Source organism: Curtobacterium poinsettiae, from assembly GCF_025677645.1.
Lineage (GTDB): Bacteria > Actinomycetota > Actinomycetes > Actinomycetales > Microbacteriaceae > Curtobacterium > Curtobacterium poinsettiae_A.
The window spans coordinates 2,110,833-2,168,363 of sequence record NZ_CP106879.1; the positions used below are offsets into that span (position 1 = coordinate 2,110,833).

Annotated in this window: 53 protein-coding genes and 3 tRNA genes (2 of these 56 running past the window's edge); 35 read left to right on the forward strand and 21 right to left on the reverse strand. The window is 71.4% G+C overall.

Annotated elements, in window-relative coordinates; translation table 11 throughout:
- The 7 genes from OE229_RS10105 to OE229_RS10135 all read left to right on the forward strand — a co-directional run.
- A protein-coding gene (locus OE229_RS10105; RefSeq protein WP_262137811.1) for a sensor histidine kinase crosses the window boundary here: on the forward strand, positions 1 to 980 show its 3' portion. The gene continues 259 nt to the left of window position 1, outside the view; the window shows 980 of its 1,239 coding nt (coding positions 260-1,239); the start codon falls outside the window, past its left edge; its stop codon occupies positions 978 to 980.
- Entirely contained in the window at positions 977 to 1,666 is a 690-nt protein-coding gene (locus OE229_RS10110; RefSeq protein WP_262137813.1) for a response regulator, read from the forward strand. Before OE229_RS10105 ends, OE229_RS10110 begins: the two co-directional genes overlap by 4 nt.
- Positions 1,667 to 1,778: 112 nt before the next feature.
- Positions 1,779 to 2,531, forward strand: a complete 753-nt coding sequence (locus OE229_RS10115; RefSeq protein WP_110860432.1) for an ABC transporter ATP-binding protein — start codon at positions 1,779 to 1,781, stop codon at positions 2,529 to 2,531.
- On the forward strand, positions 2,528 to 3,928 hold the full coding sequence (locus OE229_RS10120) for an ABC transporter permease (RefSeq protein WP_262137814.1): 1,401 nt from the start codon (positions 2,528 to 2,530) through the stop codon (positions 3,926 to 3,928). The genes OE229_RS10115 and OE229_RS10120 overlap by 4 nt, the downstream gene beginning before the upstream one ends.
- A gap of 445 nt (positions 3,929 to 4,373) precedes the next feature.
- Positions 4,374 to 6,149 carry a 2-isopropylmalate synthase gene (gene leuA, locus OE229_RS10125; RefSeq protein WP_262137816.1) on the forward strand — a complete coding sequence of 592 codons (1,776 nt, stop codon included), beginning with the start codon at positions 4,374 to 4,376 and terminating at the stop codon, positions 6,147 to 6,149.
- A gap of 200 nt (positions 6,150 to 6,349) precedes the next feature.
- A complete protein-coding gene (gene recO / locus OE229_RS10130; protein WP_027465318.1) occupies positions 6,350 to 7,204 on the forward strand; it encodes a DNA repair protein RecO in 855 nt (284 codons plus the stop codon).
- Positions 7,201 to 7,998, forward strand: a complete 798-nt coding sequence (locus OE229_RS10135; protein WP_182067039.1) for an isoprenyl transferase — start codon at positions 7,201 to 7,203, stop codon at positions 7,996 to 7,998. The genes recO and OE229_RS10135 overlap by 4 nt, the downstream gene beginning before the upstream one ends.
- A 112-nt stretch (positions 7,999 to 8,110) precedes the next feature.
- Here OE229_RS10135 and OE229_RS10140 read toward each other — a convergent pair whose 3' ends face one another.
- The gene (locus tag OE229_RS10140) at positions 8,111 to 9,058 is read right to left on the reverse strand and encodes a LysR family transcriptional regulator (RefSeq protein ID WP_262137818.1); all 948 of its coding nucleotides are present in this window, start codon (positions 9,056 to 9,058) and stop codon (positions 8,111 to 8,113) included.
- A 70-nt stretch (positions 9,059 to 9,128) separates the two neighbouring features.
- Here OE229_RS10140 and OE229_RS10145 point away from each other — a divergent pair, with 70 nt between their 5' ends.
- From OE229_RS10145 to OE229_RS10160, 4 genes are all read left to right on the forward strand, one after another.
- The gene (locus OE229_RS10145) at positions 9,129 to 10,184 is read left to right on the forward strand and encodes an aminotransferase class V-fold PLP-dependent enzyme (protein WP_262137819.1); all 1,056 of its coding nucleotides are present in this window, start codon (positions 9,129 to 9,131) and stop codon (positions 10,182 to 10,184) included.
- Between the two features lie 107 nt (positions 10,185 to 10,291).
- Positions 10,292 to 11,677, forward strand: coding sequence for a glycine--tRNA ligase (locus OE229_RS10150; protein WP_182066757.1), 1,386 nt, complete (start codon positions 10,292 to 10,294; stop codon positions 11,675 to 11,677).
- Positions 11,678 to 11,807: 130 nt separating this feature from the next.
- Positions 11,808 to 12,542 (forward strand): DsbA family oxidoreductase, encoded by a 735-nt coding sequence (locus tag OE229_RS10155; protein WP_262137822.1) that lies wholly within the window; start codon positions 11,808 to 11,810, stop codon positions 12,540 to 12,542.
- Positions 12,539 to 12,757, forward strand: coding sequence for a hypothetical protein (locus OE229_RS10160; RefSeq protein WP_182066755.1), 219 nt, complete (start codon positions 12,539 to 12,541; stop codon positions 12,755 to 12,757). Before OE229_RS10155 ends, OE229_RS10160 begins: the two co-directional genes overlap by 4 nt.
- 107 nt (positions 12,758 to 12,864) lie before the next feature.
- Here the strand turns inward: OE229_RS10160 and OE229_RS10165 are convergent, their stop codons facing one another.
- A complete protein-coding gene (locus OE229_RS10165) occupies positions 12,865 to 13,350 on the reverse strand; it encodes an aminoacyl-tRNA deacylase (protein ID WP_262137824.1) in 486 nt (161 codons plus the stop codon).
- Positions 13,351 to 13,397: 47 nt separating this feature from the next.
- On the opposite strand from OE229_RS10165, the gene dusB reads away from it, so the two are divergent.
- The 13 genes from dusB to OE229_RS10230 all read left to right on the forward strand — a co-directional run bounded on the left by dusB (position 13,398) and on the right by OE229_RS10230 (position 29,233).
- Positions 13,398 to 14,564 carry a tRNA dihydrouridine synthase DusB gene (gene dusB / locus OE229_RS10170; RefSeq protein ID WP_263344425.1) on the forward strand — a complete coding sequence of 389 codons (1,167 nt, stop codon included), beginning with the start codon at positions 13,398 to 13,400 and terminating at the stop codon, positions 14,562 to 14,564.
- Complete coding sequence (locus OE229_RS10175; protein WP_209134679.1) at positions 14,561 to 15,856, forward strand: deoxyguanosinetriphosphate triphosphohydrolase; 1,296 nt, start codon at positions 14,561 to 14,563, stop codon at positions 15,854 to 15,856. The genes dusB and OE229_RS10175 overlap by 4 nt, the downstream gene beginning before the upstream one ends.
- A 40-nt stretch (positions 15,857 to 15,896) precedes the next feature.
- Positions 15,897 to 17,816 (forward strand): DNA primase, encoded by a 1,920-nt coding sequence (dnaG, locus tag OE229_RS10180; protein WP_209134677.1) that lies wholly within the window; start codon positions 15,897 to 15,899, stop codon positions 17,814 to 17,816.
- Between the two features lie 659 nt (positions 17,817 to 18,475).
- Positions 18,476 to 20,092 carry an ABC transporter substrate-binding protein gene (locus OE229_RS10185; RefSeq protein WP_209134676.1) on the forward strand — a complete coding sequence of 539 codons (1,617 nt, stop codon included), beginning with the start codon at positions 18,476 to 18,478 and terminating at the stop codon, positions 20,090 to 20,092.
- 117 nt (positions 20,093 to 20,209) lie between these two features.
- A complete protein-coding gene (locus OE229_RS10190; RefSeq protein WP_111235184.1) occupies positions 20,210 to 21,286 on the forward strand; it encodes an ABC transporter permease in 1,077 nt (358 codons plus the stop codon).
- 2 nt (positions 21,287 to 21,288) lie between these two features.
- On the forward strand, positions 21,289 to 22,359 hold the full coding sequence (locus tag OE229_RS10195) for an ABC transporter permease (RefSeq protein WP_262137830.1): 1,071 nt from the start codon (positions 21,289 to 21,291) through the stop codon (positions 22,357 to 22,359).
- Entirely contained in the window at positions 22,356 to 24,053 is a 1,698-nt protein-coding gene (locus tag OE229_RS10200; protein ID WP_182066748.1) for an ABC transporter ATP-binding protein, read from the forward strand. Before OE229_RS10195 ends, OE229_RS10200 begins: the two co-directional genes overlap by 4 nt.
- A gap of 148 nt (positions 24,054 to 24,201) precedes the next feature.
- A complete protein-coding gene (locus tag OE229_RS10205; RefSeq protein ID WP_110864664.1) occupies positions 24,202 to 25,131 on the forward strand; it encodes an ATP-binding cassette domain-containing protein in 930 nt (309 codons plus the stop codon).
- Positions 25,128 to 26,138 (forward strand): D-isomer specific 2-hydroxyacid dehydrogenase family protein, encoded by a 1,011-nt coding sequence (locus OE229_RS10210; protein WP_262137832.1) that lies wholly within the window; start codon positions 25,128 to 25,130, stop codon positions 26,136 to 26,138. Before OE229_RS10205 ends, OE229_RS10210 begins: the two co-directional genes overlap by 4 nt.
- A gap of 116 nt (positions 26,139 to 26,254) precedes the next feature.
- Positions 26,255 to 26,327, forward strand: a tRNA-Asn gene (locus OE229_RS10215).
- 129 nt (positions 26,328 to 26,456) lie between these two features.
- Positions 26,457 to 27,989: a hypothetical protein gene (locus tag OE229_RS10220; RefSeq protein ID WP_209134671.1), complete on the forward strand. Its 1,533-nt coding sequence runs from the start codon at positions 26,457 to 26,459 to the stop codon at positions 27,987 to 27,989.
- Complete coding sequence (locus OE229_RS10225; RefSeq protein ID WP_262137838.1) at positions 27,986 to 28,693, forward strand: pentapeptide repeat-containing protein; 708 nt, start codon at positions 27,986 to 27,988, stop codon at positions 28,691 to 28,693. Before OE229_RS10220 ends, OE229_RS10225 begins: the two co-directional genes overlap by 4 nt.
- A 51-nt stretch (positions 28,694 to 28,744) precedes the next feature.
- On the forward strand, positions 28,745 to 29,233 hold the full coding sequence (locus tag OE229_RS10230; protein ID WP_262137842.1) for a hypothetical protein: 489 nt from the start codon (positions 28,745 to 28,747) through the stop codon (positions 29,231 to 29,233).
- 68 nt (positions 29,234 to 29,301) lie between these two features.
- Here the strand turns inward: OE229_RS10230 and def are convergent, their stop codons facing one another.
- Positions 29,302 to 29,877, reverse strand: coding sequence for a peptide deformylase (gene def, locus OE229_RS10235; protein ID WP_209134667.1), 576 nt, complete (start codon positions 29,875 to 29,877; stop codon positions 29,302 to 29,304).
- Between the two features lie 39 nt (positions 29,878 to 29,916).
- Here def and OE229_RS10240 point away from each other — a divergent pair, with 39 nt between their 5' ends.
- The 6 genes from OE229_RS10240 (at position 29,917) to OE229_RS10265 (ending at position 34,919) form a co-directional block, all read left to right on the forward strand.
- Positions 29,917 to 30,831 carry a DMT family transporter gene (locus tag OE229_RS10240; protein WP_209134666.1) on the forward strand — a complete coding sequence of 305 codons (915 nt, stop codon included), beginning with the start codon at positions 29,917 to 29,919 and terminating at the stop codon, positions 30,829 to 30,831.
- A 155-nt stretch (positions 30,832 to 30,986) separates the two neighbouring features.
- Entirely contained in the window at positions 30,987 to 32,198 is a 1,212-nt protein-coding gene (locus OE229_RS10245) for a glycosyltransferase (protein WP_262137844.1), read from the forward strand.
- A gap of 13 nt (positions 32,199 to 32,211) precedes the next feature.
- Positions 32,212 to 32,286: transfer RNA gene (locus OE229_RS10250), tRNA-Ile, on the forward strand.
- A 7-nt stretch (positions 32,287 to 32,293) separates the two neighbouring features.
- On the forward strand, positions 32,294 to 33,418 hold the full coding sequence (locus OE229_RS10255) for an AI-2E family transporter (RefSeq protein WP_182066741.1): 1,125 nt from the start codon (positions 32,294 to 32,296) through the stop codon (positions 33,416 to 33,418).
- The gene (locus tag OE229_RS10260; RefSeq protein WP_262137851.1) at positions 33,415 to 34,260 is read left to right on the forward strand and encodes a DUF1684 domain-containing protein; all 846 of its coding nucleotides are present in this window, start codon (positions 33,415 to 33,417) and stop codon (positions 34,258 to 34,260) included. Before OE229_RS10255 ends, OE229_RS10260 begins: the two co-directional genes overlap by 4 nt.
- A 158-nt stretch (positions 34,261 to 34,418) precedes the next feature.
- Positions 34,419 to 34,919, forward strand: a complete 501-nt coding sequence (locus tag OE229_RS10265; protein WP_027465337.1) for a DUF3145 domain-containing protein — start codon at positions 34,419 to 34,421, stop codon at positions 34,917 to 34,919.
- Between the two features lie 98 nt (positions 34,920 to 35,017).
- Here the strand turns inward: OE229_RS10265 and OE229_RS10270 are convergent, their stop codons facing one another.
- The 6 genes from OE229_RS10270 to aceE form a co-directional block, all read right to left on the reverse strand.
- Positions 35,018 to 36,262, reverse strand: coding sequence for a beta-ketoacyl-[acyl-carrier-protein] synthase family protein (locus tag OE229_RS10270; protein ID WP_110862099.1), 1,245 nt, complete (start codon positions 36,260 to 36,262; stop codon positions 35,018 to 35,020).
- Positions 36,263 to 36,349: 87 nt separating this feature from the next.
- The gene (locus OE229_RS10275) at positions 36,350 to 36,598 is read right to left on the reverse strand and encodes an acyl carrier protein (RefSeq protein ID WP_017886710.1); all 249 of its coding nucleotides are present in this window, start codon (positions 36,596 to 36,598) and stop codon (positions 36,350 to 36,352) included.
- Positions 36,599 to 36,719: 121 nt separating this feature from the next.
- Positions 36,720 to 37,772 carry a beta-ketoacyl-ACP synthase III gene (locus OE229_RS10280; RefSeq protein WP_262137852.1) on the reverse strand — a complete coding sequence of 351 codons (1,053 nt, stop codon included), beginning with the start codon at positions 37,770 to 37,772 and terminating at the stop codon, positions 36,720 to 36,722.
- A complete protein-coding gene (locus OE229_RS10285; protein ID WP_262137854.1) occupies positions 37,769 to 38,710 on the reverse strand; it encodes an ACP S-malonyltransferase in 942 nt (313 codons plus the stop codon). Before OE229_RS10285 ends, OE229_RS10280 begins: the two co-directional genes overlap by 4 nt.
- A 125-nt stretch (positions 38,711 to 38,835) precedes the next feature.
- On the reverse strand, positions 38,836 to 40,062 hold the full coding sequence (locus OE229_RS10290) for a PucR family transcriptional regulator (RefSeq protein ID WP_209134662.1): 1,227 nt from the start codon (positions 40,060 to 40,062) through the stop codon (positions 38,836 to 38,838).
- A gap of 7 nt (positions 40,063 to 40,069) precedes the next feature.
- Positions 40,070 to 42,814 (reverse strand): pyruvate dehydrogenase (acetyl-transferring), homodimeric type, encoded by a 2,745-nt coding sequence (gene aceE, locus OE229_RS10295; RefSeq protein WP_262137858.1) that lies wholly within the window; start codon positions 42,812 to 42,814, stop codon positions 40,070 to 40,072.
- Between the two features lie 241 nt (positions 42,815 to 43,055).
- Between aceE and OE229_RS10300 the strand changes: the two genes are divergently transcribed.
- Entirely contained in the window at positions 43,056 to 43,544 is a 489-nt protein-coding gene (locus OE229_RS10300; RefSeq protein WP_262137862.1) for a peroxiredoxin, read from the forward strand.
- Positions 43,545 to 43,600: 56 nt separating this feature from the next.
- Complete coding sequence (locus tag OE229_RS10305) at positions 43,601 to 44,527, forward strand: alpha/beta fold hydrolase (protein WP_262137864.1); 927 nt, start codon at positions 43,601 to 43,603, stop codon at positions 44,525 to 44,527.
- 15 nt (positions 44,528 to 44,542) lie between these two features.
- On the opposite strand, the gene OE229_RS10310 is transcribed toward OE229_RS10305, so the two are convergent.
- The 5 genes from OE229_RS10310 to OE229_RS10330 form a co-directional block, all read right to left on the reverse strand.
- Entirely contained in the window at positions 44,543 to 46,129 is a 1,587-nt protein-coding gene (locus tag OE229_RS10310; protein WP_262137868.1) for an alpha/beta hydrolase, read from the reverse strand.
- On the reverse strand, positions 46,126 to 47,088 hold the full coding sequence (locus OE229_RS10315) for an amino acid--[acyl-carrier-protein] ligase (RefSeq protein ID WP_262137869.1): 963 nt from the start codon (positions 47,086 to 47,088) through the stop codon (positions 46,126 to 46,128). The genes OE229_RS10310 and OE229_RS10315 overlap by 4 nt, the downstream gene beginning before the upstream one ends.
- Complete coding sequence (locus OE229_RS10320; protein ID WP_111057655.1) at positions 47,085 to 48,260, reverse strand: acyl-CoA dehydrogenase family protein; 1,176 nt, start codon at positions 48,258 to 48,260, stop codon at positions 47,085 to 47,087. Before OE229_RS10320 ends, OE229_RS10315 begins: the two co-directional genes overlap by 4 nt.
- Positions 48,257 to 48,544: an acyl carrier protein gene (locus OE229_RS10325; RefSeq protein WP_051596691.1), complete on the reverse strand. Its 288-nt coding sequence runs from the start codon at positions 48,542 to 48,544 to the stop codon at positions 48,257 to 48,259. The genes OE229_RS10320 and OE229_RS10325 overlap by 4 nt, the downstream gene beginning before the upstream one ends.
- Positions 48,545 to 48,625: 81 nt before the next feature.
- Entirely contained in the window at positions 48,626 to 49,003 is a 378-nt protein-coding gene (locus tag OE229_RS10330) for a holo-ACP synthase (protein WP_262137871.1), read from the reverse strand.
- Positions 49,004 to 49,106: 103 nt separating this feature from the next.
- On the opposite strand from OE229_RS10330, the gene OE229_RS10335 reads away from it, so the two are divergent.
- Positions 49,107 to 50,144, forward strand: a complete 1,038-nt coding sequence (locus OE229_RS10335) for a nitroreductase family protein (protein WP_262137873.1) — start codon at positions 49,107 to 49,109, stop codon at positions 50,142 to 50,144.
- On the forward strand, positions 50,141 to 51,715 hold the full coding sequence (locus OE229_RS10340) for a phenylacetate--CoA ligase family protein (protein WP_262137875.1): 1,575 nt from the start codon (positions 50,141 to 50,143) through the stop codon (positions 51,713 to 51,715). The genes OE229_RS10335 and OE229_RS10340 overlap by 4 nt, the downstream gene beginning before the upstream one ends.
- 18 nt (positions 51,716 to 51,733) lie before the next feature.
- Here OE229_RS10340 and OE229_RS10345 read toward each other — a convergent pair whose 3' ends face one another.
- The 5 genes from OE229_RS10345 to OE229_RS10365 all read right to left on the reverse strand — a co-directional run bounded on the left by OE229_RS10345 (position 51,734) and on the right by OE229_RS10365 (position 55,435).
- Positions 51,734 to 52,285, reverse strand: a complete 552-nt coding sequence (locus OE229_RS10345) for a hypothetical protein (RefSeq protein WP_262137877.1) — start codon at positions 52,283 to 52,285, stop codon at positions 51,734 to 51,736.
- Positions 52,282 to 53,262 (reverse strand): aldo/keto reductase, encoded by a 981-nt coding sequence (locus OE229_RS10350; protein WP_209134654.1) that lies wholly within the window; start codon positions 53,260 to 53,262, stop codon positions 52,282 to 52,284. The genes OE229_RS10345 and OE229_RS10350 overlap by 4 nt, the downstream gene beginning before the upstream one ends.
- 80 nt (positions 53,263 to 53,342) lie before the next feature.
- Positions 53,343 to 53,876, reverse strand: a complete 534-nt coding sequence (locus OE229_RS10355) for a hypothetical protein (RefSeq protein ID WP_056068335.1) — start codon at positions 53,874 to 53,876, stop codon at positions 53,343 to 53,345.
- A gap of 42 nt (positions 53,877 to 53,918) precedes the next feature.
- Positions 53,919 to 54,791, reverse strand: coding sequence for a hypothetical protein (locus tag OE229_RS10360; RefSeq protein WP_262137879.1), 873 nt, complete (start codon positions 54,789 to 54,791; stop codon positions 53,919 to 53,921).
- Entirely contained in the window at positions 54,791 to 55,435 is a 645-nt protein-coding gene (locus OE229_RS10365) for a SatD family protein (RefSeq protein ID WP_262137880.1), read from the reverse strand. The genes OE229_RS10360 and OE229_RS10365 overlap by 1 nt, the downstream gene beginning before the upstream one ends.
- Positions 55,436 to 55,563: 128 nt before the next feature.
- Here OE229_RS10365 and OE229_RS10370 point away from each other — a divergent pair.
- Positions 55,564 to 55,636 (forward strand) — tRNA-Val (locus tag OE229_RS10370).
- A 43-nt stretch (positions 55,637 to 55,679) separates the two neighbouring features.
- Here the strand turns inward: OE229_RS10370 and OE229_RS10375 are convergent.
- On the reverse strand, positions 55,680 to 56,633 hold the full coding sequence (locus OE229_RS10375; RefSeq protein ID WP_262137882.1) for a nuclear transport factor 2 family protein: 954 nt from the start codon (positions 56,631 to 56,633) through the stop codon (positions 55,680 to 55,682).
- A 43-nt stretch (positions 56,634 to 56,676) separates the two neighbouring features.
- Positions 56,677 to 57,531, reverse strand: partial view of an NmrA family NAD(P)-binding protein gene (locus OE229_RS10380; RefSeq protein ID WP_263344427.1) — the 3' portion only. It continues 6 nt past the right edge of the window; 855 of the gene's 861 nt are visible here — the last part of the coding sequence; its start codon lies beyond the right edge, outside the window — the gene reads right to left on this strand; its stop codon occupies positions 56,677 to 56,679.

The following is a 57,531-nucleotide window of genomic DNA, read 5'->3' on the forward strand; positions in this document are numbered from 1 at the left end:
TGTACACGACGAGCGCGTACGGCAGTCGCCGTGTGCGGCTGGCCGGGCTCGTGTCGGCGATCGTCGGCTCCGTGGCGGCGGCCGCCTACATGGGCTTCGACGACTACCAGAACAGGCTCACCTACGAGACCGCTTCGACGCCGCTGCAGGAGTCGCTGCAGGTCACCCTGTCGTTCTTCGCCGTCGTCCTGCTCCTGCTGCTGCTGCCGTGGCTCGCCGGACTCGTGGTCCGGACCCGACGGTCGGCGAGCATGAGTCGCGAGGCCCAGTTGCTCGCCGAGCGTGACGCCGCGCGGGCCGACCGGGCCGTCGCGGTCGAGCAGGAGCGCGTGCGGATCGCCCGCGACATGCACGACATCATCGCGCACTCGCTCGCGGTGGTCATCGCGCAGTCCGACGGTGCCCGGTACGCCCTGAAGGCCGACCCCGCGGTGGCCGACCAGGCCCTCAGCACCATCTCGGCCACGGCGCGCCGAGCCCTCGGCGACGTGCGCGAACTCCTCGGCGCGCTCCGGCACGAGCAGGGGACCGCGCCGACGCCGGAGATCGACGACATCGACCGGCTCGTCGACGAGATGCGGCAGCTCGGGCTCGACGTGCGCGTGGAACGCGAGGGCGACCCCGTCGGGCTGCCCACCACCACGCAACTCGCGGTCTACCGGATCGTGCAGGAGAGCCTGACGAACGCGTACAAGCACGGCGAGCCCGGCAGCCCGGTACGTGCGGCCCTGACCTACCGGCCGGACACGGTCGAGATCGCCGTCGTGAACCGACGTGCCGACGACGGCGTCCGCGGACCCGGAACGGGTCACGGGCTGGTCGGCATGCGCGAGCGCGCCGTGATGACCGGCGGCACCATGACCGCCGGAGCCCGGGGAGACGACTTCACGGTCGCCGTCCGGATGCCGACCGTCCCGGCGAGCGGGCAGATGCCCCGCGGCCGGATCACCCCGACCGAGCAGGAGCGCACCGCCCGATGACCACGATCCCGACCGACGAGCACCGGATCCGTGTCGCCCTCGTCGACGACCAGGCGCTCTTCCGCACCGGCATCCGGATGCTCATCGACTCGCAGCCCGACCTGCGGTTCGTCGGCGAGGCGGGTGACGGTGCCGAGGGGGTCGAACTCGTCCGACGCACCCGTCCCGACGTGGTGCTGATGGACGTCCGGATGCCCGTGATGGACGGCATCACGGCGACCGGTCACATCGTCGAGCAGTCCGGTACCGACGGTGCGAAGGTCCTCGTGCTGACCACGTTCGACTTCGACGAGGCCGCAGCCAAGGCCATCCGCGCTGGTGCGAGCGGATTCGTGCTCAAGGACGCCGACCCGGAGTTCCTGCTCGCGGCGGTCCGGACCGTGCACGCCGGCACCGCGGTGTTCGCCGCGTCGGCCACGCGGGAGCTCCTGCGACGGTACGACGACTCGGTCGGCCGCGCCGCCGCCGTCCCCGCGGCCTTCGCCGACCTCACCCCGCGTGAGCGCGAGATCTTCGACCTGGCCGCCCGGGGGTTCAGCAACAGCGAGATCGCCCAGCACGAGTACGTCAGTGAGGCCACCGTCAAGACGCACATCTCGCGGGTCCTGACGAAGCTCGAGCTCCGCGATCGGGTGCGCCTCGTCGTCTTCGCCCACGAACACGGGCTCGTCTCCAAGGCAGAATGAAGCCGGGTCATCCGCGGGGATGACCCCTCCACAGGCAACCGAGCCGAGCGGACGATCCACAGCAGCCGACCGGGCGACGCGGGACGGGCCCGCCGCCCGCCATCGTGGATGCATGACCACGAGCCACGCCCCGATCATCCGCCTCGACCACGTGTCCAAGCACTACGGCGACGACGCCCGACGTGTCACCGCGCTCGACGACGTCAGCGTCGACATCGGCGCGGGGGAGTTCACCGCGGTGATGGGCCCGTCCGGATCCGGCAAGTCGACGCTCATGCACGTCGCGGCCGGCCTCGACGCCGTGTCCGCCGGTCGGATCCAGATCGACGGCGTCGACATCACGGCCCTGGGCGACAAGGACCTCACCGAGCTGCGTCGTCGTCGGCTGGGCTTCGTGTTCCAGTCGTTCAACCTCGTCCCGACGCTCGACGTCAGCGAGAACATCCGGTTGCCGTTCCTGCTCGGTGGGCACAAGCCTTCGCACGAGGAGACCGCCTGGATCGACCGGCTCGTCGAGATGCTCGGGCTCGGCAACCGGCTGACGCACCGGCCGCACCAGCTCTCCGGCGGGCAGCAGCAACGCGTCGCCATCGCGCGGGCGCTCGCGTCGCGACCGGCGGTGGTCGTCGCCGACGAACCGACCGGCGCGCTCGACTCCCGCACCGGGCGCGACGTGCTGGCGATCCTCCGCGGCGCCGTCCAGGAGTGGGGGCAGAGCGTCGTCATGGTCACGCACGACCCGGTCGCGGCCGCGAACGCCGACCGCATCCTGTTCCTCGCCGACGGCAGGATCGTCGCCGACCGCCCCGCGATGGACGCCGGCGCGATCTCCACGACGATGCTCGGGATGGAGGCCGCAGCGTGAGCGACGTCCGCTCCTTCGCCCCGACCGTCCTCGTCGCCGCCCTCGGCACCACGTTCGGTTCCGCCCTCGTCATCGCACCGGGGATCGTCACCGAAGCGCTCCGAGCCGCCGGGGTTGCCGACCTCGGTCCGGTCAAGGCGATCCTCTCCGTGGTGGGGTGGCTGTTCCTCGGCATCGCGCTGTACGTCGGCGCGATCGTCACCGCGAACACCTGCGCCACCCTGATCGCCGGGCAGACCCGGATCATCGCGTTGCAGCGGCTCGTCGGTGCGACCGGTGCGACCCTCCGTGCGCGGATCACCCGCACCGGGCTGATCGTCGGCGTGCTCGGCGGGGTCGTCGGCGCCGTCGCGGGGACCGCGCTCTCGGCCCTGTTCGTCGTCGTCCTGCGGGGCAACGGGGTCCTGCCCGAGGCCGAGTACACCTACGTCCCGTGGGAGCTCGTGCTGCCGGTCGTGGCCGTCGTCCTCGCCACCTGGGGTGCCTTCGCTGCCGGGTCGCGCCGCGTGCTCACCGTCACCCCGCTCGAGGCGCTGTCCTCGAGCGTCGAACCGAGCCACGACGACGTCCGGTCCGGCACCGCCCGCAAGGTCTGGTCGATCGTGCTCATGGCCGGCGGCGCGGCGCTGATGCTGCTCGGGCTCGCGGTGAGCTCGCTGTCCCCGGTCGCGGTCCTGCCGGCGGCGCTCGGCGGGTTCGTGTCCTTCGCCGGGGTCGCGGTGGGGGCGACGATCGTGATGCCGCCCGTGCTGCAGCTCATCGGCCGCATCGGCTCGCACGACCCCGTCGTCCTGCTCGCCGGACGGAACGCGATGCGGGCGCCGGGGCGGTCCTCGCGGGCGACCATCGGGCTCGTCATCGGCATCACCCTGCTCGTCACCTTCGCGGTCGCGCTCGGCATCATGCAGCACGTGCTCGAGACCGAGATGCGCGCCATGAGCGCGGGGAGCGCCACCCCCGAGATGATCGAGGCGCAACGCGACCTCTTCGTGCAGATCAACGCGGTCGTCAGCGTGATCGTCGGGTTCTCCGCCGTGATCGCCGCCGTCGGGGTCGTGAACGCCCTGGCGCTCGGGGTGCTCCAGCGTCGACGCGAACTCGGGCTGCTGCGGGTGCTCGGCCTGACCGGTGCGCAGGTCCGACGGATGATCGTGACCGAGGCGGTGCAGATGGTCGTCGCGGCCGTCGTCTCGGGGCTGGCGCTCGGCACGTTGTACGGCTGGGTCGGCGGGCAGACGCTGCTCGGCTCGCTCGGGACACCCGTGGCACCGGTGATGCCGCCGTTGACCATCGGCATCGTGGTGATCGGCGCGCTGGTCCTGGCGGTCGTCGCCACCATCGCCCCGGTGCGGCGCGCGATGCGCGTCCCGCCGACCGAGGCGCTCGCGGTCGACTGACCCGTCGCCTTGGTCGCACCGCGCGACGACGCGGGAGGCCCGGTGCCAGCTGGCACCGCGCCTCCCGTGTCGTCGTGTGGTCGCGCCGACGTGCCCTGCCCGGCCCTGCCACGCCGCTCACGTCCGCCGAGGTGTCACGAACTGTCGTCCGGACCCAGCCCGGGCGACAGCGCGCGACCGCTCGGCGACCGGCCCGCGGCAGGTCTCGACCACCCGGCACCGCACTCGGCACCGCACTCGGCATCGCCGTTCGACGGCACCGGGCGGTCTCACGTCACACGCTTGCGCCAGCCTGGTAGAGCGGTGCTAGCGTGGGTCTCGATGTACTCGGCACTCCTCCTCCTTCGCTGCCGCGACGAGGCCTGACACTCCGGCCCACCTCGTCGCGGAGTCCGTCGTGGCCGCACCACAAGAGCTCACGAACACGCGACGAAAGCGAAGAACGATGCAGAACACCCAGCAGCCCTCCGGGATGCCGATCCACAAGTACGTCCCGTTCCACGAGCAGATCACCGTCGACCTGCCCGACCGCACCTGGCCCACGAAGCGCATCGACAAGGCGCCGCGCTGGTGCGCGGTCGATCTGCGTGACGGCAACCAGGCCCTCATCGACCCGATGGACGCCGAGCGCAAGCGGGCGATGTTCGACCTCCTCGTCCGGATGGGCTACAAGGAGATCGAGGTCGGGTTCCCGAGCGCCTCGCAGACCGACTTCGACTTCGTCCGATCGCTGATCGACGACGGCGCGATCCCCGACGACGTCACCATCCAGGTGCTGACCCAGGCGCGCGAGCACCTCATCCAGCGCACGTACGAGGCGATCGACGGCGCCAAGCAGGCCATCGTCCACCTGTACAACTCCACGAGCATCGTGCAGCGCGAAGTCGTCTTCCGCACCGACGTGCAGGGCGTCGTGGACATCGCGGTGGCCGGGGCGAAGCTCTGCAAGGCGGCCGAGGCGACGCTGCAGCACGACACGACGATCTACTACGAGTACTCGCCGGAGTCCTACACGGGCACCGAGCTCGAGGTCGCACTGGAGATCTGCAACGCCGTCCTCGAGGTCTTCGAGCCGACGCCCGAGCGCAAGGTCATCATCAACCTGCCCGCCACCGTCGAGATGGCCACGCCGAACGTCTACGCCGACTCGATCGAGTGGATGTCGCGCAACCTCGCCCACCGCGAGGACGTCATCCTGTCACTGCACCCGCACAACGACCGCGGCACCGCCGTCGCCGCCGCCGAGCTGGGCTACATGGCCGGCGCGGACCGCATCGAGGGCTGCCTGTTCGGCAACGGTGAGCGCACCGGCAACGTCGACCTCGTCGCGCTGGGCATGAACCTGTTCACGCAGGGCATCGACCCGGAAATCTCGTTCGCGGACATCGACCAGGTGAAGCGCACCGTCGAGTACTGCAACCAGCTGCCGGTGCCCGAGCGACAGCCGTGGGCGGGCGACCTCGTGTACACGGCGTTCAGCGGCTCACACCAGGACGCCATCAACAAGGGCTTCGAGGCGATGAAGGCCAAGGCCGCCGCCGCGGGCAAGGACATCGACGAGATCGAGTGGGCGGTGCCGTACCTGCCCGTCGACCCGAAGGACATCGGCCGGTCGTACGAGGCCGTCATCCGCGTCAACTCGCAGTCCGGCAAGGGCGGTGTGGCGTACCTGCTCAAGACCGATCACGCCCTCGACCTGCCCCGCAAGCTGCAGATCGAGTTCTCCGGTGTCGTGCAGCGGCACACCGACACCGAGGGCGGCGAGTTCTCGTCGCAGCGCATCTGGGACGTGTTCCAGGACGAGTACCTGCCCGCATCGATCGACGACGAGAAGTGGGGCCGGTACGAGCTCACCAAGACGGCGACCTCGAGCGACTTCGACGGCACGACCTCACTGTCGGTCGCACTCCGCGTCGATGAGGGCTCCGTCACCGCCGACGCCGTGGGCACCGGTCCGATCGACGCGTTCCTCAAGGTCCTCGCCGAGCAGGGCGTCCAGGTCACGCTGTACGACTACTCGGAGCACACGATGAGCGCCTCCGGTGACGCCAAGGCGGCGTCGTACGTCGAGCTCGACGTCGACGGCGTGCGCCTGTGGGGCGTCGGCATCGACGCGGACATCTCCACGGCGTCGCTCAAGGCGATCGTGTCCGCGGTGAACCGCGCGGTGCGCGCCGGTGCTGCAGCCGGCGCCGACTCGCCGGAGCTCGTCTCCGCCTGAGACTCGACCGGGCCGGGAGGCGCGGTGCGGGCTGGACTCGCACCGCGCCGCCAGTCCGTGCCCGGTTCTTCCCCCGTCACGCGCGATGGCAAGTCGAATCGGGCGTACCTGGTCGTTTCTTCCGACCAGGTACGCCCGATTCCGCTCGGTACGCCTCCGCAGCGCGCTGCGCTGTCGGCGGGGCAGGGGATACTGGGGGCATGCCGCTGTACCGGGACGAGTGCGTCGTGTTGCGCACCCACAAGCTCGGTGAAGCCGACCGCATCGTCACGATGCTGTCGCGGCAGCACGGCAAGATCCGCGCGGTGGCCAAGGGCGTGCGGCGGACGGCCTCGAAGTTCGGCAGCCGACTCGAGCCGTTCATGGTCGTCGACGCCCAGTTCTACGAGGGCCGGTCGCTCGACATCGTCACCCAGGCCGAGTCGCTCGGGGCCTACGGGGCGCAGATCGTCGCCGACTACGGCGCGTACACAGCGGCCAGCGCGATGGTCGAGACCGCCGACCGCCTGAGCGAGGCCGACGCCGGACTGCAGCAGTACCTGTTGCTCGTCGGCGCGCTGCGGTCGCTGTCGCGCGGTGAGCACCAGTCCAGCGCCACGCTCGACTCGTACCTGCTCCGGGCGATGAGCATCGCGGGGTGGGCGCCCTCGTTCAGCGACTGCGCGGTGACGGGCGAGCCCGGCCCGCACTCGGCGTTCGTGGTGCAGCTCGGTGGTGTCGTCGCCGACCGTGCTGCCCCGCCGGGGACCCCGCGGCTCGACCCGGCGACGCTCGGGGTGCTCGGCTCCCTGCTCGCCGGTGACTGGGCGACGGTCGACGCCACCGACGAGCGGACGCGTTCGCGGGCCTCCGGCGTGGTCGCGGCCTACGCCCAGTGGCACCTGGAACGATCGCTCCGTTCCCTGCCGCACGTCGACCGTTCCGAACACCCGATGCCGGTGCCGCAGACCCACGGCGGACCCGAGGCGACGGCGCGCGCGGTGGCCTCGACCCCGGCGCCCGCCGTGCCCGAGCCCGATCCCGATCCCGCTGTCGAAGGAGCCCCCACCGCATGAGCCCCCGCCGCCCCGACGACGTCGAACCCTTCCGCCCGGTCGACTGGACCGGCGAGACGCCCCCGGCGATCCCGGCCCGGTTCGTCCCGGAGCACGTGGCCATCGTCATGGACGGCAACGGCCGGTGGGCGAACGGCCGCGGCCTGACCCGGATCGAGGGGCACAAGGCGGGCGAGGCCTCACTGCTCGACGTCGTCGCCGGGGCGATCCAGATCGGCGTCGGACACGTGTCGGCGTACGCGTTCTCGACGGAGAACTGGAAGCGCTCCCCGGAGGAGGTCCGGTTCCTGATGGGCTTCAACCGTGACGTCATCCGCCGTCGCCGTGACCAGCTGCACCAGTGGGGCGTCAAGGTGCGGTGGGCCGGCCGGCGACCGCGGCTGTGGCGGAGCGTCATCGACGAGCTCGAGGCCGCCGAGCGGATGACGGCGGGCAACGACGTGCTCACGCTGACGATGTGCGTGAACTACGGCGGCCGGAACGAGATCGTCGACGCCGTGCGGGGCATGGCCGAGGACGTCGCCGCGGGACGCCTGAAGCCGAGCCAGGTCACCGAGAAGGCGCTGGCGAAGCGGCTGTACGTGCCGGAGATGCCCGACGTCGACCTGTTCCTCCGGAGCTCGGGGGAGCAGCGCACGAGCAACTTCCTGCTGTGGCAGTCCGCCTACGCCGAGATGGTGTTCCTCGACCGGCTCTGGCCGGACTTCCGTCGCACCGACCTGTGGGGGGCGATCGAGGAGTACGCACGGCGAGACCGACGCTACGGCGGCGCGGTCGACGCTCCGACGGCGTAGCCGCTGCCGCGGGGCCGAGGCTGCCGGGGCCGAGTCTCGGATCCGCGGACACGTTGCGCCCTCCGGACGGCGCGGAGTGTCCGCGCAGCCGAGACTCGGCGCGCGCCGCCCCTCAACCCGGCAGCGGCCCCTCGAGCAGGTGGGCGGCGGAGCGCACCGCGTCGAGCGCCGCACGGACGCTCGGCACACGGTCGGCACCACGCGCGACGACGACCTCGACACGCCGGGCGAGCTCGTCGTCCACGGGGTCGATCGCGACACCGGCGGGGATGACCGTCGTCGCGAGTGCCAGCCGGGGGAGCAGCGCCACCCCGAGCCCGGCGGCGACGAGCCCCACCACCGCGGCCGCGTTGTCCGTCTCCAGCACGATGTCCGGCGTGAACCCCGCGCTCGCGCACGACGCGAGCAGGTGCCCACGGCAACGCGGGCAGCCCCCGATCCACCGTGCGTCGTGGTGGGACGCGAGGTCCACGACGGTGGAGCCGGCGGGGCGGAGTCGCTCAGCGCCTCCTGGCTCGACCGGCGTCACCAGCGCGAGCGGGTCGCGACCGAGTGCCCGGGTGACGAGGCCCGGGTCCGGGGTGGTCCCGACCTCGTCGCCGACGTAGGTGAAGGTCAGGGCGACGTCGACCTCGCCGCCGCGCAGCAGGTCGAGTGCCTCGGGCGGCTCCACCTCGACGTACGAGGTCGTCACACCGGGCGCCGTCGCAGCGAGCCGCGCGAGCACCGCGGGCACGAGGGCGGAGGACGCGCTCGGGAACCCGGCGAGTCGCACCCGGCCCCGGCTGAGTCCGCCCACGGCGTCGAGGTCCTCGCGCGCCGCGGTCAGTGCGGCCTGCACGTGCAGGGCGTGGTCGGCGAGCACCTGCCCCGCGTGCGTCAGGGTCGCGCCCCGTCCGCCGCGCAGGACCAGTGCGTGCCCGAGACGCTGTTCGGCCCGGGCCACGAGCTGGCTGACGGCCGGCTGGCTCGACCCGAGTGCGGCGGCGGCGCGGGTGATCGACCCACCGTCGGCCACGGCGCGCAGGACCCGGAGCAACTGGGGATCGATCTCGTCCATCACCTGATGTTATCGGTGGCACACCGGATCGGCTCTGGTGTGATGGGACGGGAACGGGGACGCTGTCCGCATGGACTCCTTCCCCGCTGGCCACGGCTACCTGGCTGCGTGCACCGCGGGCCTGCCGACCCACGGCACCCTGGCCGCCCAGCGCGCCGACCTCGACGCGTGGTCGCTCGCCGAGACGTCGCCCGCCCGGTACGGCGTGCTGGTCGAGCAGGGGCGTGCGCTCTTCGCCGCACTGGTCGGCGTCCCCACGGAGCGCGTCGCGACCGGTTCGCAGACCTCGGTGATGGCCGCGGTCGTCGCCGACGCGCTGCCGGACGGCGCCGAGGTGGTCGTCCCCGACGGGGACTTCAGCTCGGTCGTCTTCCCGTTCCTCGCGCAGGCACACCGGGGCGTGCGGGTTCGGAGTGTCCCGCTCGAGCGGCTCGCTGCCTCGGTCGGGCCCGACACCGCCCTCGTCGCGTGGTCCGCGGTGCAGTCCGCCACCGGCGTCGTCACCGACCCCGACCCGGTCGTGGCCGCCGCCCGGCGCGTCGGCGCACTGACCCTCTGCGACCTCACGCAGGCCGCCGGCGTCCTGCCCGTCGACGCCGCACCGTTCGACGTGACGCTCACGCACACCTACAAGTGGCTCTGCGCTCCGCGCGGCGTCGCCTTCATGACGCTCTCCGACACCGCCCTCGGTCGACTCCGGCCGGTGCAGGCCGGCTGGTACGCGGGAGCGGACGTCTGGTCGTCCTGCTACGGCCCCGCGATGCACCTGGCCGACGACGCGCGTCGCTTCGACGTCTCGCCGGCCTGGCAGGCGTGGCCCGGTGCCGTGGCCGCGCTCGAGCACGCCGTCGCGCTCGATCAGCAGGCGGTCTGGAGGCACGCCACCGGTCTCGCAGATCGGCTGTGCGACGCCCTCGGGTCGCCTCGGCTGGGCGACGGGCAGGCGATCGTGACGTTCGCGGACCCCGACGGGTCGGCGCTCTGGGCGCTCACCGCCGCGGGGCTCACCGCCTCGGGGCGTGCCGGTCGGCTGCGCATCGCGTTCCACCTGTGGAACGACGAGTCCGACGTGACCGACGTCGTGGCCGCGCTGGGCGGGGTGGGGCCGGGCACGTCCGGGAGGTGAGCGCGGACGGCGGACCCGGAGCGGGCCTCCCGGGCCAGGATCGCCGGTAGTCTTGCCCGGACCGTTTCCGCACCGAGCACCCAGCTCGGCGACCTCTGGAGCACCCTTTGGCACAGCCCTCCCGTCTCGACAGCGTCATCGCCCTGGCCAAGCGCCGCGGCTTCGTCTTCCAGTCGGGTGAGATCTACGGAGGCTCCCGCTCCGCGTGGGACTACGGGCCCCTCGGTGTGGAGCTCAAGGAGAACATCAAGCGCCAGTGGTGGCAGCGGTTCGTGCGCGGACGCGGGGACATGGTCGGCCTCGACTCCGCGGTGATCCTGCCCCGCAAGGTGTGGGAGGCCTCCGGCCACGTCGCGACCTTCACCGACCCGCTGGTGGAGTGCCTGCACTGCCACCACCGGTTCCGCGAGGACCACCTGCTCGAGGCGTTCGAGGCGAAGAAGGGCCGCGCCCCCGAGGGCGGCATGGCCGAGGTCGCCTGCCCGAACTGCGGCACCCGCGGTGAGTGGACCGAGCCCCGCGAGTTCTCCGGCATGCTCAAGACGTACCTCGGCCCGGTCGAGTCGGAAGAGGGCCTGAACTTCCTGCGCCCCGAGACGGCGCAGGGCATCTTCGTCGACTTCGCCCAGGTCGTGACGACCAGCCGCATGAAGCCCCCGTTCGGCATCGGTCAGGTCGGCAAGGCGTTCCGCAACGAGATCACGCCCGGCAACTTCATCTTCCGCACCCGCGAGTTCGAGCAGATGGAGATCGAGTACTTCGTGCCGCCGGCCTCGGCCGAGGAGCACTACGAGCAGTGGATCGCCGACTCGGTCGCGTTCTACACCGACCTCGGGATCGACCCCGAGAACCTGCGTCGCTTCGACGTGCCGGACGGTGAGCGGGCGCACTACTCCGACGCCACCGCCGACATCGAGTACCGCTTCGGCTTCACCGGCTCGGAGTGGGGCGAGCTGATGGGCGTCGCGAACCGCACCGACTTCGACCTGAACAACCACATCGAGGCGTCCGGCCAGGACCTCCGGTTCTTCGACCAGGCGGCCAACGAGAAGTACGTGCCGTACGTGATCGAGCCGTCGTTCGGGCTGACCCGAGCACTCATGGCGTTCCTGCTCGACTCGTACCACGAGGACGAGGCCCCCAACGCGAAGGGCGGCGTCGACAAGCGCACCGTCCTGCGCCTCGACCCGCGTCTGGCCCCGGTGAAGGCCGCCGTCCTGCCGCTGTCGCGCAACGAGCAGCTCTCGCCGGTCGCCCGCGGCCTGGCCGACGACCTGCGCAAGAACTGGAACGTGGACTTCGACGACGCCGGCGCCATCGGCCGTCGCTACCGTCGCCACGACGAGATCGGCACGCCGTTCTGCATCACGGTCGACTTCGACACGCTCGAGGACAAGGCCGTCACGGTGCGCGAGCGCGACACCATGGGCCAGGAGCGCGTCTCGCTCGACCAGCTGCAGGGGTACCTGGCGCAGCGGTTGCTCGGCGCGTAGGGGCCGCGCGGCTCCGCAAGACACCGGTGTTCGTGCGTCGCACACCCGCAATCGGGTGTTCGACCTGCGAACACCGGTGTTCTGCTGCCAGCGACGGGAATGCGCGCCGCACGAGCGCGTTGGGGTCAGCATGAACGACTCCGTGAAGGTCGATGTCTGGTCGGACATCGCCTGCCCCTGGTGCTACATCGGCAAGCGCAAGTTCGAGGCCGGCGTCGCCGCGTTCGGCGCCTCGAGCGAGGGCCGCCCCGTCGAGGTCGAGTACCACTCCTTCGAGCTGAGCCCGGACACCCCTGTCGACTTCGAGGGCACCGAGGCCGAGTTCCTCTCCGGCCACAAGGGCATGCCCGTCGACCAGGCCCAGCAGATGCTCGACCAGGTCACCGCCATCGCCGCGGGCGTCGGCCTCCGGTACGACTTCGAGGCGATGCACCACACCAACACGGTGAAGGCCCACCAGGTCATCCACCTCGCCAAGCAGCACGGCAAGCAGCTCGAGATGGTCGAGCGCCTGTTCACCGCCTACTTCGAGCGGGGCGAGCACGTCGGACAGGAGTCCTCGCTCGCCGACCTGGCGGCGGAGATCGGCCTCGATCGCGACGAGGTCCTCAGCACCCTGCGCGACGACTCGCAGCTCGCGGCCGTCCGCGCCGACCAGGCCCAGGCGCAGGCCTACGGGATCAACGGCGTGCCGTTCTTCGTCATCGACGGCAAGTACGGCGTCTCCGGCGCGCAGGACCCGTCGGCCTTCGAGCAGGTCCTGTCGCAGGTCGTCGCGCTCCGCGAGACGACGCCCGACGAGGTCGCGGCCGCGACCGAGCGCGCCGCGGACGACGCGAGCGCGGACGTGGCGGCGACCCGATGACCGGCGCGACGATCAGCGACCAGGGCGCGGTGCGCCTCCAGGCCGTGACGTCGGTACCGTCCGTCCCGGACGCGCTCACCGGCCTGGAGGCCCGCCCCGCGCTGCTGACGCTCGTCACGCCCGGCGGCGCGCCGGTGTGCGAGGGCGATGCGTGCCTGATCGACGCCGGCGCGTTCGCCGGCTCCGAGGGGGACTGGACCGAGGTGCCGGACTGACGTCCGTCGTCTGGTCGGGACGCTGCGCCCCCGTGCGGTCGTCGCGCCGCGACTCTGCGGGGCGCGACAGCTGCGCGGGGGCGCGATCCGTCCGTCGCCGGAACCGATCAGCCGCGCTGCGGTTCCTCGTCGGTGATGTCGGCGACGGTCGCGCCGTAGGCGGCGACGAGCGCGTCGGCGTCGACGAAGGCGCTCGCGCCGTGCCGTCCGGCACCGAGCGCGACGCGACGGCCGAGGATGCGCTCGTCGGCGTAGACCGGCAGCGCACCCGTGGCACCGATCGGCGTGATGGTGCCGCGCTCGTAGCCGGACGCCTCGAGCGCGGTGGCGGCGTCGGGCATCGAGAGCTTGTTGACGCCGACGACCGTGCGGAGCTTCTTCCAGGCGATGCTGCGGCCGCCGGGCACCAGGGCGAGCAGGAACCCGCCGTCGTGGCGCTTCACCACCAGGGTCTTGACGATGTCGCCGGGCTCGATGCCGAGCAGGCCGGCTGCCTCGTGCAGGGAGTCCGCGGCCGGGCGCTCGACCACTTCGACCGGCAGGCCACGGGCCTGGGCGTCGGCGTCGAACCGGGTGCTGGCGTCGGTCGTCATGTGGAGAACGCTACCGGTGCGCACCGACGTGGGAAGATGGGACAGGTATGACGATCACACAAGCACCCGCCTCGCGAGTCGGCGGCCCCCTGCGCATCGGCCCGATCGAGGTCGACGTGCCCGTCGTGCTCGCGCCGATGGCCGGGATCACGAACATGGCGTACCGGCGGCTGTGCCGCGAGTACGGCGCCGGACTCTACGTGTGCGAGATGATCACCTCGCGTGCGCTGGTCGAACGGACCCCCGTGTCGATGCAGCTCATCCAGCACCACGAATCCGAGACCCCGCGGTCGATCCAGCTGTACGGCGTCGAGCCGAACACCGTGGCCGAGGCCGCGTCGATCCTGGTGGGCGAGGACCGTGCCGACCACATCGACCTGAACTTCGGGTGCCCGGTGCCCAAGGTCACCCGCAAGGGCGGCGGTGCTGCGCTGCCCTGGAAGCTCGACCTGTTCCGCGAACTCGTCACCAAGACCGTGCGCGCCGCCGGCGACGTCCCCGTCACGGTGAAGATGCGCAAGGGGATCGACGAGGACCACCTGACCTACCTCGACGCCGCCCGCATCGCGCGGGACGCCGGTGTCGCCGCGGTGTCACTGCACGCCCGCACCGCGAACGAGCACTACTCCGGGCAGGCCGACTGGTCCGCGATCGCCGCGCTGAAGGAGACCGTCACCGACATCCCGATCCTCGGCAACGGCGACATCTGGTCGGCTGCCGACGCGCTCCGGATGATCGACGAGACCGGTGCTGACGGCGTGGTCGTCGGCCGTGGCTGCCTCGGCCGGCCGTGGTTGTTCGGCGACCTGGCCGCGGCGTTCCGCGGCGAGGGCCTGCGGTACATGCCGTCCCTCGGCGAGGTCGCCGACGGGTTCCGCCGGCACGCCGAGCTGCTCGTCGAGTTCTTCGGGTCCGAGGAGCACGGCTGCCGCGACATCCGCAAGCACGTGGCCTGGTACTTCAAGGGGTACCCGATCGGCAGCGACGTCCGGGCCGGCCTGGCGATGGCGTCGAGCCTGCAGGAGATCGACGACTTCCTCGGCCAGCTCGACCAGGACGCACCGTACCCGGGTGCCGACGCAGAGGGGCCGCGCGGTCGTGCCGGGCACCCGAAGCGCACCGCCCTGCCCGACCGCTGGCTCGAGAGCCGTGACGTCGACTCCGAGTTCCGCAAGGTCCTGGCCGCCGCCGAGCTGCACCACAGCGGCGGATGAGCGCCACCGCCTCGTACGGCCCGGCCGACGCGGAGCGCTGGCTCCCCGAAGAGCACGGCAACCGCCGCTCGGACTTCGCCCGTGACCGCGCCCGACTGCTGCACTCCAGTGCGCTCCGGCGTCTGGCCGCCAAGACCCAGGTGCTCAGCCCGACGGCGGGGCTCGACTTCGCCCGCAACCGGCTGACCCACTCGCTCGAGGTCGCGCAGGTCGGCCGCGAGCTCGCCGACTCGCTCGGACTCGACCCCGACGTGGTCGACACGGCGTGCCTGGCGCACGACATCGGGCACCCGCCGTTCGGGCACAACGGCGAGACCGCCGTGAACGCCTGGGCCACCGGCATCGGTGGCTTCGAGGGCAACGCGCAGACGCTCCGGCTGCTGACGCGGCTCGAGCCGAAGGTCTACGGCGTCCGGCCCGGCGCCGACGTGGACCGTCCGTTCGGGCTCAACCTGACCCGTGCGTCGTTGGACGCCAGCTGCAAGTACCCTTGGCCGGCTGCGCAAGGGGTGTCGGAGTCGTCGTCCGGGCGCACCAAGTTCGGCTTCTACGACGACGACCACGACGCCTTCGAGTGGCTCCGTGCCGGCGCGCCGCGCCGCCAGCGGTGCATCGAGGCGCAGGTGATGGACCTCGCCGACGACATCGCGTACTCGGTGCACGACTTCGAGGACGCCGTCGTCGCCGGGTTCATCGACGTCGCGGCCCTGGGCGACCGGGTCGGTGAGAACGACATCGTGACCGCCATGCACGCCTGGGTCGGCGACGACCTGAGCCGCGACGAGTTGCTCGAGGCGTTCGACCGCCTGCGCGCGCTGCCGCTCTGGATGACCGCGTACGACGGCTCTCGCCGAGACGCCGCACGCCTGAAGAACCTGACGTCGCAGCTGATCGGACGCTTCGCGCGCACCGCCACGACGGCCACCCGCGAGTCGTACGCCTCGGGGTCGCTCGTGCGGTTCGCCGCGTCGGTCGTCACCCCGCCCGAGATCATCGGCGAGATCGCGGTGCTCAAGGGCATCGTCGCGGCCTTCGTGATGACCCAGGGCGACCGTCAGCCCGTGTACGAGGACCAGCGCCGCGTGCTGACCGAACTGCTCGACGCGTTGGCGGCCACCGGGCCGTCCGACCTCGAGCCGGGCTTCGCCGCCGACTGGCACGCCGCTGACGACGACGCCGGCCGTCTGCGTGCCGTCGTCGACCAGGTCGCGAGCCTGACCGACCAGGGTGCACTCGCGTGGCACCGACGTCTGGTGGTGGGTGACCGTGACCCGGTCCACATCGCCGTCTGACCGGTCCGCCGACGTCGGTCCCACGAACTAGGATCGAGGGGTGGCTGGCAGGATCGCGCGGAACGACATCGACGAGGTCCGCTCGCGTGTCAACATCGCCGACGTCGTGGGCGACTACGTCACGCTGAAGCACGCGGGCGTCGGGTCGATGAAGGGCCTCTGCCCCTTCCACGACGAACGCTCGCCGTCGTTCCACGTCCGGCCCCAGGTCGGCCGCTACCACTGCTTCGGCTGCGGCGAGGACGGCGACGTCTTCAGCTTCATCATGGCGCAGGACCACACCACCTTCGCCGAGGCCGTCGAGCGCATGGCCGCGAAGATCGGCTTCACCCTGCACTACGAAGAGGGCGACGGGCCGCGCACCGACTACAACACCCGGGCCCGGTTGATCGCCGCGAACGAAGCCGCGCTCGAGTACTTCACGGGGCAGCTCACCACCGCTGCCGCCGACCCGGCCCGCCGGTTCCTGGGGGAGCGCGGGTTCGACCCCTCGGCCGCCCAGCACTTCGGCGTCGGGTTCGCCCCGAAGTCCTACGACATGCTCAAGGACCACCTGCGCGGGCGCGGCTTCACGATGGAAGAGCTCGTGTCCGCCGGCCTCGTCAGCCAGGGTGACCGCTCGCCGTACGACCGGTTCCGCGGGCGCCTGATGTGGCCGATCCGCGACGTCACCGGGGCCACCATCGGCTTCGGGGCGCGCCGCCTGCTCGAGGACGACAAGGGTCCCAAGTACCTCAACACGCCCGAGACCCCGATCTACCACAAGAGCCAGGTGCTCTACGGGCTCGACCTCGCCCGGCGCGACATCTCGAAGCAGAAGCAGGTCGTCATCGTCGAGGGGTACACCGACGTCATGGCCTGTCACGTCGCCGGCGTCACCACCGCCGTCGCCACCTGCGGAACGTCGTTCGGCGTCGACCACATCAAGGTGCTGCGCCCGATGCTCGGTGACCTGGCGGGAGCCGACCCGAACGCCAACGGCGAGGTCGTGTTCACGTTCGACCCCGACGAGGCCGGGCAGCGTGCTGCGTCACGTGCCTTCGCGGAAGAACAGCGCTTCGCGGCGCAGACCTACGTCGCTGTGGCACCCGGCGGGCTCGACCCGTGCGACCTCCGGCTCGCCCGCGGTGACGACGCCATCCGCCGCCTGGTCACGAACAAGCGCCCGATGTTCGAGTTCATGATCCGTCGCACGCTCGAGGGCCACGACCTCGAGACCGTCGAGGGGCGCGTCGGTGCCCTGCGAGCGGCCGCACCCGTGCTCGCCGGCATCCGCGACCGCTCGCTGACGCAGGGTTACGTGCGCGAACTCGCCGGCTGGCTCGGCATGGAGATCCCCGAGGTCCGTCGGTCGGTCGAGACCGCCAGACGGCGTGCGGGCTCCGCCGGGCAGGACGACCGGTCCGCAGGCGCGGGGCGCGACGGTCGTGCCGGAACCGGCACCGACGGGGCAGACACCCCCGACGAGCCCGTCGCCGGGATCCGCTCGCTGCCGAACGACCCCATCAGCCGCATGGAGCGCGACGCCGTGATGGCGATGGTGCAGCAGCCCACGTCCGTCGGGGCACCGATGCTCGGTCTCGCCGCGTCGGCCACGTTCTCGACGCCCATGCTCGCCGCCGTCCGGGACGCCGTGGTCGCCAACGTCGACGTCATCGGCGCGGGAGACTGGCTCGACCGGCTGCTCGCCGACGTGCCGGCGCCCCTCCGCACCCTGACGCACGAACTCGCCCTCGCACCGATCCCCGCGCGCAACGCGGAGGACTTGGCGGCCTACTGCCGGAGCATCGTCGTGGCCCTGGTCGAGCGTGACCTGCTCGCCCGCAAGGCCTCGTTGCTCGGACAGCTGCAGCGCGCCGACCCGCACGAGCAGGCAGATCGTCGCGCCGAGATCCAGCGGCAGCTCGTCGACATCGACGGGCAGCGGATGCGGTTGCGCGCCGACGCCGAGGCGTCCTAGCGCTCCTCGAGCGGCTGTTCCGGGGTGCGGAGGTCGCCCCGGTCGCACGACGCGCCGCGTGTGTGTCGCCGAGGTCGCACGAACTGTCGCCCGGTCGGGCTGCGAGCGGCAGTTCGTGCGACCTCGGGGTTCGTGAGTGGTCGGGACGTGCCGCGTGTGGGGCGTCGAGTGGTCGCGAAGCGTCGGTTGACAGGGGTCCGGCCGACGGAACGTGACCGCGCGGGGTGGGGCGGGCGGTGCGTCGTGACCGCTCGGCGGAAGCGAGGGGCGGGGCGGGAGCAGGGTGGGCCTCCCGGCCGGGTTCACGGGGTCGCACGCCGCGCTGCCGGCGCACCATCGAGGTCGCACGAACTGTTGCCGGGCGTCCCGTCGGACGACAGTTCGGGCACTTTCAGGGCGGGAGCGGGCGGGAACGGGCGGGAACGAGCGCGGGACCGCCCCGGTTGCACGACGCAACTTTCGTGCGTGACGCGCCGCTCGACTCCGGCGGAATCATGCATCACGCAGCGCGCCCGTGCATTACAGCGGTGTAAACAAATCGCCCCCGGTTCGTTCTGTTCCGTGACAGGGTGGTACCAATGAGCGTTCCTGGCCGGGCACACAGACGTTCCACCCTCCGGCTCAGGACTCTTGCAATCATGACCAGAGAGGCAGCGGACATGGCATCCGTGACCAAGTGGGGCAAGCGCGGCATCGCGCTCGGCGCCGGTGCAGCAGCGACGGCGCTGGTGCTGACCGGCTGCGCGAGCAGCAGCGTGAGTGACACCGAACTGAACGGCCTGAGCATCGGGACGACGGACAAGATCACGTCGCTCGACCCGGCCGGTTCCTACGACAACGGCTCCTTCGCCGTGCAGAACCAGGTGTTCCCGTTCCTGATGAACACGCCCGTGGGGAGCCCGGACGTCGAGCCGGACATCGCCACGAAGGCGGAGTTCACGAACCCGACCACCTACGAGGTCACCCTCAAGGACGGGCTCGAGTTCGCGAACGGCAACAAGCTCACCTCGAGCGACGTGAAGTTCTCGTTCGACCGCGAGCTGAAGATCAACAACGAGAACGGTCCGCAGTCGCTGCTGGCCAACCTCAAGAGCATCGACACCCCGGACGACACCACCGTGGTGTTCAACCTCGACCACGCCGACCAGACCTGGCCGCAGGTGCTCTCGAGCCCCGCTGGCCCGATCGTCGACGAGGACGTCTTCAGCGCGACGAAGCTCACCAGTGCCGACGACATCGTCAAGGGCAAGGCCTTCGCCGGGCAGTACCAGATCAGCTCCTACAAGGAGAACGACACGATCCAGTACAAGACGAACCCGAAGTACGACGGCCTCCTCGGCAAGGCGAAGACCGACGAGGTCACCGCCAGCTACTACACCAAGGAGACCGACCTGAAGCTCGCCGTGCAGAAGGGCGACGTCGACGTCGCGTACCGCTCCCTGACGCCGACCGACATCTCGGACCTGCGCAAGGACGACTCCCTCAAGGTCACCGACGGCCCCGGCGGCGAGATCCGCTACGTGGTCTTCAACTTCAAGACGCAGCCGTTCGGTACCGGGCAGGACGACGCCGACGAGGCGAAGGCCCTGGCCGTGCGGCAGGCCGCCGCCGACGTGGTCGACCGTGCCCAGCTCGCGAAGGAGGTCTACAACGACACCTTCACCCCGCTCTACTCGATGGTCCCGGACGGCCTGACCGGCGCGGTCCAGCCGTTCAAGGAGATGTACGGCGACGGCGACGGCGGCGCGGACGTGGCCAAGGCGAAGAAGACGCTGTCGGACGCCGGCGTCACGGGCAAGGTGCAGCTGGACATCCAGTACGCGCCCGACCACTACGGTTCGGCCTCGGACGACGAGTACGCGCTGCTCAAGCAGCAGCTCGAGGACTCCGGTCTGTTCACCGTCAACATCCAGTCGACGGTCTACACGACCTACGCCCAGGAGCGCACCAAGGACGCCTACCCCGTGTACCAGCTCGGCTGGTTCCCGGACTTCTCCGACGCCGACAACTACCTGTCGCCGTTCTTCACCAAGGAGAACTTCGTCCAGAACCACTACGACGACCCGGAGATCCAGGACCTCATCGCGAAGGAGCAGGCCGAGTCCGACCCGGACAAGCGTGCTGACCTGATCGAGCAGGCCCAGGAGCGCGAGGCCACCCAGATCTCGACGCTGCCGCTGCTGCAGGGCAAGTCCGTCGCGGTCGCCGGCAAGGACGTCAAGGGCCTGACCCTCGACGCCTCGTTCAAGTTCCGGTACGCCACCCTGAGCAAGTAGCACCAAGCCCCACGTGCAGGCCGCGGGCGTTCCCACGAGGAGCGCCCGCGTGCCTGTGCAACGGCGACGAAAGGCACCCACCCCGTGACCCTCAGCACTCCCGAAGCGACGCAGGACGTGAACGGCACCGATCCCACCAAGCCACAGGCACAACGCAGTGCCAAGAGCAGTGGTGGCGGACTCGGCCGGTACATCCTCGTCAGGTTCCTCCTCATCATCCCGACCGTCTTCATCCTGGTGACGCTCGTGTTCTTCCTGATGCGCGTCATCGGGAACCCGATCACCGCGTCGGTCGGTGGTCGACTCACGCCGAGCCAGCTGCAGGAACGCCTGCACGCCGCCGGGTACGACCGGCCGGTGCTCGTGCAGTACTTCGAGTACCTCGGCAACATCCTGCGCGGCGACTTCGGCACCTCGTCGACGGACAACCGTCCGATCACCGACATCATCGTCACGTACGGCGGTGCGACCGCGGAGCTCGTGTTCTACGCGCTCATCGTCGCGCTCGTACTCGGCATCCCGCTCGGCATGCTCGCCGCGTACACGCGCGACAAGTGGCCCGACGTGCTGCTCCGTGCGCTCGCGATCCTGACCTACGCCACGCCGGTGTTCTTCGGCGGTCTGCTGCTGAAGCTCGTCTTCTCGGTGTGGCTCGGCTGGCTGCCCCTCGGCGACCGTGCCTCGACCCGGGTGTCGCTCATCCTCGACGGCATCCCCGGCGCGAGCGGCATCTACATCATCGACGCACTCCGCACCGGCAACGCCGCGGTCATCGGCGACGTGCTCCAGCACGCCGTCCTGCCCGCGCTGACGCTCGGTCTGCTCACCGCCGGCATCTTCCTGCGCCTGGTGCGCGCGAACATGATCGGCTCGCTCGGCTCCGAGTACGTCGACGCCGCCCGGTCCCGCGGCGTGCGCGAGTCGCGGTTGGTGCGCACCCACGCGTTCCGTCCGGCCCTCGTGCCGATCATCACCGTGATGGGGCTGCAGATCGCGATGCTCCTGGGCGGCTCGGTGCTCACCGAGACGACCTTCGGGTGGCGCGGCCTGGGCTTCGAGCTCAACCAGTACCTGTCTGCCCGTGACTTCGTCGCGGTGCAGGGCATCGTCGCGATGCTGGCGGTGATCGTCGCGGTGACCAACTTCATCGTCGACGTCGTCGCTGCCCTCATCGACCCGAGAGTGAGGTTCTGACGATGGTCGACACCACCCTCGTCGACCGCCACGAGCCGCTCTGGAAGCGGCTCCCCGTGGTGGTCCAGCTCCGTCGGAGCACCGGCTGGCAGCGCGCCATGCTCATCGTCGGCGTGGTCATCTGCGCCCTCTACCTGCTGATCGCGGTGTTCGCCCCGCTCCTCGCCCCGTACGGCTTCGGCCAGCTGCAGGGCGCGGACGGCCAGAGCTTCCCGCGCACCGGCGCACCGAACGCCGAGCACATCTGGGGCACCACGGTCGGCGGCTTCGACGTGTTCAGCCGGGTGCTCTACGGTGCCCGCACGGCCGTGCTCGTCGTCATCGTCGCCGTGGTCGTCTCGATCATCGTCGGCGTCCTGCTCGGCATGGTCTCCGGCTACCTGGGCGGCTGGCTGGACCGCGTCCTGGTGGTCGTGGCCGACGCCATCTACGCGTTCCCGTCGCTGCTGCTCGCGATCATCGTGTCCATCGTCATCTCCGGCGGCAACTCGAGCTACTCGGGCGGCATCATCGCGGCGGCGATCTCGATCACCGTCGTGTACGTGCCGCAGTACTTCCGCGTGGTCCGTGCCGAGGCCGTCCGGCTGAAGAACGACGCGTTCGTCGAGTCGGCGCGCGTGATGGGCACCAACCCGTGGCGCATCATGACGCGGCACGTCCTGCGGAACTCGACGCGTTCCCTGCCGCTCATCCTGACGCTCAACGCGAGCGACGCGATCCTGACCCTGGCCGGCCTCGGCTTCCTCGGGTTCGGCATCGGCCCGACGTCCGGTGCCGAATGGGGCTACGACCTGAGCCGTGCGCTCTCCGACGTTGCGAGCGGCGTCTGGTGGACCGGTGTCTACCCGGGTGTCGCCATCGTCGTGCTCGTGCTCGGGGTCACCTTCATCGGCGAGAGCCTGAACGACATCTCCGACCCCCGCCTGCGCGCACGCCGACGGCTGAAGCAGCTGGTGTCCACGCGCGACACCAAGGCAGCGCGCGATCCCAAGGCAGCGCGCGACGCCGAAGCACCGCGCGACGCCGAGGCACCGCGCAACGCCGGCAACGACACGGAAGGGACGGGCGCATGACCCCGACCACCCGCCTGCAGCCGGGCGACACCACCACCGAGCCGGTCGTCGTCGTCGACGACCTGACCGTCACGTTCGCGACCGACGGCGGTGCCGTCGACGCGGTCAAGGGCGTCAGCCTCGACGTCCGCCCCGGCGAGGTCCTCGCCCTGGTCGGCGAGTCCGGCTCCGGCAAGTCCGTCACGGCACGCAGCATGCTGCGGCTCATGCCGGAGACCGCGACCCTCGGCGGCGCGGTGCTGCTCGACGGCACCGACGTCGTGTCGGTCGGCTCGCAGAAGCTTCGCGAGCTCCGCGGGACGGCCGGGGCGATGGTGTTCCAGGAACCGTCGACCGCCCTGAACCCGGTCTTCACCGTCGGGTGGCAGATCGCCGAGGGGCTCCGCGCCCACGGCGGCATGTCCAAGAAGGAGGCACGGGCGAAGGCCATCGACTACCTCGGTCGCGTCGGCATCCCCGACCCCGAGACCCGCGTCGACCACTACCCGCACCAGTTCTCCGGTGGGCAGAAGCAGCGTGTGGTCATCGCGAGTGCACTCGCCCTCGAGCCGAGCGTCATCATCGCGGACGAGCCCACCACGGCGCTCGACGTCACGGTGCAGGCCGAGATCCTCGACCTGCTGCGGCGCTGCCGTGACGAGTTCGGCACCGCGATCGTCGTCATCACGCACAACATGGGCGTGGTCGCCGACCTGGCCGACCGCGTCGCCGTGATGTACCAGGGCGAGATCGTCGAAGAGGCCACGGCGACGGCCCTGTTCGCGACGCCGCAGGCCGACTACACCAAGCGGCTGCTCGCGGCGGTGCCACGGCTCGAGGCGTCCACCGGGGTGGCCCGGCGCGCCGCGATCTCCGAGGACGTCACGCCGCTGGTCGAGGCGAAGGGGCTCGAGATCGAGTACCCCGGGCGGCTCGGCTCGCCGGCGTTCAAGGCGGTCAAGGGCGTCGACCTGGCGATCCGTCCGGGTGAGGTCCTCGGCCTGGTGGGGGAGTCCGGCTCGGGCAAGACCACCATCGGCCGGGCCATGGCGGGCCTGACGAAGGTCACCGGCGGTTCGCTCAAGGTCCTCGGCGCCGAGATGCTCGGGTACCGCGAACGTGACTTCAAGCACCTGCGCAAGGACATCGGGTTCGTGTTCCAGGACCCGGCGACCTCGTTCAACCCGTTGCTGACGATCGCCGAGTGCGTCGCCGAGCCGCTGGTCGTGCACAAGGAGGTCTCGAGCCCCCGTGCCGCGCGCAAGCGGGTGGACGAGCTGCTCGAGGCCGTGCAGCTGCCGGCCGCCTACGGTGACCGCTACCCGCACGAGCTCTCCGGTGGGCAGCGCCAGCGCGCGTCGCTCGCCCGGTCGCTCGCCCTCCGGCCGAAGCTGCTCATCGCCGACGAGCCGACGAGTGCGCTCGACGTCTCCGTGCAGGCGCGCGTGCTCGAGCTCTTCCTCGAGCTGCAGCAGGACCTCGGCTTCGCGTCGCTGTTCATCAGCCACGACCTGGCGGTCGTGGGCGCGCTGTCGGACCGCATCGCCGTGCTGTACCGGGGCGACCTGGTCGAGACCGGCACGACCGCGCAGGTGCTCGGTAGCCCGCAGCACCCGTACACGCAGCGCCTGCTGGCGTCGCTGCCGGTGCCCGACCCGGCGGAGCAGGCGGAGCGACGGCGTACGCTGGAGCGACTGGAGAACGTCGGGTCCTGACCCGACGTGACCCGTCCTGGAGGCCCGGCCAGCGTCGTCGACGCACGCCGGGCCTCCAGGGCGGTCGTCTCCACTGCTGCACGCACGACGGACCTGCCAGGGCGGCCCGTCGCGAACCGCCGCCAGGGGGCGGCGTGGAAGGGGACCCATGATCGCGGTCAACGGACCGGCGGTCGTCGCGGACGACGTGTCGATCGAGTACCGGGGCGGACGCGGGGGCGAGTCCATCCGGGCCGTCGACGGCGTGAGCCTCACGGTCCGGCAGGGGGAGATCCTCGCCCTGCTCGGTGAGTCGGGCTCGGGCAAGTCGACCTTCGCCGCCGCCATCGCCGGGCAGCTCGGATCCCACGGCGAGGGCGAGGGCGCCCTCCGTCGGCACATCGTCGGTGGCGAGCTGACCGTGCTCGGCCAGAAGACCCGGGGTCTCCGTCCCTCGTCGCGCAAGCTCGAACGGCTGAGCGGCCGGATCGGCTACCTGCCGCAGGACGGCGCCGACCGGCTCAGCCCGGACCTGACCGTGGGCGAAGCCGTCGCCGAACCGATCTACGCACGCGACCGCCGGTTCGACCGGCGCGAGGCCGGGCTCATCGTGGCCCGGCTGCTCGACGCGGTGCACCTGCCGCTCGGGGCGATGCGCCTGAACACGTGGGAGCTCTCGAGCGGTCAGCGCCAGCGAGTCGCCCTGGCGAAGGCGCTCGTGCTCGAGCCCCAGCTCCTGGTCGCGGACGAACCAGCGCGCGGTGTCGACGTGCTCGTGCGGCAGTCCGTGCTCGAGGCCCTGGCGACCCTGCAGCGCGGCCGGCAGTTCTCCGCGGTCGTGGTGTCCAGCGACCTGCGCGAGGCCCGCGCCCTCGCCGACCGCGTCGCCGTGATGGCCGATGCCCGGCTCGTCGGGCTCGGCACCTTCGACGAGGTCCTCGACAACCCCGTCGACCCCTACGTCAAGACCCTCGCCTCGACCGCGGCCCGAGGCGTGAAGCGTCGTCCTGCACCGACGACGGCCCGCCGTTCGTCGGCGCCGCGCCGTCCGCTCGCCGCAGGCACCGGCCCGCGCACCGACCGTCAGGAGAACGCGTGAGCACCACCGCCCAGGGCCCCCGTGGGCACCGCGCCGTCGTCCCCACATCCGGTGCACCGCTGCCGATCGGGGCTCCGGAGCCCGGGCCGGTCGCCGTGCTGCCGGAACCGACGGACCTGCACGTGGACGCCGTGACCGAGGCCGGGGGCACCGTCGCGCCGCTCAACGCCGACACCCGCGGGGTCGTCTGGCTCGACCCCCGCGACCCGGCCGGCCTCGCCGACGCCCTGTCGTCCGCACCGGGGGTGGGCTGGGTGCAGCTGCCGTTCGCCGGCGTCGACGCCTTCGCGCACCTGATCCAGGAGCACGGCGACCGCGTGTTGTTCACCTCGGCCAAGGGCGCCTACGCGGAGCCGGTCGCCGAACACGCGCTGGCGCTGACCCTCGGCACGCTCCGGGTCCTGCAGAAGCGCGCCCGTGCGTCGTCGTGGGCGACCGAGCCCGAGGGTGTCTCGCTGTACGGGCGGAACGTCGTCGTGATCGGTGCCGGCGGGATCGCGCTCGAGTACCTCCGGCTGCTCGCGCCGTTCGACGTCGACGTCACCGTCGTGCGCCGCTCGCCCGACCCCGTGCCGGGAGCCGCGCAGACCGTCACCACCGACCACCTCGACCAGGTCCTGCCCGACGCCGACGTCGTGATGATCGCGGCGGCGATGACCTCGGGCACCGCGAAGCTCTTCGGCGAGCGGCAGTTCCGGATCATGAAGCCGTCCGCCCGGCTCGTGAACATCGCCCGCGGCGGACTCGTCGACACCGATGCACTGGTCGCCGCCCTGCGCACCGGAGAGATCGCCGCGGCGGGCCTCGACGTCACCGACCCCGAGCCGCTTCCCGACGGGCACCCGCTCTGGTCCGAGCCCGGTGCCGTCATCACCCCGCACCAGGCCGACACCCCGGAGATGGTCGCGCCCCTGCTCGCCGAGCGCGTCCGGCTCAACGCCGCAGCGTTCCTCGGTGGCCACGGCGAGGGCTTCGTCGGCGTCGTGGACCCGGTCGCCGGGTACTGACACGAAGGGCCCCGTTGTGCGGCGCGCCCGGGCGGCGTGTCCGATGCGGTGGAGGGCCTCGTGGTCCTGCTATGCTGTTACCCGTTGTTCGCACGTCATTCGCCAGCGGACAGTGATCCTCGATAGCTCAATTGGCAGAGCAGCCGGCTGTTAACCGGCAGGTTGTTGGTTCGAGTCCAACTCGGGGAGCGACAGGTCCTCATCCCTCCGGGGTGGGGACTTTTTGCGTTCCCGACGGTCCGGCGCCTTCGTCGGGTTCAGCGTGGCCCGCTGCTAGCCTGGGCCAGCGCACCCAGATCCACGGAAGGCCACTGTTCGATGTCGTTGACCACCGAGTCCGTCACCGGGCCGACGGTCGGCGGTCGGGCAGAGCGGATCCTCGGTCGGGCGAACCAGGTGCTGGCGTCCCGGACGGCGTTCGTCGTCGTGCTCGTCGCCTTCCTGCTGATGGGCTTCCTGTTCGCCGTGACCATCCACGTGCCGGCGTCGGCCGCCCCGGACGAGGTCCGGCACATCGGCAACATCCTGTTCTACGCGGAACGGCCCTGGACGGCCGGGCCGTTCGTGCACGACGCCGCGACGTCGACGCTCCGGCTCGGCGAGGTCACGCGGTTCCCGGCGTACCTGTACTACTACGTGATGTCGTTCCCGGCGAGGGCGGCCCTGGCGGTCGGGCTGGACCAGGAGCGGACCGTGATGGTCCTGCGGGGGATCGACGTCCTGGCGGCCGGCGCCGGTCTGTGCGCCCTGCGTGTGTTGTTCCGGAACGCCGGTGTCCCGACGGCGATCGGCCTGCTCGCGATCGTCGCGACGGCCTTCACCGGTCGGTACGTCTGGCAGGCCGCGACGATCAGCTACGACGCGCCGTCGATGGCGGCGTTCTTCCTGTTCGCCGCCGTCGCGGTCAAGGTGGCACGCGGCGGTGGTCTCCGCACGCTCGCGTGGCTGGTCGTCACCGCGATGCTCGCCCTGATGCTCAAGTACTCGCAGGCGCCACTCGTCCTCGCCGGGGCGTTCTTCGCGATCCTGTTCCGGTACCGCGTCGACGGGTTCTCGTGGCTCCGGCACCCGGTGCGGCGAGCCGTGGCGGGCTTCCGGGAGCGCCCGGGGCGGTCCGTCCTGCTGGTGGTGATCGGTGGCGTGTTGCTCGCGCTGGTCCTCGAGCGTTTCGGCGTGAACCTGCTCGTCTACCGTGCCCTCAACCCCGACTGCGCCGAGATCCACAGCCGAGCTGCGTGCATGAACTTCGACATCTTCCGCCGCAACTACAACGCGACACGCTCCCACGACCTGGCCGTCGCCGCCGGGACCCTCGAACCGTTCCACCCGCTCGCGTTCCTGTGGACGTGGACCACCACCTACTTCCGGTCCCTCTTCTTCTTCTGGGGTCCGACCCTGCCGTGGCGGCCGAACCTCGGCGTCGTGGCCTTCGGAGCGACCGCGGTGCTCGCCGCAACCGTCATCGCAGCCACCCAGCTGCGTCGGGTGCTGCGTTCGGCTGCGACGTGGTGGCTGGCGGTCGTCCCGGTCGCCTACACGGTGGCTGTCCTCTGCTTCAACGCCGCGACGACCGTGAACCTCCGTCAGGAGTTCGCGTTCTCGGGCCGGTACCTGCTCCCGGTCCTGCCGATGATCGTCGCGGTGGTCCTGCTCGGCCTGACCGCGTGGCTCCGCCGACTGCAGGGGCACGCCGCGACGGCCGCGTGGACCGTCGTGGTCGTCGTCGGCGTCGCGTTGTTCGCGTTGTACAACCCGATCAGCGCCTTCTTCCCCTACGCCTCCTCGCCGGCCTGGTACTCCGGTTGGGCGCAGGACGTCCTGCCGCACTGGCTGACCGGGGTCCGCTCGTGACGGCGGCACCGCGCACCCGCACCGTCATCGTCGTGGCGCTCACGGTCCTGTTCTTCGTGGTCATCGGCGTCGCGGCGTTCGCCCGCACCGGGGGCACGAGCGCCGGCGAACGCCAGGTCGGGTCCTGCACGGTGCGCATCGCCCCGCAGCCGGGCTCCGTGACGGCGTGCGCTGGACAGGACCTCGGCGGCGTCGACCTCGGCACCCAGGACCTCCGCCTGGCCGACCTGCACGGCGCCGACCTGCGCGGGGCCGACCTGCGCCAAGCCGTCCTGTTCGGTGCGGACCTGCGGGACGCCGACCTGCGTGGGGCGGACCTGCACGGGGTCGACCTGTACAGCGCCGACCTCACGGGGGCCGACCTGCGGCAGACGGACCTCTCCGGTGCGAACCTCGTCGGCGCCGACATCAGCAACGCACGCCTGGACGGCGTCGACCTGACCAGTGCGAAGATCGAGGGACTGACGGTCCGCGGCACGCCGATGGAACTCGTCGACCGTCGGCTGCGCAGTCCCGACGGCGAGCGGATCGCCGTGCGCATCGACCTGGACCTGCCGCGTGGTGTGACCTCACGCAGCTGCGTCGACCGTCTGCTCCACGCGAAGGTCGGCGTCACCGAGGTCCGGTGCCGGATGAGCACCGACGCGCGCGAGGGCCGGCTCGACCAGCGAGCGACCATCACGGTCAGCGGCCCCACCGGCTGACCGACGTCGATCGTGCGGCTGCCACCCGGCCGATGCTGTTAGCGTTCACAGGTGCACCGATCCCGTTCGCCTCGACTCACGCTCCTGGGCGTCGTCGTCGCCGTGATGGTGGTGCTCACCGGCTGCAGCAGCGTCGGCCCGGACACCGACGCGTCCGAGGACCCGACGAGCTCGGACACCGGCCTGGGCTCGGGCGCGTCGCCCGTGGTCTTCGCGTTCGTCTGCGCCGCCGACGGATCGGACAGCGAGACCTACACCACCTACTCTGCGGTGTGGGAGGCCGAGCGCACCGACTGCTCGGCGAAGCGCCTGACCGGGTCGGTGCCGTCGAGCCAGCAGCGGGCAGCGGTGGCGGCGGCGCGAGGCGACGCGACCCTGGTCGAGCTCGCGAGTGCGTGCGCGGTGCGCGGCTCGGACCCGTGGACGTCTGCGGTCGCCGACGCGCGCGGTGCGCATGTAGCCGCCGGCCTGTTGCGGTACTGCCCCGGGCACCCGGAGATCGACCGCCTGCGGGACGCACTGGCCGCCTACCGGGGCTGAGCCGGGCCTCCAGGCCGACCGCCGGAGCGGCGTCGGGTTGGACGGCAGGGTGCGGGAGCCGACGGGCGTCAGCCCTCGGGGTGGTCGCGACCCGGCAACCAGGACTGGCCGGGGCCGCCCCAGCTGCTCTTGCGGATCGCCTTGGCGACCTGCTTGCCGTAGGGGTGCACCAGGCGGTCGGCGTACAGCCAGCCGTCCAGGTGGTCGTACTCGTGCTGGAAGATCCGGGCCAGCCAACCGTGCGCCTCGACCTCGAACGGCGTGCCGTGCTCGTCGACCGCACGCAGCAGGGCGCCCTCGGAGCGACGCAGCGGGAAGCGCTCGCCCGGGATCGACAGGCAGCCCTCGGACTCCTCGTCCTCGTCGAGCTCCTCGACGGACTCGGGCACCGGGGGCGTGATCCACAGGACGGGGTTGACGGCGGCTCCCCGGTGCAGGACGTCGTCGTCGTCGGTGTAGGAGTACACGAAGAGGCGCTTGCCGACGCCCACCTGCGGTCCGGCCAGGCCGACCCCGGGGGCCAGGTCCATGGTCTCGAGCATGTCGGCGACGAGGGTGCGGAGGTCGTCATCGAACGCGGTGACCTCGGCTGCACGCTCGTGCAGGACGGGTTCGCCGGTGATGCGGATCGGGAGAACGGCCATTCACCCAGGTTATCCGGCGGGGGACGGTAGCCTCGACGCGTGACGACGGACCTCCAGCTGCCCGACGCCGTGAGCAACCTCACGCCGTTCCAGGCGCTGATGATCCCGGTGGCGCTGATCGGTGCGGTGTTCCTGTCGCTCGGGGCGCAGTTCCAGAGCCGCGGGGTGCAGCGGGTCGAGGCGCGTCTGGGTCGGCAGTCGAAGGGGCTGAGCGTCCGGCACGTCGTCGGGCTCGTCTCGAGCGGCTACTGGGTGCTCGGCACGCTCATGCTCGGCATCGCGGTGGTGCTCCAGCTCGTCAGCATCACGTTCGCGCCCCTGATCGTCGTGCAGCCGTTGGGTGCCGTGGCGCTGGTCATCACGACGTGGTTCTCGTCGCGTTCGTCCGGTGTGCCGCTCGGTCGTCGTGCGCGGCGGGCGGTGTGGACGTGCATCATCGGTGTCGGCGTCTTCGTCGGGATCGCCGCGTTCGTCGGGCACGAGAGCGCGATCACCCGCCAGCAGCTCGTCACCGTGCTGGTGATCCTTGCCGTCGTGCTGGTGCTCGTGCTGGTGTCGTTCCGACTGGTCGCGAAGCATCGCAGTGCGCTCTACTACATCGTCGGGGCCGGGGTGCTCTACGGGTTCGTGGCGACGCTGGCCAAGGTCGTGCTGAACCGGTTCGTGAACGGCACCTTCGACTGGTTGACGGTGCTCGCGATCGTCGGCGTGGTCGTGGCGGCGTCGCTCGGCGGGTACTTCGTGCAGAACGCCTACTCGAGCGGCTCGGCCGACCTCGTGATCGCGGGGTTGACGGTGATCGACCCGATCGTCGCGGTCGGCATCGGCGTGATCGTGCTCGGGGAGGCCTCGGGGGCGCCGTGGTTCGCGGTCGCGGGCTTCGTGGTGGCCGCGGGCATCGCGATCACGGGGGTGTTCCTGCTCGCCAAGCACCACCCGCAGACCCGGGCCTGATGTCGGCCGCTGCGTCGGTCGCCGCGCACCGCGCGCTGTACTCGCCGCCTCCCCGGTGGTCGCCGCCCTCATCCGCGCGGCTGACGCGACCGTCGATCCTGGTGCGATAGCGTCACTGCCGACCAGCCATCGCCCACGAGAGGACGAACTCAGCCGTGTCAGGAGACGCCACCACCGCCACCGCCGGACCGACGGAAGCGACGGGCGGTCACCGACCGTTGCGCGTGCTGATCGCAGCGGACACCTTCGCCCCCGACGTCAACGGCGCCGCCACCTTCGCCGAGCAGCTCGCCGTCGGCCTGGCCGAGCGCGGGCACGAGGTGCACGTCGTCGCACCGGCCTCGAGCCGCCACTACGGCACGTTCGACGAGGAGCACCACGGCGTCACCCTCGTCGTGCACCGCCTGAAGTCGTACAAGTGGCCGCTGCACCCGTGGCTGCGCTTCGTGTGGCCGTGGAGCGTCCGGAAGTGGACCGGCCCGATCCTCGACGCGGTCAAGCCCGACGTGCTGCACATCCAGTCGCACGTGGTCATCGGCCGCGGCATCGTGCACGAGGCGAACGACCGCGGCATCCGGGTCATCGCGACGAACCACTTCATGCCCGAGAACCTGCTCGAGTACACGCCGTTCGGCAAGTGGACGCTGCCCCTCGCCCTGAAGATCGCGTGGAGCGACGCCGCCAAGACCTACCGGCTGGCCGACACCATCACGACGCCGACGAACCTGGCCGCCGACTACCTGCGGAAGGCCATCGCTGGCCAGCAGGTCCTGGCGATCTCGTGCGGCATCGACGCGTCCCGGTACGTGGCACGCGAGGGACGCCCGGTCAACAACGACATCGTCTTCGTGGGTCGTGTGGCCCCCGAGAAGAACCTCGACGTGCTGGTCCGTGCGGTGGCGCTGCTGCCCGCCGAGCTGTCCGCGACGCTGACCATCGTCGGCGACGGCGAGATGATCCCGAAGCTCACCGCCTTGGCGAAGGAGCTCGGGCTCGAGGACCGCGTGCGGTTCCTGGGCTTCGTCTCCGACGAGCGCAAGCAGGAGGCCCTGACCAACGCGACGGTGTTCGCGATGCCGTCCACGGCGGAACTGCAGAGCATCTCGTCGCTCGAGGGGATGGCCTCGGGGCTGCCCGTCGTCGCCGCCGACTCGATGGCGCTGCCGCACCTGATCGACGGCAACGGGCACCTGTTCGCGCCGGGCGACGTGGATGACCTGGCGGCGAAGCTCACGGCGGTGCTCACCGCGCCCGAGTCGGCGTACGTGGCGATGCGGGAGCGCAGTCTGGCCATGATCGAGGCACACGACATCAACCGCACGCTGTCGACGTTCGAGTCGCTGTATCGTGGTGAGCCGGTGGCCTGAGGGTCTCCGGCGAGGGGCGGTAGCCAAGCTGGTCAAGGCAGTCGGCTCATAACCGAACGATCCGCGGGTTCGAGTCCCGCCCGCCCTACGTGCACATGCCAAGGAAGCGCGACACGTCGCAGGACGACCACGCACCGACACCGAACGTCACCTTCGAGGTGACCCGTGGCGGAACCGGCGTGCGCGTCAACGCCTTCCGCCTCGGGTTCATGGGTGCCATCGGGGTGCTCGTCGCGCTGCTCGCCGGTGCGATCATCAACGAGCTCAGCACGGTGCTGGTCTACATCGGTGTCGCACTGTTCCTGGCGCTCGGGATCGACCCCCTCGTGTCGTTCCTGGAGCGGATCATCCCGCGCTGGTCCGCCATCACGATCGTCGTGGTCGCGGTGCTCGGGGCCTTCGCCGGCATCGTGTTCGCCGTGGTGCCGATCCTGGTGGAGCAGGCGTCGAACCTGATCCAGAACTTCCCCGACATCGTGCAGGACATCTCGCAGCAGCAGTGGGTGCAGGACCTGTCGAAGCAGTTCGCCGGGTCGTTCGACATCGACCACGCCCTGCAGTCGCTGCAGTCGTTCGTCGAGAAGCCGGGCAACCTGCTCAGCGTCGGCGGCGGGATCCTGGCGGTCGGCAGCGGCATCCTGTCCGGCGTCACCGGGGCGCTCATCGTCATCATCCTGATGCTCTACTTCCTCGCGTCGATGCGGGGCATGAAGCGTGCGACCTACCGGTTCGTGCCGGCGTCGCGCCGCCAGAACTTCATCGACGTGAGCGAGCAGATCACGCAGGCCGTCGGCCGGTACGTCGTCGGGCAGGTGTCGCAGGCGCTCATCAACGGCATCCTGAGCTTCGTCTTCCTGCTCATCATCGGGGCGCCGCTACCGGTGCTGCTCGCGTCGTTCGCGTTCCTCGGCTCACTCATCCCGCTCGTCGGCACGCTCGCCGCCGCGATCGTGATCTCGCTACTCTGCTTCTTCGCATCGCCGGCGACCGCCCTCGCCGCCGCGATCTACTACCTGGTCTACATGCAGGTCGAGGCCTACCTGATCTCCCCGCGGATCATGTCGCGCGCGGTCCAGGTACCCGGCGCGCTCGTGGTCATCGCGGCGGTCGCGGGCGGCACGATCGGCGGGGTGCTCGGCGCGCTCGTGGCGCTGCCCGTCGCGGCGTCGGTCATCATCATCGTGCAGAAGGTCATCTACCCCCGCCAGGAGCAGGCGTGACGAGCGGCACCGGCGCACCCGACGACGCGGCCGTCGCCGCCTTCACCGAGCACGCCCACGACCGTGACCGCTGGGCGCGCAGCGCACGTGGGCCACTCGCCCTGGTGAACGCCCAGCACGTCGACCACCCGCAGCCGGTCTGGCCGGTCCCCGGCACGTGGGCACCGGCCGTCGGCGGACTCACCGTGACGGCCGAGGCATCCGACGGCGTCGTCGTCGACGGCGTCCCGGTCGACGGCACGGTCCTGGTGGCCGGGGACACCGCCGTCGTGCCGTCGACCGTCGCGCTGCAGGACGGCCTCGCCGGCACCGTCAGCGGCGACACCCTGCGCGTCTGGGACCCGTCGTCCGAGGCGGTCGCCCGCTTCGCGCAGATCGCCCGCTTCGCGTGGTCCGGCGACTGGGTGACGTCCGGCACGTACGTCCCGCTGGCGGGAGACGCCCTGGAGGCCCGTGGCAGCGTCCGCGATGCCGCCGGCGACGCCCTGCCGGTCGCCGGACACGTCGAGACCGTCGTGGGTGGTGCCACGGTGCGGTTCGTCGCCGTCCGGTCGGCCGCCCACCGCGGAGTCCCGCGGCTGCAGCTCATCGTGCAGGACGCCACGAGTGCCCTGGCCGAGGACGACCCGGGCAGCACCTACTCGATGGGTCGGTTCCTGTACCTCGACGACCCGGGCGCCGAGGCCACGGTCGAGCTCGACTGGAATCGCCTGGTCCTGCCGCCGTGCGCGTTCTCGTACCAGTACGCGTGCCCGATCCCACCGGAGGACAACCGCGTCCCGGTGCGGATCACGGCGGGGGAGCGACACCCGATCGACGCGAACGGTGCCGTCCTGCACTGATCGGGGTCGGGTCCTTGCCGTTCCCAGCCGCAGCGCTGCATAATGGGCGTGTCCCGTCGGGACATCACAATCGCATACCGATGGTTCCGTGGCCCCTCGGGTCAGGATCCTCCGCACCAGGTCGATGGGGAAGTCGCACCTGACGTATCGGAGGAACCGTGAACGGAACGACGACAGGAGTGCTCTACGTGCACTCCTCACCCCGCGCGCTCTGCCCGCACGTCGAATGGGCAGCAGGTCGCGCAATGAACCGCGCCGTGAACTTCTCGTGGCTCGACCAGCCCGCACAGGACGGTGCGCGCCGGACCGAGTACACGTGGACCGGTGCCGTGGGTGCCGGTGCCGCGATCGCGTCGGCCCTGCGCGGGTGGGAACACCTGCGGTACGAGGTCACCGAGGAGCCGACGAGTGCCTCGGACGGTGGCCGTTGGATGCACACGCCCGACCTCGGCGTGTTCTACGCGCAGACCGACGTCACGGGCAACATGGTCATCCCCGAGGACCGGGTGCGCTACGCGATGGAGGTCGCGGGCAGCAACGCCCTCGAGCTGCACCGCGAGCTCCGACTCGCCCTCGGGCAGGCCTGGGACGACGAGCTCGAGCCCTTCCGCCACGCGGCCGAGGGCAACCCGGTCGTCTGGCTGCACCGCGTCGGCTGACCCGACCGCCGGACCGGGCACCGGAACGACGGAAGCCCGCCCCGACGACGCGGGACGGGCCTCCAGGCCGGGGCGGACGTGCCCCGGGGACGGACGGATCAGACGCTGCGGAACGCGACCACGGCGTTGTGGCCGCCGAAGCCGAACGAGTTGCTGACCGCGAGCAGGTCGCCCTCCGGCAGCGCACGCGGCTCGCGGGCCACGTCCATGACGATCTCCGGGTCCTGGTCGTGCAGGTTGATCGTCGGCGGGGCGACGCGGTTGTGCAGCGCGAGGACGGTGAAGACCGCCTCGATCGCACCCGCACCACCGAGCAGGTGTCCCGTCGAGGCCTTGGTCGCGGACACCACGACGTCGTCCAGGTGGTCGCCGAAGACGCGACGCATCGCGTGGTACTCGGCGACGTCACCGACCGGGGTCGAGGTGGCGTGGGCGTTCACGTGCACGACGTCCTCGCGGCTGGCGTCGGCGTGCTCGAGTGCCTGCAGGACGGCACGGGCGGCGGCGCTGCCCTCGGGGTCCGGCGCGGTGATGTGGAAGGCATCGGAGGTGATGCCGGCACCGGCGACCTCGGCGTAGATGGTCGCGCCGCGGGCTTCCGCGTGCTCCTTCGACTCGAGGATGAGCGCCGCTGCGCCGTCACCGAGCACGAAGCCGTCACGCGTGACGTCGTACGGACGCGACGCGGTCTCGGGGGAGTCGTTGCGGCGCGACAGGGCCTGCATCGCGGCGAACGCGGCCAGCGGGAGCGGGTGCAGCGCTGCCTCGGCGCCACCGGTGATGACGATGTCGGCGTCGCCGTCGGCGATGTGCCGGTACGCCTCGGCCAGCGACTCGGTCGAGGACGCGCAGGCGGACAGGTAGGTGCGGGCACCACCACGGGCGCCGAACTCCATCTCGATGGCGGCGGCCGGGCCGTTCGCCATGAGCATCGGGACCGTCATCGGCAGGACGCGACGCGGACCCTTCTCGCGCAGGGTGTCCCAGGCGTCGAGCAGCGTGTTCACACCGCCGATGCCGGTCGCCCAGTCGACGATCAGGCGCTCGGGGACGACCGACTCGTCGTCGATGCCGGCGTCGGCCCAGGCCTCGCGTGCCGCGACGAGCGACAGCTGCGACGAGGGGTCGAGCCGCTTCGACTCCGGGCGGGTGAGCTGGTCGGTGAGGAACCGCCGCGCCTGGCCGGCGAACTCCACGGGGAGTTCGAGCTCGGCGTAGCGGGGGTCCTCGATGCGGGTGATGCCGGACTTGCCGGCGAGCAGCGCGTCCCAGGTGTCCGGGGCGGTCGCGGCGAGGGGTGAGATCGCACCGATCCCGGTGACGACGACGGTCTTCTTGGTCATGGAACGACGTGTTCTTTCGTTGGGGTGAACAAGATGAGCGCCGCGGCCCGCAGGGGTCCGCGGGCCGCGGCGCTCAGGAAGCTCGTGTCAGGCCTGGGCCTTGACGATGTAGTCGACCGCGTTGCCCACGGTCTTGAGGTTCTTGACCTCTTCGTCCGGGATCTTCACGTCGAACTTCTCCTCGGCGTTGACCACGATGGTCATCATCGAGATGGAGTCGATGTCGAGGTCGTCCGTGAAGGACTTGTCGGCGGCGACGGTGTCGGTGGCGATACCGGTCTCGTCGTTGATCAGCTCGGCCAGGCCGGCGAGGACTTCTTCGTTGGACAGGGCCATGAGTGTTCTCCTTGAAGGGGGGTGTCGTTTGACCGTTGACCAGCCTAGGGCACGCGGGGTCCGGGTGCGCGGAGGCTCGTCGGGATGGGTCCGGCCGCGTGGTGGCGCGACCGGGAGGGGATCAGGGGAGGACGACCACCTGCGCGCCGAACACGAGTCCGGCGCCGAAGCCGATCTGCAGGGCGAGGCCGCCCGACAGGTCCGGGTGCTCCTCGAGCAGGCGGTGCGTGGCGAGCGGGATGCTCGCGGCGGAGGTGTTGCCGGTGGTGGTGATGTCGCGGGCGATCGTCACCGTCTCGGGCAGGCCGAGCTGCTTCGCGAACTCGTCGATGATGCGGATGTTCGCCTGGTGCGGCACGAACGCGGCGAGGTCTTCGGGGCGGACCCCGGCGGTCTCGAGCGCCTGGCGCGCGACCTTGACCATCTCCCAGACGGCCCAGCGGAACACCGTCTGCCCGGCCTGGCGCATGGTGGGACGGGGTGCCCCGGCCTCCCACTCGTTGTAGGTCGCGGTCATGCCGATGGCGTCCCACTTCGAGCCGTCGGAACCCCAGATGGTGGGGGCGATGCCCGGGAAGTCGCTCGGGCCGATCACCGCGGCGCCGGCACCGTCCCCGAGCAGGAACGAGATCGAGCGGTCGGTCGGGTCGACGACGTCGCTGAGCTTCTCGGCCCCGACGACCAGGACGTGGTCGGCGAGTCCGGACTTGATGAACGAGTCCGCTTGGGCGATGCCGTAGGCGTACCCGGCACAGGCGGCGCTGATGTCGTACGCGGCGGCCGGGGTGGCACCGATGCGCTCGGCGAGCAGCGACGCCATCGACGGGGTCGCGACGGTGTGCGTGACGGTGCTCACGAGCACGACGCCGATCTGGGACGGCTCGATGCCGGCCTTCGCGATGGCCTCGCGCGCGGCCGCCTCGGCGAGGTCGACCGCCTCGACGTCCTTGCCGGCGCGCTTGCGGGTGATGATGCCGGTGCGCTGGCGGATCCACTCGTCGGACGAGTCGATCGGGCCGACGAGGTCGTCGTTCGGCACGACGTTCTCGCCGCGGGCGGCGCCGAACGCCAGGATCCGGGTGAAGTCGTGGCCACGGCGCTGCTGGAGCAGCGGGCGCGCGGATCCGGTCGGGAGGCCCGTGGGGGCGTCCGTCGGGGTGGTCGGGTCGGTCATGCGGTTGCGTCTGCTTCCTGGCCCGCGCGCTGCAGCAGGTCGATCGCTGCAGGCAGGTCGTCGGGGGTCTTGATGGCGACGGTCGGCGTGCCGCGGAGGCCGCGCTTCGCCAGGCCGACGAGGGCACCGGCGGGTGCGAGCTCGATGATGCCGGTCACGCCGGCGGCGGAGAAGGACTCCATGACCGCGTCCCAGTGCACGGGGTTCGCGATCTGCTGGACCATCAGGTCGACGAAGCGGCGACCGTCCTCGACCCGGGCGCCGTCGGCGTTGGTCCAGATCGGCAGGGTCGGGTCCTGCACGGTGGCGGCGAACGCGACCGGGGCGACGCGCTCGACGGCGGGCGCCATGTAGCGGGTGTGGAAGGCGCCGGCCACGGCGAGCGGGATGACGCGGGCCTTCGCGGGCGGGTCGGCGGCGAGGGCGGCGATGGCGTCGGCCGCACCGGCGACGACGGTCTGGCCGCCACCGTTGTGGTTCGCGGGCACCAGACCGTGCTCGGCGAGGGCTGCGGTCACGGCGTCGGCGTCACCACCGAGCACGGCGGCCATCGAGGTCGGCTCGAGCGCTGCGGCGTCGGCCATGGCCCGGCCACGCTCGGCGACCAGTGCGACGGCGTCGGTCGGCTCGAGGATCCCGGCGACCGCGGCGGCGGTGAACTCGCCCACCGAGTGTCCGGCGACCCCGCCCACCAGGGCGCGACGGCCATCGGCGAGCAGCGCGTCCGCGGTCACCAGGCCGGCGGCGACGATGAGGGGCTGTGCGAGTGCGGTGTCCTTGATGGTGTCCGCGTCGGAGTTCGTGCCGTGCTCGGCGAGGTCGACGCCGATCGACTCCGACCACTGCCCGACTCGTTCACGAACGGTGGCGTCCTCGAGCCAGGGGGCGAGGAAGCCGGGGGTCTGGGAGCCCTGTCCGGGCGCGACGACGACGATCACCGGACAATCCTCGCGTTCTCGTCCCGCGGGGCCCGTGTGGACTTCCCACACGAATCCCCGCGGGACATTGTCGGTTCTCTACCGTCTGGCGTGTTCTGCTGGCCGGCGTTCTGCCGCGGGGCGCGCTACCGCCGTGGGGTGGTGCGGCGGCGTCCGGTCGCGGACTCGGACATCGCGCCGAGGATGAGCGCCGACTGCACGATCAGGGCGTCGCGGGCGTGCGTGGCGTCCCAGCCGATGATGTCGGCGACCCGGCGCAGGCGGTAGCGCACGGTGTTCGGGTGCACGAAGAGCTCGCGCGCCGTCGCCTCGAGCGAGCGGCCGGTGTCCAGGTAGCACCACAGCGTCTGCAGGAGCTCGGTCGACTGGTCCTTGAGCGGGACGTAGATGCGCTGCACCAGGGCCGACCGGGCGAGCGGGTCGCCCGCCAGCGCACGTTCGGGCAGCAGGTCGTCGGCTAGGGCCGGACGGGGCACGCCGCGCCAGGCACGCGCGACGGCGAACCCGGCGAGGGCCGCCTTCGCGCTGGTCGACGCGTCGACCACCCCGGGGACCTCGTTGCCGAGCACCAGGTGCCCGTCGCCGAACAGCGGTTCGAGGGCCTGCGCGATGGTCGTGAAGGAGACGGGCTCCTCGCCCTCGGGGACGTCGTCGCGAGGGGTGGAGCGGCCGATCACCACGACGAGCCGCGACCCCTGGACCCCGACGAGCACGTCGGCGTCCATGTGCCGAGCGGTGCGCCGGACCTGGTCGACCTCGAGCTGCTTCGGTGCGGTACCGACGAGCACCGCGACCTCGCCGTGGCCGTGCCACCCGAGGGCGGCGATGCGGGAGGGCAGTTCGTCGTCGTACTCGCCGGAGAGGATCGAGTCGACCACGAGCGCTTCGAGCCGGGCGTCCCACAGGCCGCGGGCCTCGGCCGCACGGGCGTAGACGTCGGCTGCGGCGAACGCGATGTCGCGGGAGTACTTGAGGATCGCCTCCTGCAGCATCTCGTCGTCGGCGGCGCGTTCCTCGACCACGGTCACCACGACGCGGATGAGCTGCAGGGTCTGCTGCAGGCTCACCGAGCGCAGGAGTTCCCGCGGTGCGGACCCGAAGACGTCGGCCGCGGCGATCCACGGCGTCGACGCGGTGCCCTCGAGCCAGCTGATGAACGAGGTGATGCCGGCCTGGGCGACGAGGCCCACGGCGGAGCGGCGCCCCGGCGGCATCTCGCTGTACCAGGGGAGCGTATCCTCGAGCCGCTTGATCGTGGCGGTGGAGAGTTCTCCGGACACCTGACGGAGCCAGGAGAGCGCACGCTCGCGCGCGCTCTCCTGGCTCTCGTGGTCCGGGCGGACCGTCGTCACGGGTTGATCAGCTCTCGCCGCCCGCGCTGCCGGTGGTGCCGGCGGTCACGTCGTGCAGGCGGTACTTGTCGATCGCCTGCTGGACGAGCGCCCCGTCGACCTTGCCCTGGCGGGCGAGCTGCTGCAGCGTCCGCACGACGACCGAGGGGCCGTCGATGTGGAAGAAGCGGCGAGCGGCCGGACGGGTGTCCGAGAAGCCGAAGCCGTCGGCGCCGAGCGTGGCGTAGTCGGTCGGCACGAACGGGCGGATCTGCTCCTGCACCAGGTGCATGAAGTCGCTCACGGCGACGACCGGTCCCTCGGTACCGAGCAGACGCTCGGTGACGAACGGCGTGCGGGCCGGCTCGTTCGGGTTGAGGAACGCCTGCTGCTCGGCGGCCACACCGTCGCGGTACAGCTCACCCCAGCTCGTGACGCTCCACACGTCGGCCGACACGCCCCAGTCCTCGGCGAGGAGCTGCTGCGCCTCGAGGATCCACGGCACGGCGACACCGGACGCGAGCAGCTGGGCCTTCGGGCCGTCGTGCTCGCTCGGCTTGAGCAGGTACATGCCCCTGAGGATGCCCTCGACGTCGACGCCCTCGGGCTCGGCCGGCTGGACCAGCGGCTCGTTGTAGACCGTCAGGTAGTACATGACGTTCGGGTCGGCGTGCTTCGGCGAGCCGTCCTCGTTCGTGCCGTACATGCGGTCGAGGCCGGCCTTCACGATGTGGCCGATCTCGTAGCCGTACGCCGGGTCGTACGAGACGACGGCCGGGTTCGTCGTGGCGAGGAGCGGCGAGTGGCCGTCCGCGTGCTGCAGGCCCTCGCCCGTCAGCGTGGTGCGGCCGGCCGTCGCGCCGATCATGAAGCCACGGGTCATCTGGTCGCCGGCGGCCCAGATGGCGTCGCCGGTGCGCTGGAACCCGAACATCGAGTAGAAGACGTAGACCGGGATGAGCGGCTCGCCCTGCGTCGAGTACGAGGTACCGACCGCGGTGAACGCCGCGAGGGCGCCCGCCTCGTTGATGCCGACGTGGATGATCTGGCCCTGCGGGCTCTCCTTGTAGGCCAACAGGAGCTCGCGGTCGACCGACGTGTAGTGCTGGCCGTTCGGGTTGTAGATCTTCGCCGACGGGAAGTAGGCGTCCATGCCGAACGTGCGTGCCTCGTCCGGGATGATCGGGACCACGCGGTCACCGAAGTCGGGCGATCGCAGCAGGTCCTTCAGCAGGCGCGCGAACGCCATGGTGGTGGCGACCTCCTGCTTGCCGGAGCCCTTCTTGACGACCTGGTACTTCGAGTCGTCCGGCAGCGTGAACTGCGTGTACTTCGTGCGGCGTTCCGGCACGTAGCCACCGAGCGCACGACGACGCTCGTGCATGTACTGGATCGCCTCGTCGTCGTTCCCCGGGTGGTAGTACGGCGGCGTGTACGGGTTCTCTTCCAGCTGCGCGTCGGAGATCGGGATGCGCATCTCGTCGCGGAACTGCTTGAGGTTGTCGAGCGTGAGCTTCTTCATCTGGTGGGTCGCGTTGCGGCCCTCGAAGCTCGGGCCGAGGCCGTAGCCCTTGACCGTCTTGGCCAGGATGACGGTCGGCTGGCCCTTGTGCTCGGTCGCGGCCTTGAACGCGGCGTACACCTTGCGGTAGTCGTGGCCACCGCGCTTGAGGTTCCAGATCTGGTCGTCGGTGTAGTCCTCGACGAGCTCGAGCGCCTTCGGGTCGCGCCCGAAGAAGTTCTCGCGCACGTAGGCACCGTTCTCGGCCTTGTACGTCTGGTAGTCGCCGTCCGGCGTCTGGTTCATCAGGTTGAGGAGCGCGCCCTCGGTGTCACGGGCGAGCAGGTCGTCCCACTCGCGGCCCCAGACGACCTTGATGACGTTCCAACCAGCACCGCGGAAGAACGCCTCGAGTTCCTGGATGATCTTGCCGTTGCCACGGACCGGACCGTCGAGTCGCTGCAGGTTGCAGTTGATGACGAAGTTCAGGTTGTCGAGGCCGTCGTTCGCTGCGACCTGGAGCTGCCCGCGGGACTCGACCTCGTCCATCTCGCCGTCGCCCAGGAACGCCCAGACCTGCTGGTCCATGGCGTCCTTGATGCCGCGGTTCGAGAGGTACTTGGCCTGCTGCGCCTGGTAGATCGCGTTGATCGGGCCGATGCCCATCGACACGGTCGGGAACTGCCAGAAGTGCGGCATGAGGCGCGGGTGCGGGTACGAGGACAGGCCGCCGCCGGCGTGCGACTTCTCCTGCCGGAACCCGTCGAGCTGGTCCTCGGAGAGGCGCCCTTCCATGTACGCGCGGGCGTACATGCCGGGGGAGGCGTGGCCCTGGAAGAACACCTGGTCGCCACCGGAGGGGTGGTCCTGCGCGCGGAAGAAGTGGTTGTAGCCGACCTCGTACATCGCGGCGCTCGACGCGTACGTCGAGATGTGCCCGCCGACCGCGATGCCCGGACGCTGTGCGCGGTGCACCGTGATGGCCGCGTTCCAGCGGATCCAGCGGCGGTACCGGCGCTCCAGCTCTTCGTCGCCGGGGAACTCCGGCTCGTTCTCCGGCGCGATGGTGTTCACGTAGTCCGTCGTCGGGACCATCGGCACACCGAGGTGCAGTTCCTTGGACCGCTTGAGCAGGCTCAGCATGATCTCGCGACCGCGCTGGTGTCCGTGGGTCTGGACCAGCCCGTCGAGGGACTCACGCCATTCGGCGGTCTCCTGCGGATCCTGGTCGTTCGCCCCGGTGCTGTACGGGTCCTGGTCGTTCACCGTCACCCTTGACCTCGTTCGTTCTCGTGGTGGTGGACATGGTGGCTCCGGTGGTCGGGTCGCGACCGGCTGGGGCCCCGTCCACTCTAGGCCCCAGGACCGACGCTGATGCTGATGGTGACGTGCAGGTGGACGGGTGCTTGCATTCGCGTGTCGTCGGCGTAGCATGGCCGATCGTGCACACGCGATCCGCGGCGCACGGACCCGACGGGCACACCCCACGCCCGAGGAAGAAGCACACGTAGCGATGGCACTGGAGATCGGCTCACTCGCGCCGGACTTCGAGCTCCCGAACCAGTTCGGTGAGCACGTCCGACTCAGCGACTTCCGCGGCAACCGCCCGGTCGCACTCGTCTTCTTCCCGCTGGCGTTCTCGTCCGGGTGCACGAACGAGCTCTGCACCCTGCAGGACAACATCACGATGTTCCAGGACCAGCGCATCGAGCTCCTCGGCATCTCGGTCGACTCGAAGGCGACGCTCCGGTCGTTCGCCGAGACGAACGGCTACGACTTCGAGCTGCTCGCCGACTTCTGGCCGCACGGCGCGGTCTCGAAGGAGTACGGCGTGTTCCTCGAGCAGAAGGGCTTCGCCACGCGCGCGACCTTCGTCATCGACGTGCAGGGTCGGATCAAGGCCTCGATCATCACCGAGCCCGGCCTGCAGCGCGACGTTGCCGAGTACAGGGCGGCCCTCGACCGGCTCGCCGCCTGCTCGGCACCTGTCCCCGTCGGCTAGCGTTCCGAATCCCTCCTGACGGACGCGTCCGCGTCGACGGTCGGACAGGAGGCCCGGTGCACGCCATCGACACCGACCCACGTGGTCACGGGGTCACCGCTGCTGCGTACGCCCCGTACCCGGTGCGCGTCACGCCCGGCACCTGGGGGCTGACCCGCACGGTCGTGGAGGCCCCGACCGGGCCCGTCGTGGTGCACCACCGCGCCGGCCCGGACCCGCTCCTGCTGCTGCACGGCGTCGCCGGCTCCTGGTCGACGTGGACACCCTTGCTGCACGCCGCACAGGGCGTCGGGGACCGCGGGCTGGTGCTCGTCGACCTGCCCGGCTGGGGGTCCTCGCCGGCGCCGGACGGTCCGCTCGGGCTCGACGCCGTCACGGGTGCCGTGTCGGCGGTCCTCGGCGCGCTGGGTCTCGGCGCGGTCGACGTGGTCGGGCACTCGATGGGCGCGTTCGTCGGGTTGCACCTGGCGGTGGTGGCGCCCGAGCGGGTGCGGTCGCTCGCCCTGGTCTCCGGCACCACGGTCGCGACGGCCGGTGCGGCTCGGCACCCCGTCCGCGCGATCCGCACGCTGCCGGCGTTCACCCTGCTGCGTGCGGGCCTCACGGTGACCGGGGGCGCCGCTCGTCCGCTGCTCCGGGGGATCGCCCGGGTCGGTCTGTTGCCGCTCGTCGCGGCGCCGGTGTTCACGCACGTGCGACGCCTGGACCCGAGCGTGCTCGAGGCCTTCGTCGAGGAACTCCGGCCGGAGCAGTTCACCGAGGCGGCGCGGTCGGCGGCTGCGTACGACGTCGACCGGTGGCGCGCCGTCACCTGCCCGGTGACGGCGATCGCCGGGCGCGACGACGTGTTCGCCCGCGTCTCGGACCTCGAGGCGCTGCGGGTGCTCGTGCCACAGGTCCGGACGGTGTTGCTCGACGACTGCGGGCACTTCGCACACGTCGAGCGTCCCGACGCCGTCGCGCGGGAGCTCCGCCTCCGCTGAGCCGGTCGGGCCGCGTCAGGTGTGGACGGGGAACGTCGCCGCGACGCGGGAGCGCACCTCGGCGACGACGGCCTCGCGCATCGCCGGGGAGAACAGCGCGTGGTCGCCGTCCTCGACGCGGACGACGGACACCGAGCCGCGACGGTCGTCGCCGGGCCAGCGCCGGACGGCCTTCTGCCCGCCGAGCCGGTCGAACAGGGCTGCGTCCTCGGGAGCGACGATCACGACGACGTCGGTGCCGTGTTCGACGAGCGGGCGGACGTGGCCGACGACCCCGCCCATCCGGTCGCGACGGGCGATCCGGTCGCGGACGACCTTCGGCACGAACCGGTTGTACCGCTCGCGCACCCACATCCGGGCGGGCGACGGGGCGTCGATCGCCCGGACTCCGTCGGCGTACGAGCCGGGCTCGGCCGGGATGCGACGGTAGTCGTTCGGGCTGATCTCGACGACCAGGCGCGGGGCCTCCTCGACGGCGCGGCCCGCGACCCAGGCGCCGGCGCACATGCCGACGAGCACGAGCCGGTCCGAGGGTGTGGCGAGTGCGGTGACGACGGCGGACTGGTCCTCGACCCACTCCTGCGCGAACAGGAAGCTCCGCTCGTCCTCGTGCACGCCGGTGCTCTCGCCGGTGGCACGGCGGTCGACCCGGACGACCCGGGCGCCGTCGCGGGCGAGGGCGCGGGCGAGTTCGACCTGGTAGTCGGTGGCACCCACCCGGTGCTCGGCGCCGCCGCTGTGGAGCACGACGACGGGGGCGTCGTGGTGCTGGGCGGACGAGACGGTCTCGATCCCGAACAGCCCCTGATCACCGAGGTGGACGATCCGCTCCGACACGCGGCCGTCGACGTCGAGGACCTCGTCGAGGACGGGCGCGCGGACGGGCACCGCCGTCTCGGGTGCCCAGGTGTCGAGCCACGCGACGACGGTGTCGACGGCGGCTCCGGGGATGCGGGCGTGGATGCTCGTGCCGTCGAGGAGCTCGGCGCTGCCGGTGACCTCGGTCACGTCGACGCCACCGAGGGGCTTCGGCGGCCGGGCACCCGGGCGGACGAGCGCGACGGTGGGCCCGGTGCGCGGGGCGAAGGCGAGGGCCGAGAGCGCGGCGGCCTCGTCGGACTCGACGTCGAACCCGATCAGGCTCTCGACGCCATCGACCACACGGTCGGCACCGATCGTGATGGTCGCGAGGGCGCGCTGCCGACGGAGCCACCCCTTGCCCGATGCCGGGGCGTCCCAGACGACGAGGCCGTCGGTGTCCGCGGCCGCGTTCGCCGCGACGAGGGCGGCAGAGGCCAGCCCGACGAAGGCGACGTGCTGCACCCCCGTCGTGCGGAGCACGGCGGCGGCGTGGCGCGCGGACCGGACCTGCGCGTCCGGCGTGCTGTCGGGGGCGCCGTCACCACGTCCGGACGGGTCGTACCGCACCGAGGCGATGCCACGGGCCTCCAGGCGGTCGGCCAGCAGACGGAGCGCGCGGTACGCGATGACGCCCTCCTGCCCGAGCGGCGGGCAGATCACGACGCCCGCGCGCGCTGCGGCGGGGAGCTGGACCGCGGCGCGGATCGCCGGCGATCCGGACCAGCCGTGCAGCGTGGTCACAGGGCGAGGGCGGCGCGGGCGGACGCCGGCCAGGCGTCGAGGTCCGTGCCGTGGGCGGCGAACAGGGCGATGGTGATGCGCTCCAGTCCGAACGCGATGCAGGCGCTGTGCGCGACCTGTCCGTCGTCGGTGCGGAGGCCGAACGAGGTGCCGAAGTGGTCCTCGTGCAGGTTCGCGGAGCTGATCGCGGTGGCGTCGTGGTCGGGACCGTAGACCTTCGTCACGAACTCGAACTTGAGCGCCTGCTCGACCTGGTTGCGGGCGAGCATCTGCCCGACGCGGCCGAAGAAGGGGTCGTTCGCCGGGACGACGTCGATCTCGAGCCCGAACGACTCGAGCAGCGCGCGCATCACCGGGATGCTGCCGTCCCGGTGGGCCGCCGCGGACGCGGGGGTGCCGACGTGCACGAACTCGTGCATGTGGAAGGCCTGCAGGCGCATCGGGTCGAGCGAGGGCTCCCGGCGGAAGGAGTCGCCGAGGACGTCGAAGAACCGGCCCTGCTGCGGCACGGTGTCGCCGATCAGGCCGTAGACCGGGTGGCAGACCGCGGGGGTGAGCATGAGGTCGGCCGGCTCGAGGAACCCCTCCCAGCGCTCACCGCGCTCGCGGGCGGCGAGCAGTGCGCGGTGGGTGCGGTCGTCGCCGGTGAACCCGGAGATCGACGCGGCGAGGTCCGGGAACGACGCGATGTAGTCGGTGCGCTCGAACGACGCGAGCGGCTCGACCGGCGGGAAGCGCAGGACCTCGGCGCCGAGGTGCTGCTGGCTGCAGACCGCTGCGGCGTCGACCGCGGCGTACACGCGCTCGAAGACCCCGGTGCGGCCGTAGAGGCCGGGCGTGCCGAGGTCGAGGAGGACGCCGTCGGTGAGCAGGCGGGCGCGGAGGGCGGCGCGGGCGGCGTCGAGCGCGGCGGCGGTGTCCGCGGTGCTGGTGTGCGTGGTGGTGTCCGTGATGGTCACAGGATCACTCCCGTCATGATGGCCAGGTCGGCGTCGTTCTTGAGGAGACGGTCGTTGCTCACCATGACGGCGGCCCCGTGGGCGTCTCGGAGGTGTCGGGCGATGCTCATGGGACCCGAGGCGGCGTAACCCGCGATCCCGACGATGCGCAGCGCCTTCGTGACGATGTCGGTGACGCGCTCGGACGCACCGATCTTCAAGGCGTTCGCGGCGAGGGCGTACGCGCTCGAGGCCAGCACGTCCGGGTCGTCGGCGGCGGCGTCGAACCGTTCGGCGGCGTGGCGCACCGAGTCGGCCAGGGCCTGCAGGTCGACCAGGAGCTCGGCGAGCCGGAGGGCACCGGGCGGGGTCGTCCCGACGGCGGCGCGGGCCTGCTTGCGGACGGCGCTGCGGGCACGTTCGGCGGACGAGACCGCGATGCCGAGCCAGACCGAGGCCCAGAGCACGTGCGACACCGGCAGCACGGTCTGGGCGGAGATCGTGGCGTAGTCGTCGCGGAACACCCGATCGGTCGTCGTCTCGGTGTCGAGGATCCACCCGTTGCTGCACGTACCGCGGAGCCCCATGGTGTCCCAGGTGGACGTCTGCGACAGGACCATCGTGTCGGTGCGGCAGATGAGCAGTCGCTGGTCCGACGCCGGGGCGTCCGGGTCGCGTCGGGCGGTGACGAACACCGCGTCGGCCTCGGTGGCGTACGAGATCACCGGCGCGTCCTTGCGCAGGCGGATCCGGCCGTCGTCGGTCGGCTCGATGGAACACGTGGACCGCCGGGCGTCGCCGCCGACGCCGCGCTCGGTGGTGGCCGACGCGACGAGCGCACCGCCACGGACGGCCTCGATGGTCTCGAGCACGCCGGCACCGTCGCCGCCGTGCCGCCAGAGCGCCATGACCTGGCCCTGGTGCATCGCGAACACCATGCCGGTCGCGGCACAGGCCCGGCCGAGTTCGGTCGCGATCGCGGAGAGCTCGGCCACGGAGGCACCCTCGCCACCGTGCTCGGTCGGCACCGCCGCCGCGAGCAGGCCGTACTCCCGCATCGCGGCGATGGCCTCGCGCGGGGGTCGGGCGTCGCGGTCGACCTCGTCGGCGAACTGTGCGGCGACCTCGGCCACCGCGCTCGCGCGCTCGGCGAAGCGGTCGATGACCGACGGCGCGGGCAGGACCAGGGTCACGACGCGAGCTCCGCGGCCGCGGTGATCGACTCGACGCTCGCGAAGGTGGACCGGTTCAGGACGGAGTCGGGGAACTCGACGTCGAGGTCCGACTCCACCGCGAGCATCACGTTGACGGTGGCGTGCGAGGTCAGGCCGAGGGCGTAGAGGTCGGCGATCGACGCGACGTCCCACGCGTCGACCGTCAGCCGGCCGTGCTCGGCGAGGGCGCGACGGACGGCCCGGTCGGTGGCCGGGTCGGCGATCGTCGCGGTGGTGCTGGAGGGGTTCGGGTCCTGTTCCATGACTGCAACCGTAAAGAGGAACGGCCCTCGGGAAACCGCCGTGCGGGTGCGGGAAACCGCACCCCTGTCCGGAGCGCCGGGTCAGCGCTCCGAGAGGGCCACCGCCGTCGCCACCGCGAGCCCCCGTTCGTGTGCCAACGAGACCGCGATCGGGCCGCACCCAATCGACTCCGCCAGCGCCGCGGCCGCCCCGGACAGCTCGACCGTGGGGGCCCCGTCGGCATCGAGCACGACGGCGACGTCCCGCAGCGGGATCGCCTGGTCCGGAGCCGGCCGGAGCAGCTTCACGACGGCCTCCTTGCCCGCGAACCGGGCAGCGAGGCGCTCAGGGTCGTCGCCGGTGTCGGTGCGTTCCCGCAGGGTGAACACCCGGTCCAGGTACCGCTCGCCGTGCGCCGTCACGGCGTCGACGACGTCCTCGACCGCGGCGAGGTCGGTGCCGGTGCGGATGGTCGTCACGAGGAGCAGGCTACGCACGAGTTCTCCACAGCGCATTCCCCGAGGAGCATGGGGCGCCGAGGGGGTTCGTATGATCGTCGCCAGGGACCACCGAGGGGGAACGATGGCATCACCGTGGACGGGCATCATCGAGGACGCGCGGCACTACCCGTCGCCGCACAACTCGCAACCGATCGTCGTGCGCGTCGAGGACGACCGCACCGCGACCGTGTTCTACGACCTGCGACGGGGGTTGCCGGCGGAGTCGTTCGGCATCCCGTTCGGGCACGTCTGCGCCGGGGTGTTCCTGGCCGGGCTCGACGTGGTGGCACGAGCGCACGGGTTCACCGTGCAGGAACGGCTCGACCACGCCGAGATGGACTTCGGACGACTCGGCGCCGGTCCGGACGACCACCTGCACCGGCTGGGCACGGTGACGTTGCGTCCGCACCTGGTCACCGTGGACGACCGGGAGGCCCTGGCCGGCTTCCTCGCACGGCGCACCTCGCGCAGGCCCTACGACGCAACACTCGTCGACGCCACCGCGATCGAGGCCGCGTCCGCCATCGCGTCGGAGGCCGGGCAACGCTTCCGCACCACCGACGACCGGGCCACCGTCGACGAGATCGTGCGCGTCAACCAGGAGACCCTGTTCGACGACCTGCAACACGACGCCGTGCACGACGAGATCCTGCACTGGCTGCGGTTCTCGAAGCGACAGGCAGCAACCACCGGCGACGGGCTGTCCGCCGAGACGATGCTCATGCCCGGCCCGGTGCTCCGGTTCGCCATGGAGCACCGCGGGCTCTGGCAGGCCCCGGGCATCGGCGGGGTCTTCCGCAGGGTGTACCTGTCGACCATGCGGGGCGTCCGACAGCTCGCCTGGCTCGAGGGGCCGTTCAGCACCCCGGCCGAGTACGTCGAGGCCGGACGGGTCTTCATGCGCATCTGGCTGGAGTTCTCCGCCCGCGGCATCGCCATGCACCCCTTCGGCACCGTGATCACCAACCCGCGATCGCACGCCGCGTTCGTGGAACGTGCGGGCGTCGACGAGTCCGACGGGCGGATGGCCTGGATGCTGTTCCGCTTCGGACACAGCGACCCACCACCGCTGGCGCACCGCCGACCCGCAGCAGCGATGACCCTCGGCGGTGCCCGGTGAAACGCGCAGCGGTGTTCTCGGTGGTGTGGGTGGTCGAGACGTTCGTCGCGCTGTTCATGCCCCGCGTCGGCACCCACAAGCTCCTGCTCACGCCGGGCATCGAGCCGCTCCGCTGGACCCTCGGACGCTGGCGCGCCTGGCGGACCGCGGAACGGGCTGCGAAGCGGGTCCCCGCGTACCGGGCGTTCCTGGCGGAGTCCGGACGCGCCTCCAGGCTCGACACCCGTGGTGGGATCGCCGCGGCGATCTCGGGACTGCCCGAGATGGACAAGGACTCCTACGTCAGGCGCTGGAGCATCCCCGAGCGCTGCGTCGACGGACGCCTGCCCCGACGCGGCGTCGTCGTCGACGAGTCCAGCGGGTCGAGCGGCACCCCGACCAGCTGGGTGCGCGGCCCCGACGAACGCCAGGCCACCCGACAGCTGCTGCAGCTCGGGTTCTCCCGCACCGCCAAGGACCTGTCGAAGCAGCCGTTCGTGCTCAACGCCTTCTCGCTCGGGGCCTGGGCCACCGGGATGAACGTGACCGCCTCGCTCACCGAGTCCTCCATGATCAAGTCGATCGGCCCGGACCGCGACAAGATCGTGCAGACGATGCGCGAGTTCGGCACCGACTTCACCTACATCATCTGCAGCTACCCACCGTTCCTGAAGGCCCTGTTCGAGGACGACCGGCTCGACTGGAGCCGGTACACGATCGTCGCCGCCTTCGGAGGCGAGGGCATCAGCGAGAACATGCGCGCCCACATCGAGCAGTACGCCCAAGCCGTGCTCGGCTCCTACGGCGCGAGCGACCTCGAGATCAACCTCGGCATCGAGACACCGTTCAGCGTGCGGCTGCGCCGAGCGATCGCCGCATCACCGGAACTCTCCGCCGCCCTGACCAAGCAGGGCGAGTACGGGGTGCTGCCGATGGTGTTCCAGTTCAACCCGTTCGGCTACCTGATCGAGACGAACGACCTCGGCGAACTCGTCGTCACCATCGCCCGCTCCGAGAACATCAGTCCACGCATCCGCTACAACATCCACGACCGCGGGCACGTGGTGCGGATGCAGGAGCTGCGGTCCGTGCTGCGGGCGACCGGACACGCGGCGCTCGCCGCCGAGGCCGAGCTCGACCTGCCGCTGCTGTTCCACTACGGCCGGTCCGACCTGTCCGTCGACTACAACGGCGCCGTCGTCGCACCCGACGTGGTCCGGGACGTCGTGTACGGCGACCCGGAACTGCTCGAGGCCGTCGAGAACCACCGGCTGATCAGCTACGAGGACGACCGCGGCGACCGGCAGCTGCACATCGCGTTCCAGCTCGCCTCGGGTGCGGGCGGGTTCGACGCCGATGCCGCTCGCGGCGCCGTGGTCGCGGAGCTGCGCCGGCTGAACAAGGACTTCTCGAACGCGATCCGCACGGCGCCGCCCGGCACGCTGCCGACGGTGGCGTTCTACCCGTACCGGACGGGGCCGTTCCGCGAGGACGGCAAGAAGCTCAAGAACGAGTACGTGTGGCAGCTGCCGGCCGGGTCGGTCGAGCAGTGGGACCTCGACCTGTCGTGGGTCGCGGCGAAGGAGGCCTGAGCCGAGCCGGTTCCGGCGCTAGTCGTACTGCGGCGGCCAGTCGAAGGGCGCCGGCAGGTGCGGGACCTCGCCGACGGTCGTGACGACGAGGACGACCTGGCGCAGGTCCGTGAGCTCGATCGAGCGCGGGTTGCCGATCCTCCGGTGTCCGTCGACCCACACCGTCAGTTCGCCGCGCAGGCCACCGACGTGCTCCGGACCGAGCGAGACGCCCCACTCGTCGAAGAACTGGCCGAGCGTGAAGGGCTGTTCCGTCGGCGACTCGACGTGCACGATGCCCGAGGTGTCGTGCGTGTGGATCTCCGCGGCGAACTTCCGGCTGTCCGAGTGCCCGATGTTCGCCGGGACGGTCACCGGTTCGTCGCCGTCCAGGATCGTCAGGTGCGTGTGCACGTGCTCGGCCAACCGTTCGCCCCAGACGTTCCGGAGCCCGGCGGCCTCGGCGCGGGCCGCCAGGTCGGACGGACGTGGCCAGGGCGGAGCATCGCGGGCGGTGACCGGTCCGGGTGCGGCACACCCGGACAGCAGCAGGAGTGCGGCCACCGCGACCGCGACGCTCCGCAGGTTCACCAGCGGTCGTGGACGCTCGGGCGGAACCACGTGTCGTACAGGTCGTGCACGGTGGCGTCGAGGCCCTCGATCGGCGGCAGGTCGCCGGCTGCGGCGTTCGAGCGCGCCTGCTCCGGGTTGCGCGCGCCGGGGATCGCCGCGGTGACGCCGTCCTGCGCGAGGATCCACGCGAGCGCCGCCTGCGGGACCGAGACGGCGTCGGGCAGCGACGCCGCGAAGGTCTGCGCGGCGCGCACGCCGTCGTCGTAGTCGACGCCGCTGAAGGTCTCGCCCTGGTCGAAGGCCTCGCCGTGGCGGTTGTAGTTGCGGTGGTCGCCCTCGGCGAACGACGTGTCGGTCGTGTACTTGCCGGAGAGTAGCCCCGAGGCCAACGGGACGCGCGCAAGGATGCCGACCCCTGCCTCCCGGGCCGCCGGCAGCACGCGGTCGAGCGGCTTGAGCCGGAACGCGTTGAGGATGATCTGGACGCTCGCGACGCCGGGCCGGGCGATCGCGGTGAGGGCCTGGTCGGCGGTCTCGACGCTGACGCCGTAGGCGGCGACCGAGCCGTCGGCGACCAGCGCGTCGAGGGCGTCGTAGACGGCGTCGTCCTGGTAGACCGGGGTCGGCGGACAGTGCAGCTGCACGAGGTCGAGGGTGTCCTGCCCGAGGTTCCTCCGCGAGCGGTCGACCCACTCGCGGAAGTTCGCGGCGACGTAGTTCTCGGGGACCTGGTCGGCGCGACGGCCCATCTTTGTGGTGATCGTCAGTGGCACGTCGGGGTTCGCGGCACGCCACGCGCCGATGAGCTGCTCGCTCCGGCCGTCGCCGTAGACGTCGGCGGTGTCGAACAGGGTGACACCCGACTCGACGGAGGCGTCCATGACGGCGTTCGCGTCGGCTTCGGAGACGGGACCCCAGTCACCGCCGAACTGCCAGGTGCCGAGACCGATGGGGGAGACGGAGCGGCCGGTGCGGCCGAGGGTGCGACTCTGCATGCGTCCGAGCGTAGTCAGACGCGCACGGGCGGTGTCCAGTCGGGCGGGGTTCGGCCGAGCAGGGTTCGGCCGAGCGGGGTTCAGCCGATCGTGGAGACGCCACGGCGCAGGAGCGCTCGCGCCGCCCGGGCGCGGGGGATGACCCAGACGGCTGCCCACAGGGCCATCGCGCTCCACAGCAGGATGAGCATCGTCGTGATGAGCGTGCCGTGCTGGTCGCGCATCGACCACGTCATCGCGATCCACAGCACGCCGAGGACGACCTTGCCCCAGCCAGCGCCCTCACGGTCCGCCTGGGCCTGGACGAGCGGGATCCACTGGTCCGCCGGCACACCCGCGGGCACCTGACCGTCGGCGATCCACTCGCGCACGACGATCGACCGTTCGTAGCCACCCTCGGCGCGCCAGGCGCGGCGCTGCAGGACGACGGCGATCGCGGCTCCGGCCGCCGCGGTCGGGATGCCGACCGAGACCAGGACGGTGGTGGTCGCCTCGGTCCACGAGGACAGGACCAGCATGACCAGGACGACGGCGAAGGCCGCGCCCGTCACGCCCGCACCGAGCAGGCGGAGCCGCCCGGCTTCGTCGAGGACACCGACTCCGACACCGTTCACGGGAGAGAGCGTACCTGCGGTGATCGGGGGCCGGGCTGTTCGTCAGCCCAGTGCCAGCAACCAGCACATGCCGGCGGCGGCGAAGGCCATCGCCCAGCTCACCAGGCTGCCGATCAAGAAGTACTCGGCCTGGTAGCCGGTCGTCTCGCGGCGGATCTCGGGGAAGCGGACGATCCCCTTCGCGGCGATCAGCGCCGCGACGACGGGGAAGGCGCCGGCCAACGAGAACCCGGCCAGCAACAGGCGCTCGATCGGGCCGATCATGCGTCCGCCCTTGAGGGTGACCGTGCCGTCTGCGTCTGTGTCTGCGTCTGCGTTCCCGTCGTCCGCGGGAGCCCGGGTGGTGCGGCGCCAGTCGAAGCGCTTCCGGCGGGTCGGTTCGGCCGCCACTGCACCGGCCCTTGCGTCGGGGGACAGCCCCGGTGGCAGCGCCTGGGCGACGACCACGTTGGCCGAGTCGACCAGGAACAGTGCGGACCCGATGCCGGCGACGAGCGCCGGGAGCGGCACCGCTCCGACGAACGCCGGGCCGGCGTCACGGTGCCAGTCGACCACGAAGCCGGAGGCGTCGGCAGGCGGCACCCAGAGCAGCAGCACGGCGACGGCGACGGCGAGCAGGACGGCCGGCCAGGACCCCGAGCGTCGGAGCCAGGGGAGTGTCCGATCGCGACCGCCGGGTGCACCGCCGGACCGCACCGGGATCGTCGTCGCGACCCACAGGGCTGCGAGGACGACCGCGACCAGCACCGTCCAGACCGCGAGGCCGAGGCCGAGCACCGCCACGGTCGTCACGGCGGCCCAGAGCACGACGATCACGGTGGTCGTCAGCACGCGTCGTGGTGCGGCGTCGGTCCCGGTCCGTGCGCGGACGACGTCGGCGAGCCCGACCAGGGTCAGGAGGACGCCGGCGAGCATCAGCGGCCCCCATCGCCGAGGACACGCAGGCCCTCGACCAGGGCGGCGACGCCCGACTTCTGCACGGACTGGGACACCGCCGACGGGGTGATCCCCTCGTCCGCGGCGATCTGCGCCTGCGTCCGGCCCTGCACCAGACCGAGTGCGATCCGGCGGGCGCGGGGTGCGAGTCGCGAGACGACGTGGTCGCGGCTGAGGAAGTAGGCGTTCACGAGTCGCTCCGTCGTTCCGTGGCGGTCGTCGGCGTCGTGGTACCAGGACCGCAGGAACGCGGTCCTGCCGTCCTCGCGCCGGTGGGTCTCGTTGATGGCGTCCCGCGCCGACCACCAGCCCGGGCCGTCCTGCAGCGGCCCGGCGCCGCCGGTGCCGATCGTCCGGACCTGCCCGCGGCCGATGCCGAGGCGGATCTGCACGGTCGGAGGGAGTGCGAGGGTCGCGGCCGTCGTCGCCACGAGGGCATCGGTGAGCGTGCCGTAGATGACCTGGAACTCGTCGCCGACCGTGGCGTGCAAGGGGTCGAGCGCGGCGACGTCCGCGGTACTGTCGAACGCGCGCTCCACGTCGTGCTGGGCTGCGGAGCGGTCCTCGAGCATGCGGGAGTCGACCAGGTCGACGATCACGGCTACGACTGGCTCGGACTGCATGGGTTAAGCATAGAGCTTCATATCGTCGAAAGTAAGCCTCGGGCTAAACCACCGCGGTCATCAGCGCTGCCGAGGTGTGGCCCTCGGCTCGACGACGATCGAGTGCTGACGCCCTAGGATCGTGGTGAGGGCCTTTAGCTCAGCTGGTAGAGCGCCACGTTTACACCGTGGATGTCGTCGGTTCGATCCCGGCAGGGCCCACCGAGAGGACCCTGGTCGCTGGCGTCGTCTGGCCGCTCGGTGGTCAGCTGGTGGGGACCACGTCCCAGTGCTCGCGGATGAGGCCGCCGTCGACGCGGAACAGGTCGGCAGCGAGCAGCGGATCGCCCGGCTTCGCGCCGACCGCCCGGGAGAAGGTCCAGACGATGTCACCGTCGGAGAGCGAGATGACGGACTGCTGCGCCGGGAACTGCGCACCGCTCCCGAACAGCTGCTGCAGCGCTGCAGTCCCGTTCGGGGCAACGGAGTTGTGCTGCAGGTACGCCGGGTCGAAGGCGCGGTCGAGGATCGAAGCGTCGTGGTCACGGAACAGCGTGTCGTACGCCGAGACCGCGAGGACGCGGTTGCGTTCTTCCTGACGTTCCGACGGCGCGGTGGTGGGGTGTGCCGGCCGGTACAGGTCACTGAACATGGTGTTCGTGTTCCCGCTTGCCGGGGTACCCGTCGGGATGGGCTGCTCGAGCGACCAGTGCTCCACGATCCGACCGTGTTGGAGACGGAACAGGTCGACGGCGGCATCCCCGCGTCGTTCGTCGCGCGGGTCCGGTGCGATCTGCCAGTGCACCGCGACGAGGTCGCCGTCCGCCGCGGTGCGCTTGATCACCGCTTGGGCGCCAGGGACACGGGTGCGGTCCGCCGAGAACTGGGCGAGGAGGCCCTTCGGTCCGGTAGTGGTTCCCGCGCCGTGCGTGACTGCGCTCGAGGACACGAACCGTGCCGCGAGCTGCCGGGACGACCTGCTGTCGGGATCAGCGAAGCTCTGGGTGACGAGCGTCCGGACGATGCAGGCGTTGCGGCGTTCGGTGGCGGTGTCCCGCCGGTCTCCGGCGACCGTCACGGTCGGCTTCGAGTGGGTCGCGGGAGCGGCCGCTGCCGGCGTGGAGACGACGAGGCCGGTGAGGAGGGCGGCTCCGGCGATGGCCGCGGCGCCACGGGCCATGCGGCTGCTTCGTGTGCGTGTGATCAGGTCGTTGGTCATGGTGTGCTCCTGCTCGTGTGTGGTTGACGGGACTGGACGCGGGTCACTGCGCCGCGATGGCTGCGAGGCCTTCGGCGAGCGGGGTCGTCGGTCGGCCGATGAGCGCCTCGAGCTCCCCGCTCGTGTGGGCGAGGGCCCCGTCGCGGATGCCCGCGTCCAGGGCCACGACGAACGCGACCGTGCCCTCGTCGAGCCCCGCTGCCCGGAGGGACGCTGCGTGTTCGTCCGTGCTCAGTGCCTGGTAGCGCACCGGTGCACCGATGACGTCGGTGAGGGCGTCGGCGAGCTCGGCGTGGGTCCACGCGACGTTGCCGGAGAGCTCGAACACACGCCCGGCGGTCTCGTCGTCGAGCGCCGCCGCCGCGGCTGCTTCCGCGAAGTCGCGTCGACTGGCGCTGGCGACACGGCCGTCGCCGACACTGGCCGCGATCACACCGCTCTGCCGCGCGACGTCGATGGCGGTCGCGTAGTTCTCGGTGTACCAACCGTTCCGGAGGATCGTGGCGGGGACACCGGAGGCGGCGATGGCCTCCTCCGTGGCCTTGTGCTCAGGGGCGAGGATCAAGTCCGAGCGGCCAGCATCGAGGACGCTCGTGTAGATGATCCTGCTGGCGCCGGCCGCCGCGGAGGCGTCGATCACCGCGGTGTGCTGCGCGACGCGTTGCCCGACGGCATCGCTCGAGATCAGGACGACGACGTCGCCGGCACCGATGACGTCAGCGATCGTGCTCGGACGGGAGTAGTCGAGCACGGCGGTGCGAACCCCCAGTGCCGCCAGGTCTTCGATCCGCGTGAGGTCGCGCGACGTCGCGATCACGGACCCGGGGTCGGCCCCGCGTTCGATGAGGGCCTCGACGACGAGGCGGCCGAGGTGGCCGGAAGCGGCGGTGACGATGAT

Excerpts from the sequence above, each read along its gene's own strand:
- OE229_RS10160 (WP_182066755.1), top strand. The coding sequence starts at position 12,539 with ATGACCGGCGCGACGATCAGCGACCAGGGCGCGGTGCGCCTCCAGGCC.
- OE229_RS10145 (WP_262137819.1), top strand. The coding sequence starts at position 9,129 with ATGGACTCCTTCCCCGCTGGCCACGGCTACCTGGCTGCGTGCACCGCG.
- OE229_RS10135 (WP_182067039.1), top strand. The coding sequence starts at position 7,201 with ATGAGCCCCCGCCGCCCCGACGACGTCGAACCCTTCCGCCCGGTCGAC.
- dusB (WP_263344425.1), top strand. The coding sequence starts at position 13,398 with ATGACGATCACACAAGCACCCGCCTCGCGAGTCGGCGGCCCCCTGCGC.
- OE229_RS10205 (WP_110864664.1), top strand. The coding sequence starts at position 24,202 with ATGATCGCGGTCAACGGACCGGCGGTCGTCGCGGACGACGTGTCGATC.
- def (WP_209134667.1), bottom strand. The coding sequence starts at position 29,877 with ATGGCCGTTCTCCCGATCCGCATCACCGGCGAACCCGTCCTGCACGAG.
- OE229_RS10220 (WP_209134671.1), top strand. The coding sequence starts at position 26,457 with ATGTCGTTGACCACCGAGTCCGTCACCGGGCCGACGGTCGGCGGTCGG.
- OE229_RS10350 (WP_209134654.1), bottom strand. The coding sequence starts at position 53,262 with ATGCAGAGTCGCACCCTCGGCCGCACCGGCCGCTCCGTCTCCCCCATC.
- OE229_RS10365 (WP_262137880.1), bottom strand. The coding sequence starts at position 55,435 with ATGCAGTCCGAGCCAGTCGTAGCCGTGATCGTCGACCTGGTCGACTCC.
- OE229_RS10200 (WP_182066748.1), top strand. The coding sequence starts at position 22,356 with ATGACCCCGACCACCCGCCTGCAGCCGGGCGACACCACCACCGAGCCG.
- leuA (WP_262137816.1), top strand. The coding sequence starts at position 4,374 with ATGCAGAACACCCAGCAGCCCTCCGGGATGCCGATCCACAAGTACGTC.
- recO (WP_027465318.1), top strand. The coding sequence starts at position 6,350 with ATGCCGCTGTACCGGGACGAGTGCGTCGTGTTGCGCACCCACAAGCTC.
- OE229_RS10115 (WP_110860432.1), top strand. The coding sequence starts at position 1,779 with ATGACCACGAGCCACGCCCCGATCATCCGCCTCGACCACGTGTCCAAG.
- OE229_RS10195 (WP_262137830.1), top strand. The coding sequence starts at position 21,289 with ATGGTCGACACCACCCTCGTCGACCGCCACGAGCCGCTCTGGAAGCGG.
- OE229_RS10270 (WP_110862099.1), bottom strand. The coding sequence starts at position 36,262 with ATGACCAAGAAGACCGTCGTCGTCACCGGGATCGGTGCGATCTCACCC.
- OE229_RS10325 (WP_051596691.1), bottom strand. The coding sequence starts at position 48,544 with ATGGAACAGGACCCGAACCCCTCCAGCACCACCGCGACGATCGCCGAC.
- OE229_RS10375 (WP_262137882.1), bottom strand. The coding sequence starts at position 56,633 with ATGACCAACGACCTGATCACACGCACACGAAGCAGCCGCATGGCCCGT.
- OE229_RS10140 (WP_262137818.1), bottom strand. The coding sequence starts at position 9,058 with ATGGACGAGATCGATCCCCAGTTGCTCCGGGTCCTGCGCGCCGTGGCC.
- OE229_RS10175 (WP_209134679.1), top strand. The coding sequence starts at position 14,561 with ATGAGCGCCACCGCCTCGTACGGCCCGGCCGACGCGGAGCGCTGGCTC.
- OE229_RS10255 (WP_182066741.1), top strand. The coding sequence starts at position 32,294 with ATGCCAAGGAAGCGCGACACGTCGCAGGACGACCACGCACCGACACCG.
- OE229_RS10155 (WP_262137822.1), top strand. The coding sequence starts at position 11,808 with ATGAACGACTCCGTGAAGGTCGATGTCTGGTCGGACATCGCCTGCCCC.
- OE229_RS10165 (WP_262137824.1), bottom strand. The coding sequence starts at position 13,350 with ATGACGACCGACGCCAGCACCCGGTTCGACGCCGACGCCCAGGCCCGT.
- OE229_RS10360 (WP_262137879.1), bottom strand. The coding sequence starts at position 54,791 with ATGCTCGCCGGCGTCCTCCTGACCCTGGTCGGGCTCGCCGACGTCGTC.
- OE229_RS10335 (WP_262137873.1), top strand. The coding sequence starts at position 49,107 with ATGGCATCACCGTGGACGGGCATCATCGAGGACGCGCGGCACTACCCG.
- OE229_RS10280 (WP_262137852.1), bottom strand. The coding sequence starts at position 37,772 with ATGACCGACCCGACCACCCCGACGGACGCCCCCACGGGCCTCCCGACC.
- OE229_RS10110 (WP_262137813.1), top strand. The coding sequence starts at position 977 with ATGACCACGATCCCGACCGACGAGCACCGGATCCGTGTCGCCCTCGTC.
- OE229_RS10275 (WP_017886710.1), bottom strand. The coding sequence starts at position 36,598 with ATGGCCCTGTCCAACGAAGAAGTCCTCGCCGGCCTGGCCGAGCTGATC.
- OE229_RS10300 (WP_262137862.1), top strand. The coding sequence starts at position 43,056 with ATGGCACTGGAGATCGGCTCACTCGCGCCGGACTTCGAGCTCCCGAAC.
- OE229_RS10185 (WP_209134676.1), top strand. The coding sequence starts at position 18,476 with ATGGCATCCGTGACCAAGTGGGGCAAGCGCGGCATCGCGCTCGGCGCC.